The sequence below is a fragment of the Shimia sp. genome, from assembly GCF_022448905.1.
Classification (GTDB): domain Bacteria; phylum Pseudomonadota; class Alphaproteobacteria; order Rhodobacterales; family Rhodobacteraceae; genus Shimia.
The window spans coordinates 1-55,374 of record NZ_JAKVCW010000006.1; the positions used below are offsets into that span (position 1 = coordinate 1).

Consider the following 55,374-nt stretch of genomic DNA (forward strand, 5'->3'; position numbering starts at 1 on the left):
AAACACTCTCTTATCAAATCGCCCTATTTGGCCCCATAAGCGCTGACGTCAGACATTCGCGCTCCCCAAATAATCTGTGTTTAGAGCGGACGCAAAAGTCTGCATACTTGGCGGCATTCTGGGGCGTTGTTTGTGCCGCGAACGTCCGCTTCCCGCCCGAAGAGCCAGAACCTCTTGTCCGCTTTGGGACAAAAACGATCATCACGCAAATCGAGTCCAATAGCAGCTTCGTCCGCGCAGCAGACTTTGGTGCGAACAGCCGCAAAGACCTCCTTGCCGCCTTTTTCGGCGTTCAGTTTTTCTCAAGCTCTCACATTGACTCAGGTTTGCCTGACGGCGCTGTGCGCACTGAAAAACGCTGCCCGAAAAGACAGACATAAGGGTGGTATATCTTTTTCGTCAGACCGGACTTCTTGTGTCGGGCCACATTGGTGGCGACTGTGCATGTCGCCTATTTTGGGGATTCGAAATGAAAAAAGCCCCGGTGTGTCCACCGGGGCTTTCGTTTGTGAGAGAGAGCAGACCTTAGTCTTCTTTCTTCTCTTTCTTCTCAGGCACAACTTCTTCGCCGGTTTCCTGATCCACCACTTTCATGGACAGGCGTACCTTGCCGCGGTCGTCAAAGCCCAGCAGTTTGACTTTCACTTCCTGACCTTCTTTCAGAACGTCGGATGGGTGGTTCAGGCGGCGGTTCTCGATTTGAGACACGTGCACCAGACCATCGCGCTTGCCGAAGAAGTTCACGAAGGCGCCGAAGTCGACGATCTTCACAACTTTACCGGTGTAGATGGCGCCTTCTTCTGGCTCTGCCACGATCGCGTGGATCATGTCATAAGCCTTCTGGATGGAGTCACCGTTTGGCGAGGCAATCTTGATCACGCCTTCGTCGTTGATGTCGACTTTGGCGCCAGACACTTCAACGATTTCACGGATGACCTTACCACCGGAGCCGATCACTTCACGAATCTTGTCGGTTGGGATGTTCATGGTCTCGATGCGTGGGGCGTGTACGGAGAATTCCGCAGCACCGGTGATCGATTTGTTCATCTCACCCAGGATGTGCATGCGGCCGTCTTTGGCCTGTGCCAGCGCTTTTTCCATGATTTCCGGCGTGATGCCTGCAACCTTGATGTCCATCTGCAGCGAGGTGATGCCGTTTTCGGTACCTGCCACTTTGAAGTCCATGTCGCCGAGGTGGTCTTCGTCACCCAGGATGTCAGACAGGATCGCGTAGGAGCCGTCGTCTTCCAGGATTAGGCCCATGGCCACACCTGCAACGGCGGATTTCAGAGGCACACCTGCGTCCATCATGGACAGGGAGCCACCACAGACGGACGCCATGGAGGACGAGCCATTGGACTCGGTGATCTCAGACACCACACGCACGGTGTAAGGGAAGTCGGTTGCCGCTGGCAGAACCGCCTGCAGCGCGCGCCATGCCAACTTGCCGTGACCAATTTCGCGGCGGCCGGGAGGGCCCACGCGACCAGCTTCACCCACAGAGTATGGAGGGAAGTTGTAGTGCAGCAGGAAGTTGGATTTGAAGTTGCCGTGCAGCGCGTCGATGAACTGTTCGTCGTCGCCGGTGCCCAGAGTGGTCACAACCAGACCCTGTGTTTCACCGCGGGTGAAGAGGGCTGAGCCGTGGGTCCGTGGCAGCAGGCCTGTCTGGCATACGATGTCACGGATTTCGTCGGTTTTACGACCGTCGATACGGGTGCCGGTTTTCACAACGTCGCCGCGCAGGATGCCCGCTTCGAGTTTTTTCAGAGCGGAGCCGAGGTTTGCGTCTTCCAGCTGTTCTTCTGTCAGCGCTTCTTTGATGGCTTCGCGTGCCGCGGCAACAGCAGAGGTGCGCTCTTGCTTGTCGGTGATGGCAAAGGCGGCGCGCATCTGCTCCTCGCCAGCTGCTTTCACAGCGTCGTAGAGCTCTGCGTAGTCCGGTGCCTGGAAGTCAAAGGGCTCTTTTGCCGCTTCTTCGGCCAGGTCGATGATCAGGTCGATCACTGGCTGGATGGAATCGTGGGCAAATTTCACCGCACCCAGCATCTCTGCTTCGGACAGTTCGTAGGCTTCAGATTCAACCATCATCACGGCGTCTTTGGTGCCGGCCACAACCAGGTCCAGACGCTGCTCAGGATTCTGACGCAGATCCTGCATGTCATCAACGGTTGGGTTCAGGACATATTCGCCGTCCTCAAAGCCTACACGTGCGCCCGCGATAGGGCCCATGAATGGCGCGCCGGAGATGGTCAGGGCGGCGGAGGCTGCGATCATCGCCACGATGTCCGGGTCATTGACCAGATCGTGGGACAGCACGGTGCACATCACCAGAACTTCGTTTTTGAAGCCGTCGACAAACAGCGGGCGGATCGGACGGTCGATCAGGCGCGCGGTCAGGGTTTCTTTTTCGGTTGGGCGCGCTTCGCGCTTGAAGAAGCCACCCGGTACTTTACCGGCGGCGTAGTATTTCTCTTGGTAGTGCACAGTCAGAGGGAAAAAATCCTGACCGGGCTTTGGTGCCTTCGCAAAGGTCACTGCGGCCATCACGGAGGTTTCGCCCAGAGTGGCGATCACACAGCCGTCGGCCTGACGGGCAATCTTACCCGTTTCCAGAGTGAGCGTTTCCTCGCCCCACTGCATGGACTTTTTGGTTTCTTCGAACATCATCGTATCCTAGCTGGGAGCTCTCCCAGGCGTATCCCGGGTCTCCCGTTTGAAAATAGCGGCCCCATTGCCGCCGACCTCTTCTATCTTTCTTTGATGCGCCGAGGTCAGGACGCAACGTCTCAGATGGTCGGCCCATATCGGAAAACAAGGCGTTTGGAAACCAAATTCTCCGTCAATCAGCGGTGGGCTGCCGTGCCAGCAAGACCTGTGAACGCAGTGTCGTTGCGTGGGCAACACATTGTTTACGGCCAAAACATGGCATTTTAGGCAAATTTGGGCGATACTATGGCTGACAGAATCGCGGCTAGGGGGCTTGCTGCGGTGGAAACGTAACGCGCGAGTTATGCGCCCAGTGTGAGAATAAGTGCCATGAGAGCCCCGTTTACCCTCTTGTTGACCCTTTGTATGGTGGCGACGTTTTTTGTTGCTGGCTGTGCAGAAACCACCAGCGGTGCCAACCCTGTAGGAGCGGCACAGGCTGAGCCTGAGGAGGTGGTGACCAAGAATGCCGTTGCAGAAGCCGAGCCGCAGGGCACACGTATTCTGGCGATGGGCGACAGTTTGATGGCCTGGCACACGTTTACAGGTCAGTCGATCCCGCACACCATCGAGGCGGTGCTGGGCGAGCCGGTGTATAACACCGCGATCAGTGGTGCGAAGATCACCTTTAAACTGCCGATTTCCGGGGCGATGGGCATGCGGATCGAGAACCAGTATCGCAAAGGCGACTGGGACTGGGTGGTGTTGAACGGCGGGGGGAACGACCTGTGGTTGGGCTGTGGCTGCGGCAAATGCGCAGGCAAGATGAACAAGATGATCTCTAAGGACGGCAAGCGCGGAGTCATTCCGATGATGGTGCAGAAGTACCGTCACGCAGGAGCGCAGGTGGCATGGGTGGGATACTTGCGCAGCCCGGGGGCGTGGTCGCCTGTGGAAGGCTGCCGCGACACCGGCAATGACTTGGAGCAGCGCATCAGCAAACTGGCGGCGATTGATCCGGGCGTGCACTATGTGTCGCTGGCCGATCTGGTGCCCAATGGCGACCGGAGCTTTCATACCTTTGATATGATTCACCCGTCGATCAAAGGCAGCCGCGAAATCGGCAAGCGGGTGGCTGCGGTGATCGCAGCGCATGACGCCGCGCGCTAAGATTTTAAACAAGTCAATATGTTAGTCCCATCGCGTTGCGGTGGGGGCGTGGCGTTTTTGCTGTGGCAAAAAGGGCGGTTGCATATTCCGACAGAATTTGTCAGATAAAGGCCGCCCAGCCAAGGATCCTCCAGATCAGCCCGGGTTTTCAATGCATGAAACTAGGCACCGGCTGTGACCCCCAAAGCGAGCTGGTGCCCTTTTTTGCGGCTGTCGAGAGAAGGACACCCTGACATGGAGAAAATCTTTGCGGACTTACTGGTAATCGACGGAATGGCTCAAAAAGCAGGTTGCGGGTTGAAGCCGGAGTTGCGGCAAGCCATGGAGACCAGTTTGCGTTTTCCGGTGAAAGCGGCCTCGCCAGTGTCGGGCGTTGAAGATTTGCTGGGGGAGCTTCCAGAAAATGTCGTGCGCCTTGACGACGCGGATGGCGCTCGCAGTCGGAGGAAAGAAGCATGAGTAGTGTGGCAAAATACCGGTGTGTGGAAGTCCTGGAAACCGTCGGCTGCGACGATTTCGAAATTGGGCTGTTGCCAGTGCTGCGCCATTTGTGCGTCAGTGCCGAAAGCGCCGATCCCAAAAACTGGGGGCGTGCCTTTGACATTGCGGTGGAGAGGTTTGGTGAGTCCATTGGCCTGCCCGCAGCACACGGGCTCAACAAAGCTGTCCTTGCATTGTTTGCCTGTCGTGACGGTGGTCCCGATGTGAATGATCCGCTGTGCCCAAAGGCAAAGCGAGACATCACCGATGACGAAGTGCAATTCTTGTCGATGATCCACCACATGCGGCGCGATAACTCTGCCGCTGCGCGCTCGGCCGTGGCCTTTGTGACGCGAGGGCGTATGGACCCGGCTTTGATCCGCAGTGGACTTACATTCGCCAACCGTTTCCCCGCAGGCATGGGGCGGCACGCACGGGTTGTAGGTCGTCCGAAACTGTCTGTGGTGGCTTAAGAGGTCCGTGCGCGTTTGGCGCCGGGCTTTTGGGTGATGCCAAAAGCTTTGCGCGCTGTCACGAGGCGCAGGTCTTCAGGGTCCATGCCCATGGACAACATTGTCTTGCGGTCAAAGCGCTCTTTGGCGACGGTTTTTTCATGCGCGGTGCCAAACAGGCGGTCGATCCCGTCAAAGCCAAAGCTGACCTGATAGGTGGCGTGGTGGTCTTGAAAGTGATGCGCTAGATGCTTGCGGGTGATGTATTGACCCAGGCGGCCTTTGGGCACGTTCAGATGCGCAATCGTGTGGCAGTATTCATAGAAGGCGAAGGCGGACACCGAGCCCACAAACAGCGCGATATAGGCGATGGTCAGCGCCGGGATCAGGCCAAAGAAAGGCCAAAGGATCGCGGTGTGGATGGCCACAGACAGGAGGCCAAAGCGCACGGGATACCAGTGGTCATCACCAGTAAAAAACTCCGGATCGGTGGGGTATTCATGATGGCCAATGTGGGTGCGGTAAAGCTCGTTGAAGGTGCCCTGATCGGTGGGAGGTTCACGGTGCATCAGGAAGCGGTGCATGCCGTATTCAACAAAGAGCTGCGCGATGTAGCCATAGATCAGCGCGACAGGAATCCACCAGGTCAGGTTCAGGAAAATCAGGACCACACCGACCAGCCAAAACGGAAACAATCGGTGCAAACTGCCCATGCGGATCAGAACGGATAGTGTTTCTTTCATGGTGACCTCCCCTATCGCGGGGAAGTCTGCGCCCGCATTGTAGGGCGAGTCAAATTTGACTTTGCGTCAAGGCGAGGGGCCTCGCACCGACATTGCAGCGCGAGGCGGTATGCGCGTTTAAGCGCGACGCCATCCGGGGAATGGATCGGGCATCTCCTCTACAGCGGCCAATGCGGCGACAGACTCTGCGTGAAGAAGACAGTTGTCCAACTTCGCCTTAAGCGCAGGCCAGTCAATCCCGCTGCCAATGAAAACGAGCTCCTGACGGCGGTCGCCAAAAGGTTCAGCCCAGTGGGCGGCCATATACTCTTGTGCCTGCGGATGGGTCGGGCGACGTTCTTCCGGCACGCTGGCCCACCAAGTGCCCAAAGGGGCAACGGAGGACAGGGAGCCAGCCAGCGAGAACTCCGCCACCCAATCCGGGCGCGTGGCGATCCAGAAGTGACCTTTGGCACGGATTACGCCGGGAAGGTCGTCCTTGAGCACATCGTGGATTTTTTGCGGATCAAACGGCAACCGTTCCCGATACACATAGGACGTGATGCCATACTCTTCGGTTTCCGGTGTGTGATCGGCAAAGCCGTAGAGTTCTTTGGCCCACATCGGGTGTTCATGTGCTTTGTCGAAATCAAACAGGCCGGTGTTGAGAACATCCAGCGCAGGCACCTTACTGTGGTCAGTTTCGATGATGCGGGCGTCGGCATTCAGGCTGCGGATGATCTTGCGCGCAGCATCTGTTTTCAATGGACCGGCGTCTGTGACCTTATTGAGGATCACCACATCGGCAAATTCTAACTGGTTGGTCAGCAAGTGGACCAAAGTGCGCTCGTCCTCGTCCCCAAGAGTTTCGCCTCTGTCTGCTAAAAGGTCATGGCTGTCAAAGTCGTTTGGGAGGTTCACTGCGTCGACCACTGTCACCATGGTGTCGAGCCGCGCCACATCTGTAAGGCTCTCGCCTTGCTCATCGCGGAACTCAAAGGTCGCCGCCACTGGGAGTGGCTCTGAAATGCCCGTGGACTCGATTAGAAGGTAATCAAAGCGGCCTTCGGCAGCGAGGCGGCGCACTTCACTCAGCAGGTCGTCGCGCAGGGTGCAGCAGATGCAGCCGTTAGACATCTCCACGAGGGTTTCCTCGGTTTGGCTCAGTTCCGCTCCCCCTTCACGCACAAGGTCCGCGTCAATGTTCACTTCGGACATGTCGTTCACGATCACTGCCACGCTCAACCCTTCGCGGTTGTTCAGTACGCCGTTTAGGAGGGTGGTTTTACCGGCTCCAAGGAAGCCGGATAAAACGGTCACAGGGAGGCGGGTGTCTTGGTGTTGGGTGTCTGGCATAGCTGGCTCCAAATAATGTTATAACATAACAAACAGACGGCGACAAAAACTGCAAGTGACGGAATGCAAGGCCTGTAACAAAAAACGCCCGCTCCGGGGAGCAGGCGTTTTCCGTAATCTCGACTTGAGCGGCGTCTTAGCGACGGATGCCCAGACGCTTGATCAGGTCCTGATAGCGTGCTTCGTCTTTGCCCTTGGTGTAGTCCAGCAGCTTACGGCGCTGAGCAACCATTTTCAGAAGGCCACGACGACCGTGGTTGTCCTTCTTGTGGGTTTTGAAGTGCTCGGTCAGGGTGTTGATGCGGGATGTCAGGATCGCAACCTGGACTTCCGGGGAACCGGTGTCGCCTTCTTTGGTCGCGAATTCTTTCATCAGGCGTGCTTTTTCTTCAACAGTGATCGACATCGGGGTCTCCTATTGCAAAGGGTTTCGGGCGCAAGCCGGGATGTCGTCCAGCAAGGTCCATAGAGATGTCCCCCAAAGGGATTCCCTTGGAAGATGGGCGTATTTAGTCGCAAATGGATCAAAAGGAAAGGGGGAAGGCGTTTCCGTCGCTTTCTGAGGATCAGAGCCGCCAGATTTCCGGCTGTGTGGCGTAGGCGATGTACAGTGGATGGCGCGGGTGGCCGGCTTTGGTCACGCCGAGGCATTTGATGGTCTGGCCGGTGGCTTTCAGAACGCCTTTCATTTCAAAACCGCGGTCCAGATGATCGCCATGTGCACCCCAAGCGGCGATGATGTCATCAGCCCAGAGGCAGCTGTCAGCCACAACGCTGTCATTGTCCGGTCCCGCAGGGGCCTTGTGCTGGCGCATCTTCTTGGGGTCGGTTTCGCGCAGGGCAAAGATATTCACCGCGCGAAAACCGCCATATCCCAGAGCGCGGGCGCGACGTTCGCAGCGCTCGATGGTGGGGTCGTTTTGACGCTCGGTGGCTTTCGACGGATTGAGCATGATGAACAGCACTTTGGCGGCGCTGTTGTCCCACACCCTAGTCAGCGCATAGCGGTAGGTCTCGCATTCCGAGTAGAGTGCGGAGCTGGTGGCGTCGTCTTTTTGGAAGTGGCGTTCGATCATTCTGTCTACTTATGATTAACCAACGCGGAGTCAAACGTTTGATTTTGAAGCCTCTCCTTCTTATCCCTGATACTTGGGATAACAGCCGTCTGGGGTTTTGTACGGCTGATTGGTGAGGTGGTGAGATGCCGTTTCTTTTCTTTTTGGGCCTGCTTGCGGCAGGCGCGGCCGTTGGCACGATGGTGGGTGTGACCGATGACACCGAGGCAGAAGACGACAGCACGCCGTCGGATGACGAGCGTGATGACTCCGCCGATGCGCAAGGTGAGCAGCCGTCGACGGACGAGGTGCCTGAAGTCGGCCCTGAGGAAGACGCGGAACCGGAAGATGATTTTGCAGCCCAGTTCCTGTTTGGCGAGTTGGATGTGGACGACCACCTGATTGGCGGCGCTGGCGAGGACACGATTGTCGGTAACGGCGGGGAAGACGATTACCTCGAAGGCGGCGAAGGCGATGACGATCTGTTTGTCTCAGCCGGCAACATGGCCAACGGCGGAGCTGGTGCCGACACTTTCTATCTCGAGGCGGACAATGAAGTTGTGGGCCGCATAGAGGATTTTGATGCGTCCGAGGACATGATTGTGCTGCGCAATTACGAAAGCCCGGTGGATGGGTCTTCGGGCAACTTTGTTCTGACGCAGGAAGACGGTGGACTGGCATTACGCGATGCCGACACCGGAGATGTGCGCATTGATCTGCCGGGGGCCTCTTTGGCGGATGGCGAAAGCCTGTCGGTGGTGTTCCAGCACACAGATGGTGATGCGCATGACAGCGAGGTACAGGCCGAGTGGGCGCGTGACTATACCATTCAGGACAAGCCTTATGTGGCGGATGCGCTGCGTGGTGGTGCCGGAGAGGACACGCTGATTGGCGATGACAGCGACAATCGGATTTTTGGTGAAGCCGGTGCGGATGATCTGCAAGGTGGCGAGGGGGATGACCACATCTTTAGTGGCAGCGGCAGTGTGTTTTATGGCGCCGAGTGGAACCATGAGCCGGGCCACCTGAACCGCCTTGGCGCGGGGGATACCCTGTCTGGCGGCGCGGGCGAGGATGTGCTGTGGCTTGGGTCTGGCAATGTGGCCACTGGTGGCGCGGATGCGGACACATTTGAGGCCTTTGCAGGCGTCTATGACAATGTGACCGAGATCACCGATTTTGCGCCGGGCGAGGACAAGTTGGTCATCAGCTTTGGGTTGGATGGTCCGTTTGGTGCGGGCTTCCAGAACGCGGATAATGAGTATTTCACCGTAGCCGAAGCGGCGGATGGGTTTGACAGCAGTTACGACGCGGACGCAGATGAGACCACGCTGACGCTGGGCGGGCACCCATTGCTGGTGCTCAACGGCGATCAGACCGGCGCAACCGTGGCGTTCAGCAATCAGGATGCGGCGGACAACTATGACCTGCCGGAAGTCTGGCTCGATGCCAATGGCGACCCGATCACTGCCGAACAGGGCCAGGCGGCAGATATTCTGTTCAGCGGCATGACCCCGCAGGATATGTATGACGCCAATGGCAATGGCGGCATGGTCGCCTGATCAGCCCTCGGGTTTCACAAACACGCGGCTGGGGTGTAATTGTCCGGCTTTGAAGACGCCAACGGCCACAGCTTCGCCGTCGAAGCTGGCCCAGCATTCTTCGCCATATTCCACGTCAGAGGCCAACACCATTCCAGGGTTGCCGTTGCGCAGACGCACGGTGCCTTCGGCGGTGGCTTTCACCTCTGGCAGATCTTCAAGACCTTGTTCCAAGGGGCGCAGGTAGCTGTCGAGCTCCGGCTGTTTCGCCATCTCGTCAATTTGCTCGATGCTCAGCCCGTCAGCGGCGTCAAACGGCCCGGACCAGATACGGCGCAGCTCGCGCACGTGTCCGTGACAGCCCAAGGCTTCGCCCAAATCACGGGCGATGGAGCGAACATAGCCACCTTTGCCGCAGGTCATTTCCAGCGTGACGTGATCTTCGTCTTCGCGGTCCGTCATCACCAGCTCTTCGACCCAGAGGGGGCGGGCGGCGAGTTCGATGTCTTCGCCGTCGCGCGCCAGTTTGTAAGCCCGTTCGCCGTCGATCTTCACGGCGGAGAATTTGGGTGGCACCTGCTTAATGTCGCCGACAAACTGACCTAACGCAGCTTTGATCTCATCATCGGTGGGGCGTTTGTCGGACTGGGCGATGACTTCGCCTTCGGCGTCGTCGGTATTGGTGGCCTGTCCCAAACGTACAGTGAAGGTATAAGCCTTCAACGTGTCAGTGATGTAAGGCACGGTTTTGGTGGCTTCGCCCAATGCTACGGCCAGAACGCCAGTGGCATCTGGATCCAGCGTACCAGCATGGCCGGCCTTTTTGGCATTAAAGGCCCAGCGGACTTTGTTTACCACAGAGGTGGAGGTCATACCTGCAGGTTTATCGACCACAAGCCAGCCAGAAATATCGCGTCCCTTGCGTTTGCGTCCCATGCCTTTGACCTCTCATATCAGGGTGAGGGCGGCGACCTAGCGGATTGCCTTCACGCTGTCAATTTAGCTTACGCAAAAAGCCTCTCCAAAAGAAAAGGCCATCGGGTCCACGCAACCCGATGGCCTTTCCTGATCGCGGGGGTGGAGGAGCACCCCGCGAACCCGTGCTCGGTTTAGTCGCCGTCGGCGACACCTGCTGCGCGCAAACGGGCGCGGCGGGCACGATAGCTTGGCAGTGCCACAAGGATCACCGCGATCACCAGCAGGCCGAGGGTCATCGGACGCTCCCAGATGAAGGCGATGCCGTCATAGAGCTGCATGGAGCGGGCAAAGTTGTCTTCCAACATGCCGCCCAGAATGAAGCCGATCAGCAGTGGCGCCAATGGATAGTCGGCAAAGCGCAAGGCTGTGGCGCAGACCCCGAAACCAACTAGCAAAAGCAGCTCGGTGGCGTTGTTCTGACCGATGTAGGCCCCCATCAGGGTGAAGAACAGGATGAACGGGATCAGGTAGTTGCGCGGCACGGCCAGCACTTTGGCGATATACGGGATCAGTGGCAGGTTCAGGATCAGCAGCACAAGGTTGCCGATGAACATGGACATGATCACCGCCCAGAACACCTGAGGCTCGTCGATCATCAGGCGCGGGCCTGGCGTGACGTTCAGAGCGATCAGCGCACCAAGCAAAATGGCGGTGGTCCCGGAACCAGGGATGCCCAACGTGAGCAGGGGCACAAAGGAGCCTGTGCACGCTGCGTTGTTGGCTGTTTCCGGGGCCGCCAGGCCCTTGATAGAGCCTTTGCCAAATTGTTCTTGTTCTTCCTTCGGGGCGATGTTGCGCTCCACCGCATAGCCCAGGAAGGACGCGATGGTGGCGCCAGCACCGGGGAGAACCCCGATGAAGAAGCCTTGAACCGACTGACGGCCAATCACCGGCGCGATGGATTTCGCCTCGGACCCGGTGATGCGCAGGTCTTTGATTTCACCGCTGTTGCTCTCGCCCATGGTGCGTGGTTTCAGCACCAGAAAGAGCGCTTCCGGCAGGGCGAACATGGCCATCGCCAGAGTGATGAAGCCAAAGCCGGACTGTAGGTCCATGATGCCCATGGTGAAACGGGGCATGTTGAACAATGCGCCTTCGCCCACGGTGGCCATCATCAGGCCCAGCAGGGTCATCATCAGCGCCTTGGCTACTTGGCCGGTGCCTGCAAAGGCGGCGATCGCGGAGAGGCCCACAACCATCAGGGCAAAGTATTCAGCGGAGTGGAACAGCAGCGCAACGGAGGATAGCGCAGGCGCGAAGACCATCAACAGGATGGCGCCAATGGTGCCGCCGGCAAAAGAGGCAATCGCTGCCACGGTCAGCGCCTTACCGGCTTTGCCTTTTTTGGCCATCGGGTAGCCGTCAAAGCTTGAGGCCACGGTGCCCGCGACCCCCGGCGCGTTCAGCAGGATGGAGGAGGTAGAGCCGCCAAAGATGGCGCCGTAATACACACCGGCAAGCAGGATCAGCGCGGCGGAGGGATCCCCCATGGAGATGGCGACTGGGATCATGATGGCGATGATCGACATTGGGCCAAGACCCGGCAACATGCCGATAAATGTCCCGATCAGACAGCCACCAATGACCATCAAGAGGTTTTGTAGAGAGAAGGCCGTTTGCAGGCCGATCAGTAGTCCTTCGAGCATGTCAGCCTCCAAAGTTGCCCGTGGTGGGGCGTAAGTTGATGCCCAGCGTGTGCTGAACAAGTGTCCATAGAATGATGACGGCCATCATCGTGACCAATGCCGTGATGTGCCATTTGCCAGCGCCCATCAAAAACGAGCCAATGATGACAAAGGCCGCGGCGGAGAACAGCACCAGGCATCCACCAATCAGCATCAAGACAAACTGTAGGGATACAACGGAAGGTTCACCAAACATCTCAGCCTCCCATGAAGCCGGGCAGCGGCCGCAGGTAGATGCCGAGAACTTGTTGAACGAGATACCAAACTAGGAAAGTGGCCAGGAGCGCGATTGGCACCATGAAGTGGAACTTGCGCTCACCGAGGATAAAGGAGCCGAGGATCAGGAAACCGGAAGTCGAGAAGATAAAACCCGCCGGACGCAATAGCAGCGCGTAAGCGACCATCAGGCTCAACAGCAGGATCGCTTGGCCCAGCTTGTATTCGGTCAAACGGCGGTAATCGATTTCCGCCTCTTTGGCTTCGCTTTTTTCGAGGCCCAGCAGGATGATCAGCGAGGCAATCATACCAAGGATGGACAGTACCTTCGGGAAGGTGCTTGGCCAAATAGGGTTGCGTTTCATGAACGGAGCAAGACTGCCATCCATCGTAAACCAGGCGGCATAACCATATGCCATACAGATGCCCAGCAGTATCAGAGCGATCCAGCGATCCAGAGCCATGAAGCTCCCCTCCCTTTAAAGAAAGGCAGAGCGGGAGCCCGCTCTGCCCAGTTGGATGTTAACTCAGCTTAGAGAAAGCCCAGTTTCTTCATCAAGTCGCCGATGACTTTTTCTTGGCCTTCGAGGAAAGCTTTGAAGTCGTCGCCGTTGTTATGGATGTTGACCCAGCCGTTGCGCTCGCGCACGACTTCCCACTCTGGGGTGTCATACATTTTGGAGATCGCGTCCTGGTACATTGCCAGCTTGTCTTCTGGCAGGCCTGGGGCCGCGAAGAAGCCACGCCAGTTCACGAAGGAGGTGTCGATGCCCTGCTCCTTCATAGTCATGGCGTCTGGTGCGGCGGAAACACGCTCGTCCGCGGTCACACCGATGATTTTCACTTCGCCTGCGTTGGCCAGGTCAACCGCTTCGGAGAAGCCGGTGGACAGAGCCGCGATTTCGCCGGACAGCAGCGCTGCCATGGCTTTCCCGCCTGCGTCGTAAGGGATGTACTTCACGCCCAGAGCGTCTTTGCCAGCCGCTTCCATCACCATGGCTGCAACCAGGTGGTCCATGCCGCCTGGAACCGAGCCACCGCCGATGGCGGTTTTGGATGGGTCCGCGTCATATGCGGCCATCAGGTCAGACATGTTGTTCAGCGGACTGTCTTTGTGCACAACCAATGCGGCGTAGTCGCCGATGGTGCCGGCCACGAGGGTCAGGTCACGGAAGTTGTGTGGGAATACGCCGGTCAGGGAGCGGATCACGATTGGGGTGGAGTTCACCATCAATGTGCCGTGGTTGCTGTCGGCGTTTTCGATCAGGTAGCCGATGGCTTTACCGCCGCCGCCACCGGACATGTTTTCATAAGATGCAGTGCCCACGATGCCCGCTTTGGTCAGCGCTTCGCCGGTGCCACGTGCCGTGCCGTCCCAGCCACCACCGGCGCCGCCGGGGATCAGGAAGTGGATGCTGTCTACGGCTTTTTCCGCCATAGCTTGGCCTGTGAATGCGAATGCTGCCACTGCGGTGGCCATCAGGGCGCGACGGCCCATGGTCAATTTCATCATTTTTCTCCTCCAAATTGACAACTGTCCGAAAGACGGCTCAGTTGAGGGCAGTCAAACATCGCAACCTGTCACAAACCTGTCATGCTGTCAGAAAGGCACTCAAATCGCATGAAATTCCTCCTGGTCGAAGACAATATCGAGCTCGCCAATGCGGTCAGTGCGCGGCTACAATTGGATGGTCATGTTGTTGATCATGCTGATAAAATTGATGATGCCATGGCATTCATGCAGACCGGCGAATATGATCTCATATTATTGGATATTATGTTGCCGGATGGGGATGGTCGGACCTTCCTGAAACACCACCGGAGCGGGAAAAACGACACGCCCGTGATTGTTCTGACCGCGCGGTCTCAGGTCAGTGACAGAATCAGCCTGCTTGATCTTGGGGCGGACGATTACATGACCAAACCGTTTGATCACGAAGAGCTTCAGGCGCGCTGTCGGGCGGTGCTGCGACGCAATGCGGGCCATGCGCAATCGGTGACGGAGCTGGGCGGTGTGACACTTGATCCGGTGGCCGGGCGGCTGACGATCGGGGCGCGGGCGGTGACTTTGCGCAATCGGGAATTGCGGCTGCTGGAGCTGTTGATCAACGCGCCGGGGCAGATTTTCTCCAAGGCAAAGCTGGCAGACCGGCTGTTTTCGTACGACGAAGATGTCTCTGAGAATGCGATTGAGGTCTATATCGGCCGCTTGAGGAAACATCTGGAGCCTTCGGAGTTGCGGATCACCACCCTGCGCGGCCTGGGCTATCGGCTCGATCATGGATGACGCGGTTAATGTGGCGGGCTCACTCAGAGCACGGCTGGCGCTGACGCTGATCGGCAGTGCGGCGGCGATTGCCATTCTCTTGTTTTTTGTGGTGCGCACCTATGCGGCACAAATTGCGCAGAGTGGACAGGATAGCATTCTGGAAGCCTCGGTGGCGTCTATTCTGGATGCGGCCACGTTGCGGGATGGAGATGTGGAGGTGGACTTCCCTTATGTGGCCTTCTCGATGTTGAGCACCGATGCGGATGATCGGGTGTTTTACGCAATTTGGCAGGAGGAAACGCTGCTGTCCGGCTATGAGCTTCTGCCGGTTGCCGATGCGCCGGACGGGGGCGAGATTGTGCATGTGTCGGCGATTTTTGACGGTGCGCCGGTGCGCGTGGCCACGGCGGCACGGATATTGGTGGGGGCCAACACCAGGACACGTGTAACCGTGTCGGTGGCGCAAACGCAGGATGCTTTGGCCGGGACCCTGAACAAGATTTCACGCAACGTGGGCTTGATTGGGGCCGGATTCTTTACGCTATCCGTGCTGGTGGCGAGCTGGGCAACAAACAGCACCATCCGTCCTTTGGAGCGGCTGACCCATTCGATCACGCGGCGGGGGCCCAAAGACCTTAGCCCCGTTGCGCGCCCGGTGCCGCTGGAGATGGCGCCTTTGGTAACCTCGCTCAACAGTTTCATGGCGCGGCTGGACACATCTCTGAAGCAATCAGAGGACTTCATTGCCGAGGCAGCGCATCGCGTGCGCACGCCTTTGGCCACCGTGCGCAGCCATGCGGAGGCGACCTTGCAGAGGGTGGAGCGCGAAGACAACCGCCAGGCGCTGCGCTCTATGGTGCGGGCGATTGATGAGAGTTCCCGCGCGGCGGGACAGCTTCTGGATCATGCAATGATCACCTTTCGTGCAGACCATCTGGAGACGCGGACTCTGGATTTGGTCGAGCTGGTGGAAGATCTGGTGACCCGTTTGGCGCCGGTGGCGGAGATGAAAGACATCGCGCTCACGGTGATCAGCGAGGGCGCGGTCAGTGTTGAGGCGGATTCGATCCTGCTGCAAAACGCGCTGCGCAATCTGGTGGAGAATGCGTTGAAATATGCGCCGGAGGAGAGCGAGATCACCCTGGAGGTTGGCGCATCGCCACGGCCTCGGGTTGAGGTGCGCGATGAGGGGCCGGGGTTCCCGCCTGACCAGATGCAGGGGTTGGCGGTGCGGTTTTCGCGCGGTGACAATGCCAAAGATACCATTGGGTCCGGCTTGGGGCTGACCATTGCGCAGGATGTGGCCACGGCCCATGGCGGAGAGCTGACGTTGGGCAACATGCCGGAGGGGGGCGCATGCGTTACATTTTTGCTTTGATGATGTGGTTGTGTCCTGCACTGGCGCAGGCACAGGACTGGGAGGACCAAAACGCCTTTGGACCCGCCTCGGCAAGCAGCACGCTGCGGGTGTTGTCCAGTACCGACACTTCCCTGTTTGCGCCGGTGATCGAAGATTTCTTGCAAAGCCGGTCCGGCGTGGCAGTGGAGTATTTCGTTACGGGCACGGCGCAAATCGACGAAGTCTTCCGGGCGGCGCCGGAGGATTTTGATGTGGTGATCTCCAGTGCGATGGATTTGCAATTGAAGCTGGTGAACGACGGGTTTTCAGTCCAGATCGCCAATCTGGATCAGCCGGATTGGGCACAGTGGCGCAACAGCTTGTTTGCTTTCACCACGGAGCCAGCAACCATAGTGATCAACCGGGCAGCTTTTGCGCCAGAGTCTGTGCCGCAAACCCGACAAGAGTTGATTGCGGCCATGCGTGCGCGGCCCGAAGTGTTTCGCGGCAAGGTCGGCACCTACGACGTACGGGATTCCGGCCTGGGCTATTTGTTTGCCACCCAGGATGCGCGCGCGTCAGAGACGTTTTGGCGGCTGATGGAGGTGATGGGCGGGCTGGATGCGCAGCTCTATTGCTGTTCCGGCGCGATGATTGACGATCTGGTCGCTGGGGAGTTGATGGTCGCCTACAATGTTTTGGGCAGCTATGTCGCCGCGCGTGAGGATGTGGCCGACATGCTGGAAATTGTGCTGCCATTGGATTTTCCCACCATCATGATGCGCACCGCCTTTGTCAGCAGTCGTACCGAAGTGGCCGAAGAGGCCGCCGCCTTTGTGCGCCACTTAGTGGAAATGCAAACCGGGCAGCAAAGCCTAGAGGCGTTTCCATTGCCACCGTTGAGCGCGACGACGGACAGCACCGGACAGGCGGTGATTTCTCTGGAGCCAGCCTTGATGACCTATCTCGATCCGCTCAAACGTCGCACATTCATCAAGGAATGGAGCAGCGCGGTTATTCAGTAACTGCGCCGCTGGGTTCCACAACACCAATGATCGGCCCCATCCAGAAGCCACCATCGGAACGGTCCAGTTGCGGCGCATGCAGGCGGCTAATCTTGCCGTCAAAATAGAGCGCGTTTGGTGTTTGCAAAACATCGCGGAAGAAACGGCCAAACTCGTGGAAAGTCACCGCCTCGTTGGAGATAACGAAATAGGCAGTTTGGCCGTCATCCGTGGTGCCCACACCATTGCGCAGGAACCGTGATGTGCTGTCGGGTAGGAAGCGCGGGTGCAGAGCACCGTCAATTACCAGCATTGGGCCGGATTGGGTGGCGTCGCGGCAGGTTGGGGCATTTTTCTGGAAATCCAAAGTCTCATAGACCTGCACGGCACCATCGTTCAGGCACAACACGCCATTGGGCAGCAGGCCAAAATTGCCTTTGCTGCCACCGGTCAAGAGCCGCATCTCTTCGGTGCCGTCTTCAACGTAATGCCCCACGGGGCTGCGGTCGGCATGATACATGCCCGCGTTCATGCCAAAGCTGAGGGTTTTGCCGTCTTCCAGTGCGCGCTCGATGTCGCGGAACTGGCCCAGAATGGCGCCGCTGTCATCACGGAGGAACAGGCGAAGATTGTCCTTAGCCGCGTCCACCGTGCACACCGTCAGGCTGCGCCCTTCATGTGTTTGATCTGAACAGGTCACCGCCTGCGCCCATTGGGGCAGGGACAGTAAGATCAAACAGAGCGTAGTTCGGATCACGTAGGTTCGCCATCCTCTGTGTCAGTTCTGGCCACATCGGCCTGCACCCGTTCGTCAGACAGCATCGCGCGAGTGGCGTCCATTTGATCAAAGGTGTTGTCCACACGGAAGCGCAGATCCGGGGCGTGCTTGAGTTTGGCTTTGCGGCCGATGATACGGCGTAGCTCGCCTTTGTGGCGGGCTAGCAGGGCCACCGCGTCCTCTTTGTTTTTGCCGCCCAGAGGCAGCACAAAACAGGTGGCGATCGACAGATCGGGTGTGATACGCACCTCGCCCACAGTGATCGACATGCGGGTGATGTCCGGATCATGCAGCTCGTCGCGTACCAAAACCTCCGACAGGGTGCGTCGGATCAATTCACCCACGCGCAGCTGGCGTTGGGACGGGCCGCGGCCCTCAGAGAAAGAGTTCTTTGCCATGTCCCTCACTTAGGGCTTCTGTCTGCCTTTGCCAAGCTGGATTGCATTGGGTAAGCAGGGCGCACCGCCATTTGGGTGGTTTGTCAAAGTGGAGAGGACACCATGCAGGAATTGCCAGGAATCGTGATCACAGGCGCATCAGGCCGGATGGGGCAGATGCTGATCAAGACGGTGTCCGACAGTGACAAGGTGCGTTTGGTGGGCGCGGTTGAACGCGAAGGCCATGACTGGGTTGGCCGTGATGTTGGCGAAGCCATGGGCGGCGCGGCGCTGGGCGTGACAGTGACGGACCAGCCGCTGGAGGCCTTTGCCAAAGCGCAGGCGGTGATCGATTTTACCGCACCTGCGGCGACGATTGCCTTTGCCAAACTGGCAGCGCAGGCGCGCGCGGTGCATGTGATTGGCACCACGGGTATGACCGAAGAAGATATTGCACAACTGGAGCCTTGTGCCCGGCACGCGGTTATCGTGCGCGCTGGCAACATGAGCCTGGGGATGAACCTGTTGACCAAACTGACCGAGAAAGTGGCGGCAGCCTTGGATGAGGATTTTGATATTGAAGTCATCGAAGCGCATCACCACCACAAAGTGGATGCTCCAAGCGGCACCGCTTTGATGCTTGGCGAGGCGGCTGCTGCAGGGCGCGGTGTGGATTTGGCGGATGTGTCTGATCGGGCGCGGGACGGCATCACCGGCGCGCGCAAAAAAGGCGACATCGGCTTCTCTGTCATTCGTGGTGGCGACATTGTTGGCGAACATGATGTGCTGTTTGCAGCCGCTGGGGAGCGCATTGTGCTGCGTCACCAGGCGACAGATCGGGCGATTTTTGCCCGTGGCGCGGTGAAGGCTGCGATCTGGGGGCAGGATCAAAAGCCCGGAGAATATGATATGTTTGACGTATTGGGGTTGTAAGAATCCCTTACTGATACAGCGCGAAACGTCCTGTGACGTTTTGCGCAACTCACGTGATTGGCATTCTCGCGTTGCTGTGATCAATTTGGGTGCAGAAAAATGCCCAATAAAATCAACCGCCCAGCGGTTGATGTCCGACGTTGAGAGCGTCTGGAGACAAGATGCATCCCACCCAGATGCATTTTTTGTTGGCAGGTCAGAGACGTTGTGTTCTTATGCCGACAAACAAAAACTTAAATGACCATTTAAAAAATGACCAACAGGGAGAAGACCATGACGACGTTTTTGAAAGCCGGACTGTCGGCGCTTGCGGTATCCGCGGTGGCCATGTCGGCACAAGCGGCAGATCTTGGCGCGACCGATGAGCCCATCAAACTGGCGCTGAACGAATGGACCGGCCAGCACGTGACCACACATGTGGCGGGCGAAATGCTGAAGGCGGCCGGCTATGAAGTTGAATATGTGACTGCTGGCATGATGAACCAGTTTCAGGCAATTGCCGATGGCGACATTCACGCGACTTTGGAAATCTGGTCTTCCAACGTGTCCGATCAATACGCCGTGCTGAAAGGCGAAGGAAAGCTGGAAGAGCTGTCCGATCTGGGCCTGGCTGCGCGTGAAGGCATCGCCTATCCGGCGCACGTCGAAGAGCTCTGCCCAGGCCTGCCAGCGTGGGAAGCGCTGAAAGACTGTGCGATGAACTTCGCCACCGCAGAAACCCTGCCAATGGGGCGTCTGGTGGATTATCCGGCGGATTGGGGTACACCTGGCGCGGACCGCATGACTGGTTTGGAACTGCCATTCAAAGCTGTGCCTGCGGGTTCCGAAGGCGCTCTGATTGCCGAACTGCGCGCATCCACAGAGAAGAAATCGCCTTTGCTGATCACCTTCTGGCAGCCGCACTGGGCGATGTCGGCCTACGACGTGAAGTTTGTCGATCTGCCTGCGGGTGAGGATGCTTGCTTCACCGATCCAGCCTGGGGCCCAAACCCAAATGCGATCAACGATTGTGACTTCGCCGCAAGCCGTATCTTCAAAGCCGGTTGGCCTGGTCTGAAAGACAAATGGCCTGCCGCCCACGAAATTCTCGTGAACTATCAGCTGGCTGTGGAAGATCAGCAGCCAATGATGGGCGCCGTGGATGTGGACGGTCAGAAAGTTGAAGAGGTTGTGTCCGCGTGGATGGGTGAAAACGAAGCCAAGTGGAAGTCGGTTGTCGACGCCGCAACCAAGTAAGACTTCATGACTGACAAGAACAGCACCGCTCCGGCGATTGCCGTCGAAGACCTCTGGCAGGTCTTCGGCGAAAACGCCGCCCCGGCTCTGCGCGATGCGCGCGGGGCTGGTGATGACAAAGCCATTGCCAAAGAGCTCAAGGACAAGACCCTCATTCCCGCCGTGCGTGCGGCGAATTTTGAGGTTAAATCCGGCGAACTCTTTGTGATTATGGGGCTTTCGGGTTCTGGCAAATCGACTCTGATCCGCTGCATCTCGCGGCTGATTGAGCCGACAGCCGGGTCGGTGCGCATTGATGGTGAGGACATTCTCCAGGCCAGTGACAAGCGCCTGATTGATCTGCGCCGTCACAAGCTGGGCATGGTGTTCCAGCATTTCGGATTGTTCCCGCATATGACGGTGGCCGACAACGTGGCCTTCCCGCTAAAAATGCAGGGCGCGGGCAAGGCAGAGCGCCGGGCGCGGGCTTTGGAGGTATTGGAACTTGTGGGCCTGAAAGGCCGCGAGGACACCTACCCGCGTAACCTGTCAGGTGGTCAGCGGCAGCGGGTCGGCATTGCCCGCTCACTGGCAGTGAACCCAGACATCTGGTTCCTCGACGAGCCATTCTCTGCGTTGGATCCGCTGATCCGTCGCCAATTGCAGGACGAGTTCCTCAACATTCAAGCGACCCTGAAAAAATCCATTGTTTTCATCACGCACGACATCCAAGAGGCTCTAAAACTGGCTGATCGGATTGCCATCATGCGCGATGGTGAAATTGTGCAGATCGGCACGCCGGAAGAGATCGTGCTGCATCCAGTGGATGACTATGTCGCCGAGTTTTCCAAGGATGTGCCAAAGGGGCGGCATGCCTGCGTTGAATCCATTCTGATGGACGGTATTCCAGACAACATGCCGGACGATCCTGGCATCAAAGTGGGCATGACGCTGGATACGGCCCTGACCAAATGCATGGAGCTCTATGAGCCAGTGCCGGTGCGAGATGCGGCTGGCAAAGTGATTGGTGCCGTGCATCCGCATGAGTTGGCCAATGCCTTGCAGGCGGAAGAGACATGAGCGCGGCGGAGGCCGTGCCAGCAAACGCAGGACGCAAGCTGGCGCTGGCACGCGGCAGTCAGGCGGCGTTGTTTGTGCTGGCGATTGCTTTGGTCTGCCGCCTCCTTGGGGCGCAGTTTGAATGGCTGATGAAATGGCCGGCAGCCTTGACCGTGCCGATGACCGACTGGATGACCTGGCTGGTGGGCGGTTTTCTGGATGTTTTCAAGCCAATAGCCCGGACTTTCACCTTTTTGGTGAGCTATCCCATGGAAGGGGTTGGTTGGCTTCTGAACGCCTTGCCCTGGCCCATGACCGTGGCGCTGGTGACCGCGCTCGGCTGGACCATTGGCGGATTGCGCATGGCGGCGCTGGGCTTCTTTGGACTGATGTTTGTGGTGTTCTCAGGCTACTGGACCGAGGGTATGAACACGCTCGCGCTGGTGGCGGTCTCGGTGCCTTTGGCACTTTTGCTTGGCACGGCAATTGGCATTGCGGCGTTTGAGTTTCCGCGTGTGAAGGGCGCGGTGAACGCGCTCTTGGACGTGATGCAGACGGTTCCGACTTTTGCCTATCTCACGCCCCTGCTTGTGCTTTTTGGCTTTGGGCCTGTGGTGGGGCTGATCGCTTCGGCGATCTATGCGGCGCCGCCGATGGCGCGCAATGTGTTGTTGGGGCTGGAACGGGTGGATACGGAAATCCGCGAAGCGGCTGTGATGTCTGGTGGCACACGGCGGCAGCAGTTGTTCCTTGTGGAACTGCCGGCAGCGACGCAGCAGATCATGATTGGCGTGAACCAATGTCTGATGGCGGCGCTGTCGATGGTGATCATCGCGGCGGTGATCGGTGGCTTTCAGGACATCGGTTGGGAAGTGCTGTTGACCATGCGCAAGGCGTTGTTTGGGCAGGCCTTTTTGGCGGGCTCTGTGATTGTTGTCTTTGCCATCATCATTGACCGTATGTCCGCCGCCTTGGCGGAGCCGCGTCCGCAGCAGGACCGCAAAGTGGCTTTTGGCATTCTTGGCGCCGGGCTTTTGGTGACGCTGTGGTCCGTGTTTGCGGGCTGGTCCCCAAGCGGATTTGCGGCGTTGGATGGCGTTGCGGCTTGGGTGGATACAGGTGTCGGCACCTTCACAGGAAACCACGGGGCGACGTTGGATACGGTCAAGAACACCTCGATGTTCTACGGGCTTTTACCGCTGCGGATTGGTCTTGCGGAGGCGGTGTTGCCCTTCACTTGGGGCTTTATGTGGACTGCGAAACACACGGCTATGCTTTACGGCGTAGCGGCGGTTATCTCATTGATTTTGATGCTGAAAGGTCGTGTGACCGCGGGGCTGGTGGTGATGATCCTGGCTTACGTGGCCGAGATCGGCATTGCGCATCTGGCGTGGCCGGTGGTGATCTTTGGCGCAGGCGCAATTGGCTGGGTTGCTGGCGGGTGGAAGTTGGCGCGGCTGGCGGTGATCCTTCTGGGCCTGGTGCTGATTTCCGGCCTATGGGAGCGGGCGCTGTTGTCCCTGTACCTGTCTGGGGCAGCCGTGTTTGCCTGCGCTATCGTCGGAGGCGCCTTGGGGCTGTGGAGCGCCATGAGCAGCACAGCCTGGGCCATCATCCGACCGATCTGTGACCTGCTGCAAACCATCCCGTTGTTTGTCTTCCTGATCCCGGTGCTGATGTTCTTCCAAATCGGGGAATTCTCAGCGTTTCTCGCCATTTGCATGTACGCCGTGGTGCCGATGATCCGCTACACGCGGCACGGTTTGACCAGCACACCAGACGAGATCCTGGAGGCGGCCACGGCCAGCGGGGCAGGCAAATGGCAGACCATGTTTGAGGTGCGCGCGCCCTTTGCGGCACCGACCATCCTGCTCGGTTTGAACCAAACCGTTCTCTATGCCTTTGCCATGTTGGTGATTGCGGCGCTGATCGGCACCACGGGGCTGGGACAGTCAATCTATCTGGCGTTGGGGCAGGCGGATGTCGGCCTTGGCATCACGGCCGGGGCCGCGATGGCGATCTTGGCGCTGGTGGCGGATCGCCTGGTGCAGGGCTTTGCCGAGGAACGGCGTCAGGCGCTTGGGCTGTAAACAGGGGCGAATCGGGGGTAACATTCCGACTCGTTTCACTTTTTACCCTTCGGTATCGCGGCTGTTTTGCGTCGGTATCGCGTCGGTGCGATTTTGCGCAAAGGCCGTTGTAAACAAGGCGTGCGCTGTTGCGATTGAGTGGATTTAAACGTGGCGTGCGTCCTCAGGGCAATGGGCGCAACAGTTGCCGGATTTGCAATGCTGTGCCGGGCAGGACACACTTGATCTTGGTGGATCACTGTCCAGAACGGGCGGTTGAGTGGATTTTTAAGATTTCGGGGGGATTGTGCATCAATGCCAAGTCCTAACGAGTCCAGTGGTATGACCTACAGAATAGCCCCGGATGTGATCCGGGTTGCCACCGGGCGTGTTTGCGGCAGCCAGATATTTCAACTGGCCAAACAGCAGGAAATGCTGCTTCGGTTCCTGGTGGATGAGGATTTAGCCGGGCGGGCCAAGCAGGGCAGCCGCGCAGCGGTGATTGCAAAGTTCTATGCGGATCGGTCCGAAGAGGAAGCCGCCCAGAAGCTGACGTGGGCAATGGCGCGTCTGTCTGAGAAGCTAGCCGAGTACTATGATGGTGACGGTGCGGATGATCCGATCCGGATCTTTGTCGATCCGCGCAGTTGTGGTTTGCGGTTTGAGATGTGGGAAGCAAAGCCGAAACCCCGCGACACAACCGGCCCCAAGACCCCCATGCGCATGTTGGTCCTGATCGGGGCGTTGATTGCCTCAGCCATTGGTTGGGTGGTGATGGAATTGACCCCGACGGGCGTGGTGGAAGGACCGCAGGAAGATTGGCCAAAAGACATATCTGATCTTGTGACAGCGGACGTTGCCTTGCCGGTGGATGTGGAAGGCATGTCGGCTGCGGAACTGGTCGAAGCCGCGCGCAGCTATATGTATCCAAGTCTGGATTTTGAGCGGCACAAGCTGGCCATCGTGCTGTCCAAAACCGCGATTGAGCGCGATCCTGAATTTGCCCGTGGCTATGCCACGGCGGCGATGTCGATGGCGATGATGGCGGATTTGACCCGTGGGGGTGGTCTGTCGCGTCGCTATTTGCAAGAAGCCACTTTGCTGCTTGAGCAGGCCAGTGTTCTGGCGCCCGAGGACAGTTGGGTGATGGCGACTTCGGCGCAGGTTGCCATGGCGTCCGATGACTTTGAATTGGCGGACGAACGAGCAAAAGCGGCTTTTGAAGCTGGGCAGGACGATGGCTATGTTGCCCATACTTATGCGTTGATTGCGCATTTCTCGGGGCGGTTTGAGGATGTGGTGGTGGTCAACGCGCCCGAGAATGTTGCCGCGTCAGACCCGATCAGGTTGGTGCGGGAACGGGTGTATGGTTTTGCGAACTATCACTTGGGCGCCTACGAAACCACGATTGAGGTGGTGGAAGGCACCTTGCAGGCAGGGCTGGAGCATAACTTTGCCAGCCTGCTGTATTTGGCAAGCGCCTATCAGGCCGTGGGGCAACAGGAACAGGCGGAAGAGATGGTCAAGCGTATTGAAGACGAATGGCCCAGCTTGCGCACCGACGTGGTGGCGAACATGTTCTTCATGGATCCCTTAGATTGGGAGAAACAAAAGGCCCATCTCCGGGCGGCTGGCATGAAGTTCGCCGACTAAACCCGGATTAGAAATCGATGGCGAGGCCTTTTTTCTCCCAGTCACCGTAGCGCACTGGCTCTGGACCGTCGCGGCCACCAAGCTCGGTGGGCAACTCCAGCGCTTTGGCCTTCTTGCGGCGCTCCTCGGCCTCGGCCAAGGCACGTTTGGCGGCTTCGGGCAGGTCGTCGCGGATCTCGAGTGTGTCCGTCATGAGAGGGTTCCTTTCAGGCTTATGCCTTGATATACGCGCCCGTCCGCTGTTCTCAACCCCGCAAGGAATATCTGTATGTCCAAATCCGGTTACCAAGCCCGTCGCAGTGCCGTGCATCTGCTTGATCAGGTCATGGACAAGGGGCGGCTGTTGTCGGAGGTGATCGGTGGCGGGGCATTGCAGAAGCTGGCGCCGGAAGACCGCGCGCGGGCGCAGCGGCTGGCGACAGAGACCCTGCGCAATCTGGAGCGGGCCGACCGGATTTTGCAGAAACATCTGAAAAAGACACCGGCGATCACGGTGCGGAATGTGCTGCGTATGGCGACGGTGGAACTGTGTCAGGGTGGGGCTGCGCATGGCGTGATCAATGACGCGGTGGAGATTGTTGCCAAAGGCAAGCGCACCGCGGGCATGAAGGGACTGACCAACGCGGTGCTGCGCAAGGTGGCAGACAAAGGTGTGGACGAGTGGGAGAAGTTGCGGGTGCCGCGCTTGCCCAAGTGGCTGCGCAAACCGTTGGCGCAGGCTTATGGCAATGAGGCGATGCTCAGCATTGAGGCGGCGCATTTTGCCGGGGCGCCACTGGATTTGACAGCCAAGGGCGATGCGGCGGCAGTGGCCGAGGCTGTGGGCGGTGAGCTGCTGCCCACTGGATCGGTGCGTTTGCAGGACGCTGGGCAGGTCACGGCGCTGGAAGGATTCAAACAAGGCGCGTGGTGGGTACAGGACGCGGCGGCGGCGATTCCGGCGCGGGTTTTGAATGTGCAGCCGGGCGAGAAGGTGTTGGACCTCTGCGCAGCGCCTGGCGGCAAGACCATGCAGGTGGCGGCGGCCGGGGCCAAAGTGACGGCGGTGGATGACAATCCGGCGCGGATGGAGCGGCTGCAGGAAAACATGAAGCGGGTGCAGCTCAAGGCCAATGTGGTGGTGGGCGATGTGATGGCCCAAGAGGGCCAGTATGACGCGATCCTGCTGGACGCGCCGTGCTCAGCCACCGGCACCATTCGCCGCCACCCGGATTTGCCCTTTGCCAAAGATGGCAGCGAGTTTGGTGATCTGATTGGCATGCAGGAAGTGTTTCTGGATCATGCGCTTGGCCTGCTGAAACCGGGTGGGCGGTTGGTGTTCTGCACCTGCTCGCTGTTGCCGGATGAAGGCGAAGTGCAGGTGGAAGAAGCGGTGGAGCGCTGGGTGGATGTGACCGTGGATCGTGAGGCTGTGCTGGTTGACGGGGTCGATCCGGCTTGGGTCACGGAAGAAGGCGGCTTGCGGTTGCGGCCGGATTATTGGGCGGACAAAGGTGGCATGGACGGGTTTTACGTGGCTTTGCTGCGCAAAGGTCAGTGAGCTTTTGCCGGTGAATTGGCTTAAGCCGATTCAATCGGTGACTCAGCGCTAACACCTCGCTACACTCGCGCCAAACGCCAGAGAGCGTAGAGGCAGAGTGGATGTCCAAACCAGAAAGCATATCGGCGCGCTGGACACGGTTTAACCACCGTGTGGCGGCCCGGATCAGCACCCGTGCGCGGCCCGCGACGGGGTTCACCAGCATGCCGGAACCACGCACTATTGGGTTGTTTGCCCGGGGTAAGCAGTTGGTTGCCGGAAATTTCCTGTTTGCGGGCCATTTGATCAGCGCGCCGAAAACGTCGATGTGGGACATCAACGTGCCCGATGATGTCTTTGCCGAAGAACAGCATGGCTTTGCCTGGCTGGATGATTTGGCGGCGGTGGGTGACGCCCCCGCGCGGGAACGGGCGCAGGAATGGGTTTGGCGCTGGATTGACCGCTATGGGCGTGGTTCGGGGCCAGGGTGGATACCGGATTTGGCGGGACGGCGGCTGATCCGCTGGATCAGCCATGCGATTTTTCTGCTCAGGGCGCGGGATTCGGCGCAGTCTGAGGATTTCTATCGCTCGCTGGCGCAGCAGACGATTTTCCTATCCAAGCGCTGGCATAAAACCGTGCCGGGCTTGCCGCGGTTTGAGGCGCTCACCGGGCTGATCTATGCCGGGTTGGCGCTGGAAGGTATGGCGCAACATGTGGAGCCGGCGCTGAAGGCCTTGGACAAGGAATGCGAGCGGCAGGTGGATGAGGAAGGCGGCATTCCAACCCGCAATCCCGAAGAGCTGCTCGAGGTGTTCACATTGCTGACCTGGGCCGCGACGGCGCTCAAGGAAGCGGGGCGCAAGCCGTCGGCGATGCATATGCAGGCGATTGAGCGCATTGCGCCGACCCTGCGCACGCTGCGCCATTCCGACGGGGGCTTGGCGCGGTTCCACGGCGGCGGGCGCGGCATGGAAGGGCGGCTGGACTCGGCGCTGGCGGAAAGTGGCAACAAGACGCGGCAGGCGGATGGTCTGGCGATGGGCTACGCGCGGCTGTCAGCGGGGCGCACCAGCGTGGTGATTGACGCCAGCCCGCCCCCAACTGGACCAAGTTCGCTTAATGCCCATGCCTCTACGCTGGCGTTTGAACTGACCAGCGGGCGGCGGCCTTTGGTGGTGAATTGCGGTTCCGGCGCGAGTTTTGGTGAAGACTGGCGTCGGTTTGGACGGGCCACACCGTCCCATTCCACTGTGACCATTGATGAGCTGTCGAGCGCGCGGTTGGGCCAAGAGGGCCGCGGCTGGCGTGAAGAGCAACTGGTGGATGCGCCCAAAGATGTGCCGATTCAGATGAGCCAGGCGCCGGATGGGTTGCGGTTTGAGGGCGGGCATGACGGCTATATTGCATCTCATGGTTTGACCCATGCGCGGACGTTGGAGCTGACCTTTGATGGGCGCGGCATGGCGGGCGAAGACCTGATCATCGCGATGGAAGATTCGGCCAAGCGGCGGTTTGACATGGCGATGGACGAAGGCGCATTGCAAGGAATCCCCTTCGAAATCGCGTTTCACTTGCATCCGGAGGTGGATGCCTCGCTTGATATGGGCGGTGCGGCGGTGTCGATTGCGCTCAAAAGCGGCGAACTTTGGGTGTTCCGGCATGATGCGATCGCGAAAATGCGGCTCGATGCCAGTGTTTTCCTCGAAAAAGGGCGATTAAAGCCGCGTGCGACCAAACAAATCGTTCTATCTGGCGTGGCAATGGAGTATGCGACCCGCATCCGGTGGTCGCTGAGCAAAGCGCATGAGACCAATGTGGCAATCAGGGACCTGAACCGGGACGAAATGGATTTGAACACCTGAGCCCAAGGACCCTATCCCGATGAGCGACCTCCAGCCTATTCGCCGCGCCCTGATTTCCGTGTCTGACAAGACCGGCTTGATCGACCTCGCCAAAGCCCTTTCAGACCGCGGCGTGGAGCTGCTCTCCACCGGCGGGTCCGCCAAAGCGATGCGCGATGCGGGGCTGGATGTGAAAGACGTATCCGAGGTCACCGGCTTCCCGGAGATGATGGACGGCCGCGTGAAGACGCTGCATCCGAAGGTGCACGGCGGCCTGCTGGCGCTGCGTGACAATGACGATCACGTTGCGGCGATGGACGAACACGGCATTGGCGGTATCGACCTGTTGGTGGTGAACCTCTACCCGTTTGAGGCCACTGTGGCAGCGGGTGCGGACTATGACACTTGCATTGAGAACATCGACATTGGTGGCCCGGCGATGATCCGTGCCGCGTCCAAGAACCACGGCTTTGTAAATGTGATTGTGGACGTGGAAGACTACGCGCCGCTTCTGGCCGAACTGGACGCCAACGATGGTCAGACGTCGTATGCGTTCCGCCAGAAGCAGGCGCAGATCGCATATGCGCGCACCGCAGCCTATGACGCGGCTGTGTCCACCTGGATGGCCGAGCAGCTGGCGCTGGAAGCGCCGCGCCGCCGTGCCTTTGCTGGCGAAGTGAAACAGACCCTGCGCTATGGCGAAAACAGCCACCAGAAAGCGGCGTTTTACACCGATGGCTCCGGTCGTCCCGGCGTGGCGACTGCGACCCAGTTGCAGGGCAAAGAGCTGTCTTACAACAACATCAATGACACCGACGCGGCGTTTGAGCTGGTCTCCGAGTTTGATCCGGCGGTGAGCCCTGCTGTGGCGATCATCAAACACGCCAACCCCTGTGGTGTGGCCGTGGGCGCAACTTTGGTTGAGGCTTACCAGAAGGCCTTTGACTGTGACCGCACATCCGCGTTTGGCGGCATTGTGGCGCTGAACCAGCCGCTGGATGCAGAGACCGCAAGCAAGATCGTTGAAATTTTCACCGAGGTGGTGATTGCACCGGGCGCGTCTGAGGAAGCCAAAGAAATCTTCGCGGCGAAGAAAAACCTGCGTCTGCTGCTGACCGATGGTCTGCCGGATCCGCGCGCGCCGATCACCGCCTATAAGCAAGTTGCCGGTGGTGTTCTGGTGCAGGACAAAGACGTGGGCTACGTCAGCAAAGACGATCTGAAGGTGGTGACCAAAGTCGCGCCAACCGACGAACAGCTCGACGATCTGTTCTTTGCTTGGAAGGTGGCGAAGCACGTGAAGTCCAACGCGATTGTTTACGTCAAAGGCGGCGCTACCGTGGGTGTTGGCGCAGGTCAGATGAGCCGTTTGGACAGCGCCAACGTGGCCGCGTCCAAAGCGCAGCGCATGGCGGATGAACTGGGTATGGACGAGAGCCCAGCCAAAGGCTCTGCGGTGGCCTCTGATGCGTTCTTCCCGTTTGCCGACGGTCTGTTGGAAGCGGCTGCGGCGGGTGGCACCTGTGTGATTCAGCCGGGTGGCTCCATGCGCGATGAGGAAGTCATCAAGGCGGCGGATGAGGCCGGTCTGGCGATGGTCTTCACCGGAATGCGTCACTTCCGTCACTAAAAGTGACGTGAAATGCAAACGGCTCGCGGTTGGAAATGCTCTGATTGCGGGTCTCACCCTTGTTGCGCCGCCCAAAAGTGGCGTAGCATGGGCGCTAACAATCAAGGCGCAAGATTCTGGAGACAACACGGAACGGCGCACGAGGCAGACAGGCAGAGAAGGAGACGCGACGTGATGCGTCTTGTGTTTTGGGCAGGCTTTTGGGCCTTCATCACCGATCAGGCGAGCAAGTTTCTTGTGCTCAACTGGCTGAACCTGCGCGAGGTGATGCATATCGAGGTGCTGCCGCCGTTTTTGCAGTTTCATATGGCATGGAATCGCGGCATCAATTTTGGCCTGTTTTCTGACAGCCCAGCGGCCGCCAAATGGGTGCTGATTGCGCTGGCCTTTGTGATTTGCGGCTTTTTGCTGCATTGGGTGCGCAAAGATCCGCCGGGCAAATGGGGCATGATCAGTGCGGGGTTCCTGATTGGCGGCGCGCTCGGAAATGTGATTGACCGGCTGCTTTTTGGCGCTGTGGTTGATTTTCTCAACATGTCGTGCTGTGGCATCAACAATCCTTATGCGTTTAACCTCGCCGACGTTTGGATCTTCGCAGGCGCCATCGGGCTGGTGGTGTTTGGGGGCAAGAAAACTGAGGCGTGACCTTCCTGTCAGGATGCGCTAAAGCTGTGCCCAAGTTTCGTGGAGTGGGGCAAATGAAGCTTTTGCGTCTTTTGATTTTGGGAGTGGCTGCTGTGGGTTTGGCGGCCTGTTCGGGTAAGAACACGCTGCACTCGAATGCACCAAGTGGCGATGGGCCGGATGAATTCACCATCATGCCTGCCAAAGAACTGACCCAGCCGAAAGATTATGCGGCCTTGCCTACGCCCACGCCGGGTGGTGTGAACCGCACCGATCAGGACCCACTGGGCGATGCGGTGGCGGCGCTGGGCGGCTCTGCGGCGGCGCGCAGCCCTTACAACACCGGCATTCCGGCCAGCGACGGCAACCTTGTGAACTACTCGTCCCGTTTGGGGCGTGACGCGAACATTCGCGCGACCGTATTGGCCGAAGATGAAGAGTTCCGGCGCAAACGGGGCCGTGGCACCTGGCTGCGGATCAGCAAGAAGGGCCTCTATGAGGACGTCTACAAACGCCAAGCGCTGGACTACCGTGATGAGTGGTGGAAGTGGAAACGTGCAGGTGCGCGGACCCCTGCGGCACCGGTGCAGTAAGATCGCTGGCACGAATGTGCCTAATATGGCTCACAAATTCGTTTGATCCCTTGCAGCGCCCCCTCGGGGGCGTAACTATTTGTACAAGCCTGTTTTGAGGAGGTTATTGGATGTTGCGACGCTTTGTCTGTGCGCTGGCGACGGGGGCGGCGATGGCGCTGCCCGCGCAAGCGGAAGATCAGGTTACCGATTTTATGCTGGAGAACGGCATGCAGGTGGTGGTGGTCGAGGATCACCGTGCGCCGGTGGTGATGCATATGGTCTGGTACAAGGCGGGATCAGCCGATGAGAAGCCCGGCGTGTCCGGCGTAGCGCATTTTCTGGAGCATCTGCTGTTTAAGGCCACCGACAAGCTCGAATCCGGTGAGTTCTCCGCAACCGTGGCGGCCAACGGCGGGCGGGACAACGCGTTTACCAGCTACGACGTGACCGCCTATCACCAACGGGTGGCGGCGGATCGGCTGGAGCTGATGATGTCGATGGAGAGCGACCGGATGGTGAATATCCGGCTTGGCGAAGAAGAGATCCTGACCGAGCGCGATGTCATCATCGAGGAGCGCAACCAGCGGGTGGAGAACAACCCAGGTGCGCTGTTCCGCGAACAACTCAATGCGGCGCAGTATCTGAACCACCGCTATGGCATCCCGATCATTGGCTGGCGGCATGAGATGGAGGCGCTGGGGCTTGAGGACGCGCTGGACTATTACGGGACATATTACGCGCCCAACAATGCGATCCTGATTGTGGCTGGCGATGTCGAACCCGAAGAGGTCAAGGCGCTGGCGGAGCAATACTACGGCGTGATCCCGGCCAACCCGGACCTGCCAGAGCGTGCCCGGCCGAGTGAGCCACCGCAAACCAGTGCGCGGCGGATGGAGTTTTACGATGCCCGTGTGGCGCAGCCGTATGTGACGCGCTCTTACCTCGCACCAGAGCGCAACCCCGGCGATCAGCGCGGCGCGGCGGCGTTGACCTTGCTGGCGGAGCTTTTGGGTGGGGGGCAGACCTCTGTGCTGAGCCAGAAGCTGCAGTTTGAGGACAAGAACTCGATCTACGCCACCGCTTGGTATCGCGGCACCTCTCTGGATGCGACGACGTTTAACCTGTTGACCGTACCCGCGCCGGGCATCGGGATGCAGGAGGCCGAAGATGCGATGGATGCGGTTGTGGCGGAGTTCATGGAGACCGGTGTGGATGAGGCGCATTTGGAGCGGATCAAGATGCAGCTGCGCGCCAGCCAGATTTATGAGCGCGACAATGTGGACAGCGTGGCCAACCGCTATGGCCGCGGACTGACCTCGGGGCTGACGATTGCAGACATTCAGGCATGGCCGGAGATTTTGCAGTCGATCACGCCCGAAGAAATCATGGCGGCGGCAGAGATGATCTTTGACCGGAAAAAGTCGGTGACCGGCTGGCTGTTGACAGAAGAGGAGGCGGCGCAATGATCCGTGCTTTCATCACATGCGTGACGCTGTTTGTGGCCGTGCCTGCCTGGGCAGAGATCAACATCAAGGAAGTCACCTCCCCCGGCGGCATCAATGCCTGGCTGGTCGAGGAACCGTCGATCCCCTTTGTAGCGCTGGAAATTCGTTTCAAAGGCGGCACCTCGCTCGACGCAGAGGGTGCGCGCGGCGCAACCAACCTGATGGTCGGCCTGTTGGAAGAGGGCACCGGCGACATGGACGCGCAGGCCTTTGCCAAGGCGAGCGAAGAGCTGGCGGCGCAGTTTGGCTATGACAGCCATGCCGATGCGGTGTCGATTTCCGCCCGTGTGCTGACCGAGAACCGCGATGATGCGCTGGCTTTGCTGCGCAAATCCTTGGTGGCGCCGAGCTTCCCGCAGGATGCGCTGGACCGGGTGCGTGAACAGGTGCTGTCTGGCCTACGCTCTGATTTGAAAGACCCGGACAAGATCGCCGGCGCACGCATGGCGGAGATCATCTATGGCGATCACCCCTATGGCAGCGCGGGCGAAGGCACGATTGAAAGCGTGACCCACCTGACGCGCGAGGACATGATTGCCGCGCACAAAGGTGCGATGGCAAAAGACCGGCTGTTTGTTGGCGTGGTGGGCGACATCACCGCCGAAGAGCTGGGGCCGGTGCTGGATGCACTGTTGGGCGACCTGCCAGAGACCGGCGCACCGATGCCGGGCCCGGCGAAAGTGGACATCATGGGCGGCGTCGATGTGGTGGATTTTGATACGCCGCAGTCGGTGGCGATGTTTGCCCAGAACGGCATTGACCGCGATGATGAGGATTTCTTTGCCGCCTATGTGCTCAACACTATCTTGGGCGGCGGCGGCTTTGAAAGCCGTCTGATGGAGGAAGTCCGGGTCAAGCGCGGGCTGTCCTATGGCGTCTACAGCTACATCGTGCTGCGCGATCTGGCGAACGTCTACATGGGCAGCGTGTCCTCCGCCAATGACCGCGTGGCGCAGGCGATTGAGGTCATTCAGGATGAGTGGGCGCTCATGGCCGCCGAAGGCCCGACAGAAGATGAGGTTGCGAAAGCCAAGGCGCTGTTGACCGGAGCTTACCCGCTGCGCTTTGACGGCAACGGCGCGATTGCGACGATCATGGTCTCCATGCAGATGGACAACATGCCCATCGACTACATCACCACCCGCAACGACAAAGTGGATGCGGTCACGGTGGAAGATGTGAAACGCGTGGCCGGAGAGCTTCTGACGCCGGAGAAGCTGCAATTTGTGGTGGTGGGCAAGCCTGAGGGGCTTTGAAGGCTGTCACTGACTAAGTTGTGAGGCGCGGGGGGGGGAACCTTCCGCGTTTTTTGTTGGATAGACAAAACAACTATTGGCGAAGTTTGAAATCGCGGATTACCCTTCTGATTATTGAAGGATGAGAATTTGAACATGCCAGGGGAGATTGAAATGGCATTTGATACACACACGATTACCTTGCATGAAGATGATGCTGGCTTTCCGCTCAATGATGATTTCGATTGGTCTCAGCCCCATGTGGAGGCTGTGGTGAAACATGCCTTTGACAACACGGCGGTTGGAGCGCAATCGAACTTTCGTAGTTTTGGTGAGACACAGATTGTTGCGGGCAATGACACTTCGAGAGTTGCCTATGTTGAGACAGACTCCGGCTATTTCGTTGTGAGTGCTGATATGATGTCACATGTCATTGTGACCTATTCCAGATGGGATTGATGCCGCGTAACCAGAGGACGTAAATGTGCTCCAAGGTGCAGTATTATATGCAATAAATCTGGACGGCTTGACCCGGTTTTACACGGGGTTGGGCGGCGAAGTCGTGGAGCAGAGTCCGGGCGAATATGTCGTCATTGGCAAAGGAGATACGACTCTTGCGCTTGTTCAGGCGCCGGATCATATCGCTTCCACCACCGTCATCGAGACACCGCCGGTTGCGCGCTCTGCGACAGCCATCAAGCCCGTTGTTCAAGTAGGATCACTCGACGGTGCGGTTCCAGCGTTGAGGAGCACGGTGGTGGTTTGTTGCCTGAGGCTGGGCGATGGTGTTTTCGTGGGGCGGTTTTGCAGGATGTGATCGACCCGGAAGGCAACGTTGTTCAGCTCAGCCAGCGAGAGAAGGGTTCGGGCGACGGCTGAAGGCATTCGGAAGAGAGTGCCTTCCACGTTTTTTTGTTTAGGAAGGCAGCCGTTGCGCTTATTCATTCAATAGTTTTTCGACCGCTGAAATTGCGGAAAAGGCCGCGCCGTGCACGGTGGATTGTGCATCGCCTCCCAATGCTTCCCCGGCAAAGAAGACCTTTCCGGAAACTGGTGCGAGGATTTCGCTCAGGTCGTAGGGACTTCTATTTTCCATGGAGTAACTGCCCTGAATGTGCTGTTCCGCATTCCAGTTCTGGACTGCGGCGCCGGAAAAACTGGCTTTGGCAACGCCTCCGAACATTTCGTTGAGCTCTGAGAGAATGTCGTTCACCAAATCGGCGTTGTTAAGAGCCGAACGGCGTGTCGGTTTCTCCGAGACCGAGAACAGTCCAAGGATGTTTTGGCGCGTTGGTTTGCCAAAGACTGCGTCATAGTAGATTTTTTCCGCCCATGTGTCGGCCAGGATGCTGCTGCGCGCACCTTCAAACAGCATGTCTGGATAGAAACGCTCAGAGAACTGCAGGAAGGCCTTAAAGCCAGATCCAAAATCAACGTCCTTTAGAGCTGTTAGATTCGGCGGTGTTAGGTTCTTTGAGAAGGAGATTTGACCGCGTTTTAGGACAGAGATAGGCACAGTGACCAAGATCTTGTCTGTATCAAGTGAGCGACCGTCCTTGAGCCTCAAAGACAGGCGGTTTCCCTGCTCGGCAACATGCGTCACTTGCGCCCCGAAAGAGATATTTTGCGCAACAGTTGGCAACATGAACCTTTCGAAAAATCCGTACCAAGTGGTGTCTAAAAACTTGACCTCTTGATAGAAATTGCGAAGCGCGTTGAACTTATTCAGCCGATTGTTGTGCCAGAATTTGTAGGTTTGAGGACGGTAGTTGATTGTCCGAATGCCCAAGTCTGTTGGTCCCTGTCCTATCATGCGACCAAAGATATTTGGGTCGTCGTGGATCCACTCGGCGCCCAAATCGAGGGGCATATCTCCTAATCCCTTAAACCGCTTGACGCGTCCTCCCCAATTTTTGGACGCTTCCAGGATCTGAACTTCAATTCCGGCTTTGGCCAAGTGGTATCCCGCGGTTAGCCCGGCACTGCCTGCGCCGACAATGGTGACGCTTTGGGGTTTTCGAGCCTGCGCCAAGTGCGGTGCGCATAAAAGTGATGCAATGGACAAACGAGTGAAAGTTCTGCGGTGCATTTTTGGCTCACTTTTCTTTCAGTCAAAGAGGCAGGTGGGATCATCTTGCACAATGTTGCTTGGAAAGAATGCGGCATCAACATGATTAAAAGCATAGAGATCACGTCATTTCCCAAGGTGAGAAGTTCTTACTGAAGCCGCTTCAGTTTTCCCCCAACAACCGCCTAATCCGGCCTTCCCAGTCGTCCTGCGCCCGGCCGGATTTGCCCATGGCTTGAAAGCCGAAGTAGAGGTGCAGGATCATCTCGGCCAGATCGGCGCGGTGGGTGGGGGACAGGCCGACGCCCCGCACGTCCAGTACGCCGAGAATCCCCTGTTTCAGGCGGTCCGCCATTTCCTGGGTTTTTTGCGCAACCTTGGGGTTGTCCGGCGCGACCTCGACCATGGCGTTGCAGATAAAACAGCCGATGCCGGCTTTGTCCGTGGGGGCAAACATCGGCATCAAACAGGTGGTGGCGTCAGCGGCATCGCAGGCCTTTAGCGCGGCCACATTGGTGGTGACGACCAGATTGTCATAGCGCTCCAGTGTCTTGAAATAGACCGCTTCCTTGTCGGCAAAAGCCTTATAAAAACTCCCCCGCGTGAGCCCCATGGCGGTGAGCAGATCGGGCAGGTTGGTGGCCTTATAGCCTTGGCGCCAGAAGATCTGCATGGCGCCGTCTATCGCTTTGTCGATGTCAAATTCTCTGGGGCGGGCCACTAGATTCCTACCTCACGCAATGCTCACGGTCAGTTGATTTGTACCATTTGGTTCCGAATTGTAAATAGTCAATAGGAACTGATTGGTTCCAAACTCAGATCATTCAACAAAGGGACCTCCCCCAATGAACGTTTTTAAATCTCTGATCACTGGTGCCGCGCTGTCCGTGGCTGTGGCCACCTCCGCTTTTGCCGCTGGCGTTGAACTCAACGCGTCTTCCACGGGTCTTGCGATGCAGGGCTATGACCCGGTGGCGTATTTCACCGATGGCGCGCCGACCAAAGGCGACTACCGCATCACGTCGAGCTACAACGATGCCAACTACTGGTTCTCCAGCGAAGAGCACAAAGCGGCGTTTGACGCGGACCCAGAGGCCTACCTGCCGCAGTATGGCGGTTACTGCGCCTTTGGCGCAGCGATGGGCTTCAAGTTTGATGGCGACCCGGAGCACTGGAAGATTGTGGACGGCGAACTGTTCCTGAACCTGTCCAAAGATGTTCAGGCGCGTTGGGCCGAGGACATTCCGGGTTTCATCGAAAAAGCCGACACCAACTGGACCACAATCGCAGACAAAGATCCGGCCAGCCTGCAATAAGCAGTAAGCCACCACTCCCTTGGCCGTTGGCCCTCACCGCGCAATCGGTGGGGGCTTTTTGTGATCCGAGCAATGATTGACGCCGGGTGCGGCTTTGTCTAAGAGGCAGATAACCGTTGGGGTGTTCTGCATGGCAGGGCTGAGAATCGCAAATGCGTAAACCCATCGAACCTGATCCGGGCAATACCGGCGGAGGGAACGGTGTCAAAGACGATGACGTTTTGCCTGCGCGGAATCCCGTTTCGAACTGGGAGGCGTCACGTATGGCCCATATCGCTTTGACAATTGCAGGCTCCGACAGCGGGGGCGGCGCGGGTATTCAGGCGGATTTGAAGGCGTTTAGCGCACTGGGCACCTTTGGCACCAGCGTGATCACCGCTGTGACCGCACAGAACACACAGGCCGTGACCGCGGTGCACCCGATCCCGCTGGACGTGGTGCGCGCACAGATCGACGCGGTGCTGTCTGACATGGACGTTGGCGCGATCAAGATTGGGATGCTGGCCACGCCGGAGATCATCCACACGGTGGCCGATGCAATTGAGGACTTCACCGGTCCGGTGGTGCTCGACACGGTGATGGTGGCGAAATCCGGCGACAGCCTGTTGGCTGAGGAGGCAGTGATGACCTTGCGCGATGTGCTGGTGCCACGGGCCACGGTGATTACACCCAACCTGCCCGAGGCGGCGGCGTTGCTGAAAGAAGAGTTCGCCACTAGCGAAGAGCAGGTTGTGGCGCAGGGGCAGGCCTTGTGTGCGGTGGGCGCACAGGCGGTGCTGATGAAGGGTGGTCATGCGGATGGGGACATCTGCCACGATTACCTGATGACCTATGAGGGCACGCAGCTGGAGCTGACCGCGCCGCGCAAGCAGACCAAAAACACCCATGGCACCGGTTGTACGTTGTCCTCATCGATTGCGGCGGGTTTGGCCAAAGGTCTGGCGCTGCCCATCGCGGTGAAAGAGGCGCATGAGTACCTGCAAGGCGCGATTGCGGCGGCTGATGATTTGAAGGTCGGGCATGGCCACGGGCCCTTGCACCATTTCCACCGGGTTTGGGGCGCGTGACGCTTTATTCCGTCATAGGCGCTGGCGTTGCCGGGCTGGCCGTGGCCACGGAGCTTGCGGAGCGTGGCGCCGAGGTGCAGGTGTTTGACCCTGCTGGCCCACCTGGCCCACACGGCTGTAGCTGGTGGGCGGGTGGCATGTTGGCGCCGTGGTGTGAATATGAAAATGCCGAGGAGCCTGTGCTGCGGCATGGGCAAGAGGCCATCGGCTGGTGGTCGGCGCATACCAAAGTAACCAAGGCGGGCACACTGGTGGTCGCCAACAAACGTGACCTGCCAGACATGCGCCGGTTTGCTCGGCGCACCGAAGGGTTCACTGAGGTGGGGCGTGGAAAAGTTGCTGAGCTGGAGCCGGATTTGCACGGTTTTGGGCAGGGGCTGTTCTTTGAAGACGAAGCCCACCTTGATCCGCGTAGGGCCTTGCAAGACCTGTATCGCGGCTTGGCGGACAAGGGCGCGACGGTGCACGCGAAGATCGCGCCAACCAACCTTGAAAACGCGATTGACTGTCGGGGCCTGTCGGCGCGCGAATACCTTTATGACCTGCGCGGCGTGAAGGGCGAGATGTTGATCATCCGTGCACCGGATGTGGAGATCACCCGCCCTGTGCGTTTGCTGCATCCGCGCATCCCGCTCTACATCGTGCCGCGTGGGGATGGCGTCTACATGCTGGGCGCGACCTCAATTGAGAGCGAAGACAGCAGCCGCATCACCGCGCGCTCGATGCTGGAACTGCTCAGTGCGGCCTATGCGCTCAACCCGGCTTTTGGCGAGGCAGAAGTGCTGGAAATCGGCGTCGATCTGCGCCCGGCGTTCCCGGACAACCTGCCGCGCATCCGGCGGCTGGGTCGGACAATTTACGCCAACGGCTTGTACCGCCATGGTTACTTGCTGGCCCCTGCACTGGCCAAAGGGGTCGCCGATCTGGCGCTTCACAACATTCATTCGGAGATGGTCGATGAAGATCGTGCTTAACGGAGAGGCCCGCGACGTGGCGGCCACGGATTTGGCTGGGCTTTTGGCTGAGTGTGGCTTTTCCGGCCGCGTGGCGACATCACTCAACGAAGAGTTTGTGCCCGCCGGATTACGCGCGGCGCAGACATTGGCGGATGGCGACCGCGTCGAAGTGGTCGCACCGATGCAGGGGGGCTGAGCGATGGGCAAGACGTTTTACGGTGTAGAACTGCCAAACCCGCTGATGCTGGGCACGGCGCAATATCCCAGCCCTGCGATTTTGGAAGAGGCGTTTCGGGCCTCTGGAGCTGGCGTTGCAACGGTGTCGTTACGGCGTGAAGGCGCTGGCGGCGCGGGGCAAACCTTCTGGCAAATGATTGCGGATCTGGACGTGCTGGTGCTGCCCAACACGGCGGGCTGTCACACGGTGAAAGAGGCGGTGACCACGGCGCATATGGCGCGAGAGGTGTTTGACACCAAGTGGATCAAGCTGGAGCTGATCGGCCACACCGACAGCCTGCAGCCGGATGTGTTCCAACTTGTGGAAGCCGCACGAATTCTGTCCGAGGACGGGTTTGAGGTGTTTCCCTACACCACCGAAGACCTGATCGTGGGCGAGCGCCTGCTAGAAGCAGGCTGTGAGGTGTTGATGCCTTGGGGCGCGCCGATCGGATCCGGTCGTGGGTTAAACAACACCTATGCGCTGCGGGCGATGCGGGCGGAGTTCCCCGACGTGCCTTTGGTGGTGGACGCAGGCATTGGCTTGCCGAGCCATGCGGCGGCGGCGATGGAGCTTGGTTTTGACGCTGTGCTTTTGAACACCGCTGTGGCGCGCGCCGGTGATCCGGTGGCGATGGCCAAGGCGATGATGGCCGCCGTGGAAGCAGGCCGGATGGGCTTTGAGGCCGATCCAATTGAGGCACGCGATATGGCGGAAGCCTCCACCCCTGTTATTGGAAAGGCGTTCCTGTCATGAGCCTGCATAAGTTTTATCCGATTTTTGACGATGTCAGTTGGCTCAAGCGCATGCTGCCGCTTGGCATCAAACTGGTGCAACTGCGCATCAAGGATGCCAGTGACGACCATGTGCGGGCGCAGATTGTCGAAGGTCAGGCGCTGTGTCGCGAACACGGCTGCGTGCTGGTGATCAATGATTACTGGCAGGCGGCGATTGATCTGGGCTGCGACTGGATTCACCTCGGTCAGGAAGATTTGGACGAAGCCGATCTGAAAGCGATCCGCGCAGCGGGCCTCAAGATGGGCGTGTCGACCCACGATGATGACGAGTTGGAACGCGTGCTGGCCTTCGCGCCGGATTATGTCGCGCTGGGGCCGGTTTACCCAACCATCCTGAAAAAGATGAAATGGCATCAGCAGGGCCTGCCGCGTGTGACCGAGTGGAAAGCGCGTGTGGGCGCGGTGCCGTTGGTGGGCATTGGTGGCATGTCAGTGGAACGCGCGCCGGGTGTGTTTGAGGCCGGGGCGGATATAGTCTCTGCGGTCACCGACATCACACTGAACCACGATCCAGAAGGCCGCGTGCGCCAGTGGCTGGAGGTCTGCAAGTGAGCCGCTATGCGCGCCAAATGATATTGCCCGAGGTGGGTGCAGATGGGCAGGTGGCGCTGACCACGGCCCATGTGTTGGTCATTGGCGCGGGCGGTCTGGCGGCAAGTGCGCTGCCTTTGCTGGCAGGGGCTGGCGTGGGGCGCATCACGATTGTTGATGGCGACACGGTGGAACTGTCCAACCTGCATCGTCAGACGATGTTTACCGAAGGCGATCAGGGGAAGCCTAAGGCGGAAGTGGCCGCTGCACGCTGTCAGGCGATCAATGGCGAGATCACTGTTGAGGCTGAGGTGGCCAAGATGACCCCGGCCAATGCGCCAACGCTGCTCAACGGTGTCACTTTGGTGATGGATTGCGCCGACAGCTACGCGGTGAGCTACACGTTGAGCGATCTGTGTTTGGCAGAGAACATCCCGCTGATCACAGGCTCGGCGTTGGCTCTGTCGGGCTATGCGGCGGGTGTTTGCGGCGGCGCGCCGTCATTGCGCGCGTTGTTCCCGGAGGCCCCGGAAAGCGGGGCAAGCTGTGCAACCGCAGGCGTGATGGGGCCGGTGGTGGCCTTGATTGGCGCGATGCAGACGCAGATGGCGCTGGCCGTCTTGATGGGGCATCAACCGAGCCCGTTGGGGCAAATGGTGCAGTTTGACGCGCGTTCCATGCGCAGCGCGCCGTTTCGGTTTGATATCGCGCCGGAGCCGGAGGTGGCCTTTGAGTTTGTGGTGCCGGAGATGCTCAGCGAGGCTGACACAATTGTCGAGCTGCGCGGGCCTGAGGAAGCGCCAGAGCCGGCACATCCGGACGCGATCCGCCTTTTGCCGGATCAGTTGAAAGAGAACCTGCCAATCGCCGAGGGGCGGCTGGCTTTGTGCTGTGCAACGGGGCTGCGGTCCTGGCGTGCGGCGGAATTCACCCAAGAGATTTGGCCCGGCGAGATTGTTCTTGTCGCGGCATCTGCTTCTTAGAACGAGAGGAAACGTGATGAAGCACCTACTCGCAGCTGTGGCCCTGATGGCCGCAACCCCCGCCATGGCGGCAGACAAAATGACCCTTCTGCTGGATTGGTTCATCAACCCCGACCACGGCCCGATCATCGTCGCCGCAGAAAACGGCTACTTCGAAGAAGTTGGCCTTGAGGTTGAGATTGTGCCACCGGCCGATCCGTCTATGCCTCCGCGCCTTGTGGCCGCGGGCCAAGCTGATTTGGCGGTGTCCTACCAGCCGCAACTGCACCTGCAGATCCACGAAGGTCTGCCGTTGAAGCGTGTTGGCACGCTGGTGGCAACTCCGCTGAACTGCCTGTTGGTTCTGGAAGACGGTCCGATCAAAACTCCGGCGGATTTGAAAGGCAAGAAAGTTGGCTTCTCCGTGGCTGGCGTGGAAGAAGCCGTGCTGGGCGCGGTTTTGGGCAAGTATGGCGTGTCCACCGATGACATCGAGCTGGTGAACGTGAACTTCTCCCTGTCCCCATCGCTGATGTCTGGTCAGGTGGACGCGGTGATCGGTGCGTATCGGAATTTTGAGCTGAACCAGATGGACATCGAAGGCCGTCCGGGCACCTGCTTCTACATCGAAGAAGAGGGCGTGCCATCTTATGACGAGCTGATCTATGTGGCCAACCCAGATACCATGGATGCGGACAAAGTGGCGCGTTTCATGGCGGCAACCGAAAAAGCGACGCAGTACATCGTGAACAATCCGGTCAAAAGCTGGGAAATTTTCTCTGCCACGTCCACCGAACTTCAGGACGAGCTGAACGAGCGCGCATGGGCTGACACGTTGCCACGCTTTGCCTTGCGCCCAGCGGGCTATGACGCCGGTCGTTACGTGCGCTTTGAGCAGTTCCTCAAGGACAGCGGCATGATCCCGTCGATCAACCCAGTTGAGGCGATCACCATTGACGTGACCGCCCCGGCGATGGGCCAATAATGAGCGCTCAAAACTATGGCCGTGCCTTTGCGCTGATGCGTGAGGCGGCAGGCGAGGCATGGGGGGAGTATACCCGCCATGCCTTTGTTGAAGGGCTGCGCGATGGTTCGCTGCCGAATGCGGCGTTTCTGCATTACCTGCGGCAGGATTATGTGTTCCTGATCCACTTCTCCCGCGCCTGGGCGCTGGCGGTGGTGAAATCGGAAACCCATGAGGAAATGCTGGGCGCGGTCGCAACTGTGAATGCGCTGGTGGCCGAAGAAATGCAGCTGCACGTGGGCATCTGCGAGGCCGCAGGCATACCGCAGGAAGAGCTGTTTGCCACGCCTGAGCGCGCAGAAAACCTCGCTTACACACGCTATGTGCTGGAGGCAGGCTATTCCGGCGATCTGTTGGATCTGCTGGCCGCTTTGGCGCCTTGCGTGATGGGCTATGGCGAGATTGGCGCGCGGTTGGGCGTTGAGAAAACCTCCGACACCTACGCCGACTGGATCAACACCTATGCGGGCGAAGGTTATCAGGGCGACTGTGTTGCCGTGGGTCAACTGCTTGATGGCGCGCTGGAGCGACGTTTGGGCAAGGACTTTGAAAACAGCCCGCGCTTTGCCGCGCTGTGTGACAAGTTCCGCATGGCCACTGAGCTGGAAGTGAACTTCTGGCAGATGGGCCTGACCCCATGACTTTGGCACCCGGCATCACCTTACAAGGACAGGCCTCAATTGAGGGGCGGCAGCTGTTTGCGCCGCTCACGTTGTCCTTGGATGCCGGGCGTTGGACCTGCCTTTTGGGCGGGTCTGGCGTGGGGAAAACCACGGTTTTGCGACTGATGGCTGATTTGTCCACAGGCGCGGATTTTGACGGAGAGATCACGGCCACAGACGGTGAGCTTGTTGCCGACCGCATCGCCTATATGGCGCAGGATGACTTGCTGATGCCGTGGGCCAGCGTGGCGAAAAACATCACGCTGGGCGCGCGACTGCGGGGGCAGGACTGGGATGAAACGCGGTTGGAGCAGCTGTTGCAGCGCTGTGGATTGCTGGCGCATCGCCACAAGAAGCCGGGCGAGCTTTCCGGTGGGCAACGCCAGCGGGTGGCGCTGGCGCGCACGTTGATGGAAGACAAACCCATCATCCTGCTAGACGAACCGTTTTCGGCGTTGGACGCTCAAACGCGCGCGGCGATGCAGGATTTGGCGGTTGAGCTGCTGTCAGGCCGCACAGTGATGGTGGTGACCCATGATCCCGGTGAAGCGGCCCGGTTGGGCCATGCGATCCATGTGATGACCCCCGCAGGCCTGACAGCGGTCACCCCGCCGACGGCAGAGGTTCCACGCGCCGTGGAGGCGCTGGATACTTTGATGTGCCAGTCCGAGCTCTTAAAACGACTGATGGGGCAAGCGGCATGAAGATGTGGCCTCCTATTGCCTCCACCATTTTTGCGCTGTTGGTCTGGCAATTGATTGTCACATCTACAGGTGTGCAACCCTTTCTTTTGCCTGGCCCATCGGTGGTGGCGGAGGCCTGGTGGCAACACCGAGTGCTGATTGCTGAAAACGCGGTGATCACACTCCAGGAAATCGTGCTAGGCATGATCATTGGAACGGCGCTGGGCATTGTGACCGCGCTGCAACTGGCAACTTCCAAAACGATGCGTACCTTGGTGCAACCGATCTTGGTGTTCACCCAGTCTTTGCCGGTGTTCGCTCTGGCCCCAATTCTGACTTTGTGGCTGGGTTTTGGCCTCTGGTCAAAAGTCGCTATGGCCGTGCTGATTATCTACTTCCCGGTGACTTCGGCTTTTTTTGACGGCTTGATTCGGACGCCACCGGGCTATTTGGATTTGGCAAAAACCATGCAGGCCAAGCCGATGCGGATCCTGTGGCAAATCCGTGTGCCAGCCGCGCTCCCGAGCCTTGGTGCAGGTGTACGATTGGCTGCGGTCTATGCCACGATTGGGGCCGTGATTGGCGAATGGGTTGGGGCCTCAAAAGGCCTTGGTGCGTTAATGATAATGTCCAACGGTCGGGCCAAAACGGATTTAATGTTTGCGGCCTTGCTGACCCTCGGCGTCATGTCGGTTGTGTTCTATTTGCTGGTAGCTAAATTGACCCGGGTATTAGGTGATCGGGAGACCTGATCTGCCGGTGGGGGTACCCAACCCCAAAGCGGTTTGGGCGGTTTTCCAATCAAATTACAACAAAATCAGATAATCTCGACTGAATAGCGTCGGAGAGCCTGTGTCTTAAGACTACTTTAACCACCTGCTGGCACTCATTTTCCGGTAGATTTTTTGAGTTGTAGATAGACCGCAGCATGTCGAATTTGCGTATCACACGACGGTATCTCCGCTGGCGAAGCGGCATCGCGCTGAGCATTGTGCTCGCGGCCGCAATCGCAGCCATGGGGGTGGCGCTTATGGGGCGCGATACGGTGGCAACACGCAACCAGAACACAGCTTCCATGGACACGCTTTTGTTGTCGCTGTCGGAAATGTCGATGGCATTTCAGGAACTGCGGATCGCACCGGCGTCGCAACGCGGCGTGAACTCGCGCGCACATGTACGGCGCGCGTCTCATGCTGCCGAAGAGGCGGCAGAGCGGATTTCGCAGGAGAAAACCCTCAAGACCTTCTCATCTGAAGGGCAGAGCATCCTGCGGCGGGACGCGATGAACCCGCTCCTGGAGCTTGAGGACGTGCTTTTCCTGGCTGATGTGGCGGTGGACCCACGTCAGAACATGACCGACGTCGCCCGCGCGGCAGGTATGGCTGGCGATCTGGCGATGCGTCTCTTGCCGATCTTCAACCGGATCAAACAGGCGGAACTGGCCGCCGCGCAGGAAGCGGCGGACAAACAAGTCACCTACGGTATTTTTGCGCTGGTGATCACGCTCTTTGGGGCGGGGTTAGCGGCACGATTTGTGCACATCCCGATGGAGCGTTACGTGATCCGGGCGCAGTCCGAGATCGAGCGCAACCGGCGTAGGGCCGAGGCGGCTTCTGATGCCAAATCGATGTTCCTGGCCACAATGAGCCATGAAATCCGTACCCCGCTGAACGGCGTTTTGGGATTGGCGGATGTGCTCAAGGACACGCGGCTTGAGCCGGAGCAAAAGCGCATGCTGTCGATGATCCAGAGCAGCGGGCGGGCGCTGTTGCAACTGATCAATGACGTACTTGATCTGGCCAAAATCGAGGCCGGTAAGGTTGAGCTGAAATTTGAAGCCTTTGACGTGCAGGCCCTGTGTCAGGAAACCGCCGAGCTGTTTTCGGGTCAGGCTGCCAAGAATGGCGTGGCGCTGACGGTGCATGCGGCTCCAACCGAGACCGGGTGGTTTGTGCACAGCGCACCCCAGGCGTTGCGGCAGGTGTTGGCCAATCTTGTGGGCAACGCGGTGAAGTTCACTGAGCAGGGCAATATTGAGCTGCATCTGGAAGATGTCGCGCCACACAAGGGTGAAGAGCGCCGCTTGCGGATTGTGGTGAAAGACGACGGGATTGGCATCGCGCCGAGCGCTCTGGAACGGATTTTTGATCAGTTTGAGCAAGCCGATTCCAGCACCACCACGCAGTTTGGTGGCACTGGGCTGGGCCTGTCGATTGTGCAGCGCATGAGTGAGGCCCTTGGTGGTGAGATCACGGCGGAAAGCGTGCTGGGCGAAGGCTCGGAGTTCATTCTGGAACTGCCGGTGGGCAACGCCACCGCAGTGATTGCGGAGCCTGCGCCGTCTGAGGCGATGCAGTTTGGCAAACGGGTGCTAGTGGCGGATGACAACCGCGTCAATCAGGTGGTGGCGCGCAAGATTTTGGAGAATCTGGGTTGCGAGGTGCTGTCTGCGTCCAACGGGCTGGAGGCGGTGGACAAGGCCGCGATTTGCGAACCGGACCTGATTTTGATGGATGTGCGTATGCCGATGATGGACGGCTTGCAGGCCACCCGCGCCATTCGGGCTGACACGCGGCACAAGGCCGCCACGGTGCCAATTGTGGGCCTGTCCGCAAATGCGCAAGCGGAACATCGGGACGAGGCCGTAGCCGCCGGCATGTCCGGCTATGTGGAAAAACCCGTCACGCGCAATGCGCTGAAGGCGGAGCTGTTGCGGCACTGGCCGTCTGAGTCCGAGACACAGGAGGATGGCGCATGCGCCTGAAGAGTTTTGCACTGGCCGCGGCGATGACCGGTGCCTTGAGCGTGCCAGTACAGGCGGGCGAAGGTGCGGTGTGGTTTTACGCCTGGAACAACACGATCCCGCAGGAGGTGGTGCAGGAGTTTGGCGAGCGCCATGGCATGAATGTGGTGGTCGACACCTTTATGGTGGCAGATGAGGCCGAGGCCCGTCTCGCCGCTGGTGGCACCGAGTATGATCTCGCCGTTGTGCCAGTGGAGGTTATGCCGCGTTTGGTGAGCATTGATGCGCTGCGTCCCTTTGATGCCAAGATTCGGGCGCAATTGAATGGCAGCCATCCGCAGCTGATGGAAAAGCTCGAAGAAGCCGTGCCCATGGCCAGCGAGTATGCGGTGCCGTTTCTGTGGGGCACCACCGGCGTGATGGTGGACATCGACGATGTGTTAGAACGCGTGCCGGAAACGGCGCTCAACAGCTGGGATCTGGTGTTTGATCCGAAGTATGCCGCCGAGCTTGCGGATTGTGGCATCACCATAGTGGATGCGGTGCAAGAGGTGGTGGCAATTGCGCTCAACTATCTGGGCCGCAATCCAAACTCGATGGCCGAAGAAGATCTGGACGCAGCCTTTGAGTTGCTTGCAGGCATCATGCCTTACGTGCACACCATTGACGGCAGTCAGCAGGAACAGGTTTTGCAAAATGAGGCCTGCGTGGCCTTGACCTGGAGCAGCGACGCGCTGGCGCCGCAGTCTTTGCTGGGACGTAATGAGGTGCGGTATTTTGTGCCCCAAGAGGGCACCGTGCTGTGGGCCGATGTGCTGGTGTATCCTGGCGACACAGGCCATCCGGAGCACAGCCATGATCTGCTGCGCTATATGAATGAGCCGGAAGTGCTGGCAAAAGTCTCGCAGTTCTCCCTCGCCTTGACAGATATTCCGGTGTCGCACGAGGCATTGGCGGAGCTGGATCGGGAGATTCTGGAACAGGTGGCGCCGAAAGACCGACGCGAGAAGCTGTTCATGTTGACGCCGCGCACGGGATCCGAAAAACGCATTCTGGACCGGCGCTGGCGCCGGATGCAGCTGGGTCTGTAACCAGAGAAAACGCGTTTGGGTGGGTCAGTAAGAGACCGGCCCGTCCGCCTTGTTGAGCATCACGCCAAGAATAGGTTTCACCTCCGAAAGGATTTGCTCAACCTTGGTGATGTCCTCGGCGGTGGAAATACCGCCGCCCGCCACCACCAGAACCGCGTCGACGTTGGGCAGAAAGCCCAGCACGTCGTCAAATTCCAGCGCGGGTGGCATGTCAAACAGCATCAGATCGGGGCAGAGCGCCTCTTCCAATTCTTCGAGCACTTCGGCTGCGATGTCGTTTTGGAACAGTTCCGCGGAGTTCTCGCTGGCGCTGTCGTTTAAGGCCACGGCGAGGTTGGGCTGCACCCGTTGCAGGAAGTTCTCCGGCGCGATCACGCCGCTGAGGTAATCCGCCATGCTGTCTTTTGCGGAGATGCCCAAGGTTTCGGCCAGGCTTGGCGCGCGCAAGTCCATATCCAGCAAGACGGTACGCACAGACTCTAGGCGTGAAAACGCCATGGCCAAGTTGGTAGTGACAAAGCTGCTGCCGCAGCCACGGGTGGGCGCGGTCACAGCAACGCGGCTCCAGCCATGCTCGTTGAGCGCCTGCAACAGACGGGTGCGCAGCATGTCAAAGGCGGCATGGGCCGGATGGCTGCGGGTGGCGCTGACGATGAAGTTCTTCTCCAGATCCGCATCCTTGAGCGCGGCCACGGTCAAGCCTTCCCAGAACACATCCGGGTCATGCACCACAGGCAGCCGCGCCTCCTCATAAGATGCGTCACTTGATGCCTCGGTGGCCTCCTCTTCTGGGAGGTCGGTCTCGTGGGTCTGATCTGTGCTCATGGCGCGTGAATCCGCTCTGTTTGGGGCAAAACTATCAGGGCAATGCGGACAAAAGAAAGGCACCATTGCGGAGATAGGGGGACGTGTGGGGTTAAGCGGCGGTCCAGCGGGTGATGGTGGCGGCGATGTCTGCGGCCACTTGCGCGCGCGCAGGGTGGTCTACCTCAGCGTAGAAGGCATGGGCCGCGTTGGGCAACAGAGTGGCGGTGGCGGGCACGGTGGTCAGCCAAGCCTCGGAAGGGCGTCCGGGGTCGTTGTCACCAAAATAGACCTGGGTTGGGATCGCCAGAGCGCGCTCGTCCCGCAACCGCGTAGAGGAGACGCAGATCAGGCCAGTTAGGGGAACGCCGGCTTGTGCGGCTCTCCACAGGGCCGTGCCGCCCGCGCTGTAGCCGAGGCCAATGAGAGCGGGCTGGTCAGCCATCATGTCGCAAAGTCTGCGCACTGCCCGCGCCATGCCGTCTTCTTGGAACAGGTGATGGTGTAGGGCTTCGCCGCTGAGGGGCGGTTGATCGCAAAGGTCGGCAAGGGATAGGCGGTCGACGCCCGGCAAACCCGCGCTCAGGCACAGCGCTTCATCGGGCGCACCATGGATGTCGGTGACAACGATAAGCGACATGTCAGAAGCCAAGCAGGTTGGCCTCATCAATCACCTTGGTCAGGAACACATCGCGGCGGCGTTCCGGCTCCCAGCCCAGCACCTTTTTGGGCAGGCTGTTGTCAAACGGCGAGAAATGCGCGCGGCTCTTCCAATCGGCCAAGGACGGGTTGGATAGCCCGCCACGACGCAGCACCTGTTTCTTCAGGACATATTTCACCGAGGCAGAGGCGTAAAACGCGGTCAGGTTGCCCGGTTTTACTTTGATCCGCGCGCCTAGACGGGCGTGGATCGCGTCAAAATAATCGGTGGCGGAGAACATCGGTTCCCCCACCAGATTGAAGCTCTGCCCCAAAGCGTCATCGTTTTCCGCCATCAGGATCAGCCCTTCGGCGATGTCCTCGTTGAGCACAAACGGCAGGATGTGCTTGCCCTTGCCCCAAATGCGCACCGCGCCCGCGCCATGCCATCGGCCAATGCCCCAATGCTGTAACGGACCGCCTTTGCCCAGCACTATGCCGGGGCGGGCAATCACCAGCGGCAGGCCGTGTTTGCGATGCATTTCAAGCAGCCGCGCCTCACATTCGGCCTTAGAGCGCGCATAGATGTTCCGGTCGTTCATGTCATCGCCAAAACCCAAGCTCTCGCGAATGGTCACGCTGGGATCGGACATGTCATAGCTGGCGATGGTGCCGGTGTAGATAAACCGTTTCACACCCGCCGCCTGTGCCGCTTGGGCGATGGTTTCCGTCACCGCTACGTCGTTTTTTAACGCAGCCTCCCAGGTAGCATCCATGGATTTGCCAAGGTGGTAGACAATCTCGATGCCGTCCATGGCCTCGGCCAGTTGATCCGGATCGCGCAGGTTGGCGCCAAACAGCTCCACATGGTCGGCAATGTCATCAAACGGCCCGGAGGTGCCGCGCGACAGCACACGCACATCGCGGCCTTTGGCAACCCAGGCGCGGGTCAGGTCACGACCAATGAAGCCGGTGCCGCCAATCACCAGAACAGACGGTCTTAGCTTGGCGCGGCTCGCCGGTTTCGGTTTTTTGGCAGGTTTCGGCATGAGCGCGATGGCATCGTCAATTGCCTGCATCACCAGTGTGGCGTTGTCGCCATGGAACCGTGCGTCCAAGTCGCGGCCCGAGCGGATGGCGCTGTAAAAAGCTCCGGTCAGCCCGGCAAAGGACAATCCGTAAGGCGATTTGCGATTGAGAGACACCAACTGCCGCGCGCCATTCACCACGCCTTCGCGCAGATGCTGGCCGGCCAAGCCTATCTGGCGCAGGAAGGGGTTGGCGACAATGTCGGCGGCGTTTTCGGCGTCCACGGTCAGCACGTCGTGGGCGTAGTCATAGCGCGCGGTGGCGGTGGAGCCATGCAGGATCACCGATCGGTCGTCCATGGTTTCCACCAACGACAGGTTCAGCGTGACCGACACATCCCCAGCCGACGCCAGAATGCGCCAACCCTGCGGACGCGTTGTGTCGCCGGGGATTTCGACCGGTTTGGACAGGCTCAGATGCTCTACGTTCAGTGGGCCAAACAGGTCCACGGCAAAGGCAAATAAATGCGGACCCAGCTCCAGCAGCATGTTTTTTGGCTCTCGCAGCAGCCACAAGCCATATGGCCCGGAGCGTAGCGGCATCATTGGGAAGTTCCAGTTGATCTCCGCGCTGGCGACGCGGCCAATCTCACCGGCCTCAAGCCGGGTTTTCAGGCGCTGATAGCCTGGCGTGCCCATGAAGTTGTGCCCGGCGGCAAAGACGCGGCCTGCGTCAGAAGCGATCTGCTGGATTTCGGCGGTCTCCACACCGGAGATCGCCACCGGTTTTTCCACCAACACGTGATGCCCTGTGGCCAGGCAGGTTTCGGCCAGCGCCCGGTGCGTGCCGGGGGGCGTGACGATGTGGATGGCGTCGGCGACTTTGGCGGCGAGCAGCTTGTCCAGATCGGTATAGGCGGCAATGCCATAGGTCTGCGCCAGCGCATCGGCAGCGGCGCGGGATTGGTCACAGACGGCGACCAGCTCCACGCCTGGTGTGGCCAGAATGGCGGCGGCGTGCCAGTCAGCGATGTAACCAGCCCCCAGAAGGGCGGCGCGGATCGGGCGGTCGTCGGACAATGTGTTCATGCTCATTTATACTCGATGATGCGCATGGCGCGGCCACGGATGCGGCGCCAGTGGAACAGGATCATGCCCATCACGTTGGGCAGTTTGGACAGGGTCAGAAGGCGGGCGTGACGCCAGGCTTCCCAATAGGGCAGCCCCTCGCGGACAAGGCCGTTTTTGGTGCGGATGTAGTTGGCGACATAGAGCGCGAGCACCAACAGGAATAGCAAGGCGCTGCCCATCAGGCCCCAGAGCGCCAGCAGCGGTAGGAGCAAGCCATAGATCACGCCGCGCAGTTGTTCCTTGCGGAAATACGGCGGGTGCATCCAGCCCACTTGGGCAAAGCCATGGCCGGTGCGTACGGCGCGCTGCCACCATTGCCCAAAGCGCAGCATGGCAGCGTCATGGCGGGTCATTTCCTGTGGCAGGCGGCGTAGTTTCCAACCGGCTTTGGCGAGGCGCACACAGAATTCGTCGTCCTCAGCCGCAATCACCGTGGCGTCAAACCCACCGGCTTCCACAAAGGCCTTGGAGCGTACCATCATATCGCCGCCACAGGCGACAATTTCACCTGCTGGCCTGTGCCATTCAAAATCACACAGCGCGTTGTAGACACTGCGTTCGGGATAAAGCTCCGCCCGCCAGCCGGTGATCAGGCCCAGGCTGCCATCCTCGCTCAAGGCTTTTTCCCCGGCTGCGATCCAGTCATCAACCACGATGCAATCACCGTCCACGAATTGCACAAAATCCGGCAGGTCACCGGTTTGTGCCAGCGCGTCAAACCCCGCCTGCCGGGCACGGGCGGCGGTGAAGGGCAGGCTGTTGTCCAGCTCCACCACCAGCGCGCCAACCTTGCGGGCCTCGGCGACGGAATTGTCCCAGCTGCCGCTGTCGACATAGACCATCTCTACACCCTGTGCCTTTAGCGAGGCGAGGCAGGCGATCAGACGTTTGCCTTCGTTGCGGCCAATGATGATGGCGGTGGTGCTCATGTTTGGCCCCCGCCCAGCAGATCGCCCAATCGCGCGGCTTCTTTGTTGATGTCAAAGGCCTTTTCCACCATGGCGCGGCCGGCAATACCCATGGCGGTGGCGCGCGCCGGATTGGCGAGGATTTTGCCAATGGCCTCGGCCAATGCATGTGGGTTGCCCGGTGGCACCAACAGGCCAGAGGCGCCATCGGTCACCAATTCTGGAATGCCCGCAATATGCGTGGTCACAACGGGGCGGCGCGCGGCCATGGCCTCCATCAACACAACCGGCACGCCTTCGGCGAAGCTGGGCAGGACAAAGAGGTCAGAGGCAGCCAGCGCCTCGGCCACTTCGGATTGCGACTTGTAGCCCACAAACGACACGTTTTCCGCAAGCCCTGCTTTCTTCGTCTGCTTTTCCAGTGCCTTTCGCCCCGGCCCATCCCCAATCACGGTCAGATGGATCTTGGGGAATTCTGCCTTCAACGGCTCCAAGGCGCGCAGCAGAATTGGCAGGCCTTTGACCGGCGCAAGGCGCCCCACGAACAAAAGATTGGTCTCCACCGGATCCTCGCCCGCGTCATAGCGCGCGGGCTCCACGCCACAGTGGATGATATGCAGCTTGGACCAATGTTTGGGATTGGAAAACGCCATCGCCTGCGAGCGGCAGAAATGGCTGATACAGGCGACAAATTTGGCGCGTTTGATCTTTTCGTCCAGCCGCCAATGATCCGGCGCAAAGAAGATGTCCGGCCCATGCAGCGTGAAGCTGTAGGGAATGCCCGACAGCTCGCTCATCAGCATGGCCACGGTGCAGGAGGATTTGGCGATGTGGTTGTGCAGATGCCGCACGCCTTTCTTGCGCAAATGGGCCGCAAGCACGGCCGCTTCCAGAAAGTAGAACAGCTGAAAAATGCGGTTGCGCAGCCCCGGAGGCGAGGTGCGAAACGCTAAGATCGCAGCCCGAAAGAACCGGATAGGGTTGCGTATCAGTGCCCCAAAAACCGCGCCCAATAGAATGACCGGAGATTTGGCGGCAGCAAGAATATAAAAGGTGGCTTTGGCCTCGGCTTTTTGCTCGTCGCCCACCAGATGCTCCACACCGGTGCGGCGCACGGAGCAGGTTTCCACCGGCTGGCCTTGGGCGCGCAACGCGGCCACCTCGCGCTGGATAAACGTATCGGTGGCGCGGGGGTATTCGCCAGTCAAATAGGCGATGGGGGTCTTGTCTGTGTCGCTCACGACGGCGGGGCCTGCTGCTCTTGCTGCTCAATCGCAGCCTGCATCGCAGCCGCAAAGGGCAGCATTGTGACAGGGCCAAGGCGATTGTGCATCATGGTGTTTGAATAATGAACGGGGCGGTGGCGGGCTTCCAGCACGGCGCGGCGCAGAAGACCGGGCATGGCGGCGCTGTCCGGTGTGACAAAGGCCGCCAGACGCCAGAGGGCCAGCGGTGTGGGAAAAACCCGTTTGGGCCAGCCACAGGCGCGAAACGCGGTCAGGAAGGCCGCGCGGCTGGGCCGATCATCGTCCAGCACGTTGAGTGTGCCGACGCCGGTGTTTTCATGGGCTGCTTTAAGCAGCGCTTCGGCAGCCAAATCGACGCGGCACAGAGGTACTTCGCCGCCGCCGTCGATTTTTAGCAACGTACTGCCAACCGCCGGCCCGATATGGGCATTGAACAGGTGATCCGGCCCCCAGACGGCCCCAAGACGCAGGATCGAGAGCGCATAGCCGTAGAGCGATGCGCCGTCATGGAAGAGCGTTTCCTGGGTGAGTTTGGCCTGCGCGTAGGCATCCCGCCCGTCGGCGTTCACCGCTGTGGCCTCGTCCACCGTGCCGCCTTTGGGCACGCCACTCACATCATAGACCGACAGCGAGCCGGCCAGTACCACATGAGGCACCTGCGCCGCGATCACCGCGTCGATCACCACCACCGAGGCCGCCACCGTGTCACGTTCCTGATCTCCGGACAGCGTGGCGGCGCAATGGATCAGGGTTTGGATGCCGGTCAAAGCCTGCGCCAGACCGTCGCCCGCAGAAGTCAGGTCCATCGCAACGATTTCAACGGTTTCGTCTGCTTGCCAGTCAGCGGGCACTTTCGCCATATCGCGCACAAATAAACGCAACGCAGTGCCCTCGGCGCGGGCCTGCTCCACGCAGTGGCGCCCGATAAAGCCCGTGGCGCCTGTTATGGCAAGGGTGGCCCTGCTCATGTGGCCCAAGGCATGGGCGCCATCGGCTCACAGCGCGTTGTCATATCTTGTGCGCAGCCATCAGCACCGGAATTCTGAATGGCCAGCGTGACCTCGTTGAGGTGCAGGGCAAAATCCGGCGACAGGCGGCATGGACGTCCCTCGGCCAAGGCATCGAGCATTTCGGCAGGGCCAAGGGCAAAGTTCATCGCCGCCGCGCCCCAGCGTTCCACCTTGGGGTGGGTGTCACCTTTGATCTTTTGCCGCGTGCCAATTGGATGTTCGACCAGCCGACGGCGCAGGGTGAAGCGGCGGTGGAATTTGACTGGTGCGTCATTGTCCCAGGCCTGTTTCACCTGCAGCACGCCTTTGTCGCCAAACACGCGGATCTTGTGGTCATGACTCGCCACAATCGAGCAGGTCAGCCGCGCGGTGATGCCATTTTCAAAGAACAGCGTGGCGGTGGAAAAGTCTGGCGTGCCGGTGATTTCTTTGCCCGGCAGACATTCGGCAGAGGCGGCCACCACGCGGCGCACGCTGCCAAACATGCCAATCAGCCAGGTCAGGTAATAACCCGCATGTTCCAGTGTGCAGCCGACGGCAAACTCGTCCTCGGCAGGC

The 55,374-nt window shown here is 59.2% G+C and carries 57 protein-coding genes and 1 riboswitch (1 of these 58 only partly in view); of the genes, 34 read left to right on the forward strand and 23 right to left on the reverse strand.

All coding sequences use genetic code 11. The features are described from left to right. Positions 1–380 (forward strand): hypothetical protein (locus tag MK208_RS08270; protein WP_294115802.1); only part of this gene is annotated, 380 nt, incomplete at its 5' end. Between the two features lie 145 nt (positions 381–525). Here MK208_RS08270 and pnp read toward each other — a convergent pair. Further along, positions 526–2,667, reverse strand: a complete 2,142-nt coding sequence (gene pnp, locus MK208_RS08275) for a polyribonucleotide nucleotidyltransferase (RefSeq protein WP_294115804.1) — start codon at positions 2,665–2,667, stop codon at positions 526–528. A gap of 408 nt (positions 2,668–3,075) precedes the next feature. Here pnp and MK208_RS08280 point away from each other — a divergent pair, with 408 nt between their 5' ends. The 3 genes from MK208_RS08280 to MK208_RS08290 all read left to right on the forward strand — a co-directional run bounded on the left by MK208_RS08280 (position 3,076) and on the right by MK208_RS08290 (position 4,772). Then, positions 3,076–3,819: an SGNH/GDSL hydrolase family protein gene (locus MK208_RS08280; protein WP_294115806.1), complete on the forward strand. Its 744-nt coding sequence runs from the start codon at positions 3,076–3,078 to the stop codon at positions 3,817–3,819. A 234-nt stretch (positions 3,820–4,053) separates the two neighbouring features. After that, the gene (locus tag MK208_RS08285; protein ID WP_294115808.1) at positions 4,054–4,278 is read left to right on the forward strand and encodes a hypothetical protein; all 225 of its coding nucleotides are present in this window, start codon (positions 4,054–4,056) and stop codon (positions 4,276–4,278) included. Then, positions 4,275–4,772 (forward strand): hypothetical protein, encoded by a 498-nt coding sequence (locus MK208_RS08290; protein WP_294115811.1) that lies wholly within the window; start codon positions 4,275–4,277, stop codon positions 4,770–4,772. The genes MK208_RS08285 and MK208_RS08290 overlap by 4 nt, the downstream gene beginning before the upstream one ends. Here the strand turns inward: MK208_RS08290 and MK208_RS08295 are convergent. From MK208_RS08295 to MK208_RS08310, 4 genes are all read right to left on the reverse strand, one after another. Then, a complete protein-coding gene (locus MK208_RS08295) occupies positions 4,769–5,494 on the reverse strand; it encodes a sterol desaturase family protein (protein ID WP_294115814.1) in 726 nt (241 codons plus the stop codon). The two genes, MK208_RS08290 and MK208_RS08295, sit on opposite strands and share 4 nt — an antisense overlap. A gap of 117 nt (positions 5,495–5,611) precedes the next feature. Then, positions 5,612–6,829 (reverse strand): GTP-binding protein, encoded by a 1,218-nt coding sequence (locus MK208_RS08300; protein WP_294115817.1) that lies wholly within the window; start codon positions 6,827–6,829, stop codon positions 5,612–5,614. A gap of 136 nt (positions 6,830–6,965) precedes the next feature. Then, positions 6,966–7,235 carry a 30S ribosomal protein S15 gene (gene rpsO / locus MK208_RS08305; protein ID WP_058241030.1) on the reverse strand — a complete coding sequence of 90 codons (270 nt, stop codon included), beginning with the start codon at positions 7,233–7,235 and terminating at the stop codon, positions 6,966–6,968. Between the two features lie 160 nt (positions 7,236–7,395). Next, positions 7,396–7,905 carry a DUF1643 domain-containing protein gene (locus MK208_RS08310; RefSeq protein ID WP_294115828.1) on the reverse strand — a complete coding sequence of 170 codons (510 nt, stop codon included), beginning with the start codon at positions 7,903–7,905 and terminating at the stop codon, positions 7,396–7,398. Between the two features lie 125 nt (positions 7,906–8,030). On the opposite strand from MK208_RS08310, the gene MK208_RS08315 reads away from it, so the two are divergent. Next, the gene (locus MK208_RS08315) at positions 8,031–9,446 is read left to right on the forward strand and encodes a hypothetical protein (protein ID WP_294115831.1); all 1,416 of its coding nucleotides are present in this window, start codon (positions 8,031–8,033) and stop codon (positions 9,444–9,446) included. Here MK208_RS08315 and truB read toward each other — a convergent pair whose 3' ends face one another. The 5 genes from truB to MK208_RS08340 form a co-directional block, all read right to left on the reverse strand. Further along, entirely contained in the window at positions 9,447–10,361 is a 915-nt protein-coding gene (gene truB, locus MK208_RS08320; protein WP_294115833.1) for a tRNA pseudouridine(55) synthase TruB, read from the reverse strand. Between the two features lie 173 nt (positions 10,362–10,534). Further along, positions 10,535–12,049, reverse strand: a complete 1,515-nt coding sequence (locus tag MK208_RS08325; RefSeq protein ID WP_294115835.1) for a tripartite tricarboxylate transporter permease — start codon at positions 12,047–12,049, stop codon at positions 10,535–10,537. A gap of 1 nt (position 12,050) precedes the next feature. After that, a complete protein-coding gene (locus MK208_RS08330) occupies positions 12,051–12,284 on the reverse strand; it encodes a hypothetical protein (protein ID WP_294115836.1) in 234 nt (77 codons plus the stop codon). Between the two features lies 1 nt (position 12,285). After that, entirely contained in the window at positions 12,286–12,768 is a 483-nt protein-coding gene (locus MK208_RS08335) for a tripartite tricarboxylate transporter TctB family protein (protein ID WP_294115838.1), read from the reverse strand. Positions 12,769–12,836: 68 nt separating this feature from the next. Then, positions 12,837–13,814: a tripartite tricarboxylate transporter substrate-binding protein gene (locus MK208_RS08340; protein ID WP_294116245.1), complete on the reverse strand. Its 978-nt coding sequence runs from the start codon at positions 13,812–13,814 to the stop codon at positions 12,837–12,839. A 111-nt stretch (positions 13,815–13,925) separates the two neighbouring features. Here MK208_RS08340 and MK208_RS08345 point away from each other — a divergent pair, with 111 nt between their 5' ends. Genes MK208_RS08345 through MK208_RS08355 form a run of 3 tightly spaced genes read left to right on the forward strand, consistent with a single transcriptional unit; the run spans position 13,926 to position 16,937 of the window. After that, entirely contained in the window at positions 13,926–14,591 is a 666-nt protein-coding gene (locus tag MK208_RS08345) for a response regulator transcription factor (protein WP_294115840.1), read from the forward strand. Next, complete coding sequence (locus tag MK208_RS08350; RefSeq protein WP_294115842.1) at positions 14,584–15,951, forward strand: sensor histidine kinase N-terminal domain-containing protein; 1,368 nt, start codon at positions 14,584–14,586, stop codon at positions 15,949–15,951. The genes MK208_RS08345 and MK208_RS08350 overlap by 8 nt, the downstream gene beginning before the upstream one ends. After that, positions 15,930–16,937 carry an ABC transporter substrate-binding protein gene (locus MK208_RS08355; RefSeq protein WP_294115844.1) on the forward strand — a complete coding sequence of 336 codons (1,008 nt, stop codon included), beginning with the start codon at positions 15,930–15,932 and terminating at the stop codon, positions 16,935–16,937. The genes MK208_RS08350 and MK208_RS08355 overlap by 22 nt, the downstream gene beginning before the upstream one ends. On the opposite strand, the gene MK208_RS08360 is transcribed toward MK208_RS08355, so the two are convergent. Further along, positions 16,927–17,670 carry a phosphodiester glycosidase family protein gene (locus MK208_RS08360; RefSeq protein ID WP_294116246.1) on the reverse strand — a complete coding sequence of 248 codons (744 nt, stop codon included), beginning with the start codon at positions 17,668–17,670 and terminating at the stop codon, positions 16,927–16,929. The genes MK208_RS08355 and MK208_RS08360 overlap by 11 nt on opposite strands. Beyond that, positions 17,670–18,092 (reverse strand): 30S ribosome-binding factor RbfA, encoded by a 423-nt coding sequence (gene rbfA, locus MK208_RS08365; protein WP_294115846.1) that lies wholly within the window; start codon positions 18,090–18,092, stop codon positions 17,670–17,672. Before rbfA ends, MK208_RS08360 begins: the two co-directional genes overlap by 1 nt. Before the next feature lie 102 nt (positions 18,093–18,194). Between rbfA and dapB the strand changes: the two genes are divergently transcribed. The 5 genes from dapB (at position 18,195) to MK208_RS08390 (ending at position 25,000) form a co-directional block, all read left to right on the forward strand. Beyond that, complete coding sequence (gene dapB, locus MK208_RS08370) at positions 18,195–19,004, forward strand: 4-hydroxy-tetrahydrodipicolinate reductase (protein ID WP_294115848.1); 810 nt, start codon at positions 18,195–18,197, stop codon at positions 19,002–19,004. Between the two features lie 273 nt (positions 19,005–19,277). Continuing rightward, positions 19,278–20,240 carry an ABC transporter substrate-binding protein gene (locus MK208_RS08375; protein ID WP_294115849.1) on the forward strand — a complete coding sequence of 321 codons (963 nt, stop codon included), beginning with the start codon at positions 19,278–19,280 and terminating at the stop codon, positions 20,238–20,240. Positions 20,241–20,246: 6 nt separating this feature from the next. After that, the gene (locus MK208_RS08380) at positions 20,247–21,299 is read left to right on the forward strand and encodes a glycine betaine/L-proline ABC transporter ATP-binding protein (RefSeq protein WP_294115851.1); all 1,053 of its coding nucleotides are present in this window, start codon (positions 20,247–20,249) and stop codon (positions 21,297–21,299) included. Next, complete coding sequence (locus tag MK208_RS08385) at positions 21,296–23,368, forward strand: ABC transporter permease subunit (RefSeq protein WP_294115853.1); 2,073 nt, start codon at positions 21,296–21,298, stop codon at positions 23,366–23,368. The genes MK208_RS08380 and MK208_RS08385 overlap by 4 nt, the downstream gene beginning before the upstream one ends. 321 nt (positions 23,369–23,689) lie before the next feature. Beyond that, positions 23,690–25,000, forward strand: a complete 1,311-nt coding sequence (locus tag MK208_RS08390; RefSeq protein WP_294115858.1) for a hypothetical protein — start codon at positions 23,690–23,692, stop codon at positions 24,998–25,000. Positions 25,001–25,007: 7 nt separating this feature from the next. On the opposite strand, the gene MK208_RS08395 is transcribed toward MK208_RS08390, so the two are convergent. Beyond that, positions 25,008–25,193, reverse strand: coding sequence for a DUF1674 domain-containing protein (locus MK208_RS08395; RefSeq protein WP_294115860.1), 186 nt, complete (start codon positions 25,191–25,193; stop codon positions 25,008–25,010). 75 nt (positions 25,194–25,268) lie between these two features. Here MK208_RS08395 and MK208_RS08400 point away from each other — a divergent pair, with 75 nt between their 5' ends. The 8 genes from MK208_RS08400 to MK208_RS08435 all read left to right on the forward strand — a co-directional run bounded on the left by MK208_RS08400 (position 25,269) and on the right by MK208_RS08435 (position 34,391). Continuing rightward, positions 25,269–26,540 carry an RsmB/NOP family class I SAM-dependent RNA methyltransferase gene (locus tag MK208_RS08400; protein WP_294115861.1) on the forward strand — a complete coding sequence of 424 codons (1,272 nt, stop codon included), beginning with the start codon at positions 25,269–25,271 and terminating at the stop codon, positions 26,538–26,540. A 101-nt stretch (positions 26,541–26,641) separates the two neighbouring features. Continuing rightward, positions 26,642–28,384, forward strand: a complete 1,743-nt coding sequence (locus MK208_RS08405; RefSeq protein ID WP_294115864.1) for a heparinase II/III family protein — start codon at positions 26,642–26,644, stop codon at positions 28,382–28,384. Between the two features lie 19 nt (positions 28,385–28,403). Further along, the gene (gene purH / locus MK208_RS08410; protein ID WP_294115866.1) at positions 28,404–29,993 is read left to right on the forward strand and encodes a bifunctional phosphoribosylaminoimidazolecarboxamide formyltransferase/IMP cyclohydrolase; all 1,590 of its coding nucleotides are present in this window, start codon (positions 28,404–28,406) and stop codon (positions 29,991–29,993) included. A gap of 174 nt (positions 29,994–30,167) precedes the next feature. Continuing rightward, the gene (lspA, locus tag MK208_RS08415; protein ID WP_294115868.1) at positions 30,168–30,638 is read left to right on the forward strand and encodes a signal peptidase II; all 471 of its coding nucleotides are present in this window, start codon (positions 30,168–30,170) and stop codon (positions 30,636–30,638) included. Positions 30,639–30,691: 53 nt separating this feature from the next. Beyond that, entirely contained in the window at positions 30,692–31,210 is a 519-nt protein-coding gene (locus tag MK208_RS08420) for a DUF3035 domain-containing protein (RefSeq protein WP_294115870.1), read from the forward strand. Positions 31,211–31,320: 110 nt separating this feature from the next. Then, positions 31,321–32,658, forward strand: coding sequence for a pitrilysin family protein (locus tag MK208_RS08425; protein ID WP_294115873.1), 1,338 nt, complete (start codon positions 31,321–31,323; stop codon positions 32,656–32,658). After that, on the forward strand, positions 32,655–33,953 hold the full coding sequence (locus tag MK208_RS08430) for a pitrilysin family protein (RefSeq protein ID WP_294115877.1): 1,299 nt from the start codon (positions 32,655–32,657) through the stop codon (positions 33,951–33,953). The genes MK208_RS08425 and MK208_RS08430 overlap by 4 nt, the downstream gene beginning before the upstream one ends. A 153-nt stretch (positions 33,954–34,106) precedes the next feature. After that, complete coding sequence (locus MK208_RS08435) at positions 34,107–34,391, forward strand: hypothetical protein (protein WP_294115878.1); 285 nt, start codon at positions 34,107–34,109, stop codon at positions 34,389–34,391. Between the two features lie 249 nt (positions 34,392–34,640). Here MK208_RS08435 and MK208_RS08440 read toward each other — a convergent pair whose 3' ends face one another. The 3 genes from MK208_RS08440 to MK208_RS08450 all read right to left on the reverse strand — a co-directional run bounded on the left by MK208_RS08440 (position 34,641) and on the right by MK208_RS08450 (position 36,673). Then, complete coding sequence (locus tag MK208_RS08440; RefSeq protein WP_294115880.1) at positions 34,641–34,877, reverse strand: hypothetical protein; 237 nt, start codon at positions 34,875–34,877, stop codon at positions 34,641–34,643. Further along, the gene (locus MK208_RS08445) at positions 34,870–36,021 is read right to left on the reverse strand and encodes an NAD(P)/FAD-dependent oxidoreductase (RefSeq protein ID WP_294115882.1); all 1,152 of its coding nucleotides are present in this window, start codon (positions 36,019–36,021) and stop codon (positions 34,870–34,872) included. The genes MK208_RS08440 and MK208_RS08445 overlap by 8 nt, the downstream gene beginning before the upstream one ends. 142 nt (positions 36,022–36,163) lie before the next feature. Continuing rightward, on the reverse strand, positions 36,164–36,673 hold the full coding sequence (locus MK208_RS08450; RefSeq protein ID WP_294115884.1) for a TetR/AcrR family transcriptional regulator: 510 nt from the start codon (positions 36,671–36,673) through the stop codon (positions 36,164–36,166). A 172-nt stretch (positions 36,674–36,845) separates the two neighbouring features. On the opposite strand from MK208_RS08450, the gene MK208_RS08455 reads away from it, so the two are divergent. The 13 genes from MK208_RS08455 to MK208_RS08515 all read left to right on the forward strand — a co-directional run bounded on the left by MK208_RS08455 (position 36,846) and on the right by MK208_RS08515 (position 48,049). Beyond that, on the forward strand, positions 36,846–37,316 hold the full coding sequence (locus tag MK208_RS08455; RefSeq protein ID WP_294115886.1) for a YHS domain-containing (seleno)protein: 471 nt from the start codon (positions 36,846–36,848) through the stop codon (positions 37,314–37,316). Positions 37,317–37,423: 107 nt separating this feature from the next. Continuing rightward, positions 37,424–37,531: riboswitch (TPP riboswitch) on the forward strand. Positions 37,532–37,579: 48 nt separating this feature from the next. Beyond that, the gene (gene thiD / locus MK208_RS08460) at positions 37,580–38,383 is read left to right on the forward strand and encodes a bifunctional hydroxymethylpyrimidine kinase/phosphomethylpyrimidine kinase (RefSeq protein WP_294115887.1); all 804 of its coding nucleotides are present in this window, start codon (positions 37,580–37,582) and stop codon (positions 38,381–38,383) included. After that, on the forward strand, positions 38,380–39,357 hold the full coding sequence (locus MK208_RS08465) for an FAD-dependent oxidoreductase (RefSeq protein ID WP_294115889.1): 978 nt from the start codon (positions 38,380–38,382) through the stop codon (positions 39,355–39,357). Before thiD ends, MK208_RS08465 begins: the two co-directional genes overlap by 4 nt. Then, positions 39,341–39,535, forward strand: coding sequence for a sulfur carrier protein ThiS (thiS, locus tag MK208_RS08470; RefSeq protein ID WP_294115891.1), 195 nt, complete (start codon positions 39,341–39,343; stop codon positions 39,533–39,535). Before MK208_RS08465 ends, thiS begins: the two co-directional genes overlap by 17 nt. Positions 39,536–39,538: 3 nt before the next feature. Continuing rightward, positions 39,539–40,312 (forward strand): thiazole synthase, encoded by a 774-nt coding sequence (locus MK208_RS08475; protein ID WP_294115893.1) that lies wholly within the window; start codon positions 39,539–39,541, stop codon positions 40,310–40,312. After that, positions 40,309–40,905, forward strand: a complete 597-nt coding sequence (locus MK208_RS08480) for a thiamine phosphate synthase (protein ID WP_294115895.1) — start codon at positions 40,309–40,311, stop codon at positions 40,903–40,905. Before MK208_RS08475 ends, MK208_RS08480 begins: the two co-directional genes overlap by 4 nt. Then, on the forward strand, positions 40,902–41,867 hold the full coding sequence (locus MK208_RS08485; protein WP_294115897.1) for a HesA/MoeB/ThiF family protein: 966 nt from the start codon (positions 40,902–40,904) through the stop codon (positions 41,865–41,867). Before MK208_RS08480 ends, MK208_RS08485 begins: the two co-directional genes overlap by 4 nt. A 16-nt stretch (positions 41,868–41,883) precedes the next feature. Beyond that, the gene (locus tag MK208_RS08490) at positions 41,884–42,831 is read left to right on the forward strand and encodes an ABC transporter substrate-binding protein (RefSeq protein ID WP_294115898.1); all 948 of its coding nucleotides are present in this window, start codon (positions 41,884–41,886) and stop codon (positions 42,829–42,831) included. Positions 42,832–42,866: 35 nt separating this feature from the next. Then, the gene (locus MK208_RS08495) at positions 42,867–43,511 is read left to right on the forward strand and encodes a TenA family protein (protein ID WP_294116247.1); all 645 of its coding nucleotides are present in this window, start codon (positions 42,867–42,869) and stop codon (positions 43,509–43,511) included. After that, complete coding sequence (locus MK208_RS08500; protein ID WP_294115899.1) at positions 43,508–44,236, forward strand: ABC transporter ATP-binding protein; 729 nt, start codon at positions 43,508–43,510, stop codon at positions 44,234–44,236. Before MK208_RS08495 ends, MK208_RS08500 begins: the two co-directional genes overlap by 4 nt. Beyond that, the gene (locus tag MK208_RS08505) at positions 44,233–44,967 is read left to right on the forward strand and encodes an ABC transporter permease (RefSeq protein WP_294115901.1); all 735 of its coding nucleotides are present in this window, start codon (positions 44,233–44,235) and stop codon (positions 44,965–44,967) included. Before MK208_RS08500 ends, MK208_RS08505 begins: the two co-directional genes overlap by 4 nt. 176 nt (positions 44,968–45,143) lie before the next feature. Next, complete coding sequence (locus MK208_RS08510; RefSeq protein ID WP_294115903.1) at positions 45,144–46,979, forward strand: ATP-binding protein; 1,836 nt, start codon at positions 45,144–45,146, stop codon at positions 46,977–46,979. Beyond that, positions 46,970–48,049, forward strand: coding sequence for an extracellular solute-binding protein (locus MK208_RS08515; RefSeq protein WP_294115905.1), 1,080 nt, complete (start codon positions 46,970–46,972; stop codon positions 48,047–48,049). Before MK208_RS08510 ends, MK208_RS08515 begins: the two co-directional genes overlap by 10 nt. A gap of 24 nt (positions 48,050–48,073) precedes the next feature. Here the strand turns inward: MK208_RS08515 and MK208_RS08520 are convergent, their stop codons facing one another. The 7 genes from MK208_RS08520 to MK208_RS08550 form a co-directional block, all read right to left on the reverse strand. Continuing rightward, on the reverse strand, positions 48,074–48,874 hold the full coding sequence (locus tag MK208_RS08520; RefSeq protein WP_294115907.1) for a CpsD/CapB family tyrosine-protein kinase: 801 nt from the start codon (positions 48,872–48,874) through the stop codon (positions 48,074–48,076). Positions 48,875–48,965: 91 nt separating this feature from the next. Next, positions 48,966–49,493 carry a hypothetical protein gene (locus tag MK208_RS08525; RefSeq protein ID WP_294115909.1) on the reverse strand — a complete coding sequence of 176 codons (528 nt, stop codon included), beginning with the start codon at positions 49,491–49,493 and terminating at the stop codon, positions 48,966–48,968. Between the two features lies 1 nt (position 49,494). Beyond that, positions 49,495–51,609 carry an NAD-dependent epimerase/dehydratase family protein gene (locus MK208_RS08530; protein ID WP_294115912.1) on the reverse strand — a complete coding sequence of 705 codons (2,115 nt, stop codon included), beginning with the start codon at positions 51,607–51,609 and terminating at the stop codon, positions 49,495–49,497. Between the two features lie 2 nt (positions 51,610–51,611). Further along, on the reverse strand, positions 51,612–52,580 hold the full coding sequence (locus tag MK208_RS08535; RefSeq protein WP_294115915.1) for a glycosyltransferase: 969 nt from the start codon (positions 52,578–52,580) through the stop codon (positions 51,612–51,614). Next, entirely contained in the window at positions 52,577–53,800 is a 1,224-nt protein-coding gene (locus tag MK208_RS08540; protein ID WP_294115916.1) for a glycosyltransferase family 4 protein, read from the reverse strand. Before MK208_RS08540 ends, MK208_RS08535 begins: the two co-directional genes overlap by 4 nt. Next, the gene (locus MK208_RS08545; RefSeq protein ID WP_294115919.1) at positions 53,797–54,774 is read right to left on the reverse strand and encodes an NAD(P)-dependent oxidoreductase; all 978 of its coding nucleotides are present in this window, start codon (positions 54,772–54,774) and stop codon (positions 53,797–53,799) included. The genes MK208_RS08540 and MK208_RS08545 overlap by 4 nt, the downstream gene beginning before the upstream one ends. Beyond that, positions 54,771–55,374, reverse strand: the 3' portion of a protein-coding gene (locus MK208_RS08550) for a Gfo/Idh/MocA family oxidoreductase (RefSeq protein WP_294115920.1). 530 nt of this gene lie beyond the right edge of the window; only the last 604 of its 1,134 coding nucleotides appear in the window; its start codon lies off the right edge, out of view — the gene reads right to left on this strand; its stop codon occupies positions 54,771–54,773. Before MK208_RS08550 ends, MK208_RS08545 begins: the two co-directional genes overlap by 4 nt.

Bases quoted from the DNA above. Each gene is read 5' to 3' on its own strand.
- pnp (WP_294115804.1), bottom strand. From the start codon at position 2,667: ATGTTCGAAGAAACCAAAAAGTCCATGCAGTGGGGCGAGGAAACGCTC.
- MK208_RS08280 (WP_294115806.1), top strand. From the start codon at position 3,076: ATGGTGGCGACGTTTTTTGTTGCTGGCTGTGCAGAAACCACCAGCGGT.
- MK208_RS08285 (WP_294115808.1), top strand. From the start codon at position 4,054: ATGGAGAAAATCTTTGCGGACTTACTGGTAATCGACGGAATGGCTCAA.
- MK208_RS08290 (WP_294115811.1), top strand. From the start codon at position 4,275: ATGAGTAGTGTGGCAAAATACCGGTGTGTGGAAGTCCTGGAAACCGTC.
- MK208_RS08295 (WP_294115814.1), bottom strand. From the start codon at position 5,494: ATGAAAGAAACACTATCCGTTCTGATCCGCATGGGCAGTTTGCACCGA.
- MK208_RS08300 (WP_294115817.1), bottom strand. From the start codon at position 6,829: ATGCCAGACACCCAACACCAAGACACCCGCCTCCCTGTGACCGTTTTA.
- rpsO (WP_058241030.1), bottom strand. From the start codon at position 7,235: ATGTCGATCACTGTTGAAGAAAAAGCACGCCTGATGAAAGAATTCGCG.
- MK208_RS08310 (WP_294115828.1), bottom strand. From the start codon at position 7,905: ATGATCGAACGCCACTTCCAAAAAGACGACGCCACCAGCTCCGCACTC.
- MK208_RS08315 (WP_294115831.1), top strand. From the start codon at position 8,031: ATGCCGTTTCTTTTCTTTTTGGGCCTGCTTGCGGCAGGCGCGGCCGTT.
- truB (WP_294115833.1), bottom strand. From the start codon at position 10,361: ATGGGACGCAAACGCAAGGGACGCGATATTTCTGGCTGGCTTGTGGTC.
- MK208_RS08325 (WP_294115835.1), bottom strand. From the start codon at position 12,049: ATGCTCGAAGGACTACTGATCGGCCTGCAAACGGCCTTCTCTCTACAA.
- MK208_RS08330 (WP_294115836.1), bottom strand. From the start codon at position 12,284: ATGTTTGGTGAACCTTCCGTTGTATCCCTACAGTTTGTCTTGATGCTG.
- MK208_RS08335 (WP_294115838.1), bottom strand. From the start codon at position 12,768: ATGGCTCTGGATCGCTGGATCGCTCTGATACTGCTGGGCATCTGTATG.
- MK208_RS08340 (WP_294116245.1), bottom strand. From the start codon at position 13,814: ATGAAATTGACCATGGGCCGTCGCGCCCTGATGGCCACCGCAGTGGCA.
- MK208_RS08345 (WP_294115840.1), top strand. From the start codon at position 13,926: ATGAAATTCCTCCTGGTCGAAGACAATATCGAGCTCGCCAATGCGGTC.
- MK208_RS08350 (WP_294115842.1), top strand. From the start codon at position 14,584: ATGGATGACGCGGTTAATGTGGCGGGCTCACTCAGAGCACGGCTGGCG.
- MK208_RS08355 (WP_294115844.1), top strand. From the start codon at position 15,930: ATGCGTTACATTTTTGCTTTGATGATGTGGTTGTGTCCTGCACTGGCG.
- rbfA (WP_294115846.1), bottom strand. From the start codon at position 18,092: ATGGCAAAGAACTCTTTCTCTGAGGGCCGCGGCCCGTCCCAACGCCAG.
- dapB (WP_294115848.1), top strand. From the start codon at position 18,195: ATGCAGGAATTGCCAGGAATCGTGATCACAGGCGCATCAGGCCGGATG.
- MK208_RS08375 (WP_294115849.1), top strand. From the start codon at position 19,278: ATGACGACGTTTTTGAAAGCCGGACTGTCGGCGCTTGCGGTATCCGCG.
- MK208_RS08380 (WP_294115851.1), top strand. From the start codon at position 20,247: ATGACTGACAAGAACAGCACCGCTCCGGCGATTGCCGTCGAAGACCTC.
- MK208_RS08385 (WP_294115853.1), top strand. From the start codon at position 21,296: ATGAGCGCGGCGGAGGCCGTGCCAGCAAACGCAGGACGCAAGCTGGCG.
- MK208_RS08390 (WP_294115858.1), top strand. From the start codon at position 23,690: ATGACCTACAGAATAGCCCCGGATGTGATCCGGGTTGCCACCGGGCGT.
- MK208_RS08395 (WP_294115860.1), bottom strand. From the start codon at position 25,193: ATGACGGACACACTCGAGATCCGCGACGACCTGCCCGAAGCCGCCAAA.
- MK208_RS08400 (WP_294115861.1), top strand. From the start codon at position 25,269: ATGTCCAAATCCGGTTACCAAGCCCGTCGCAGTGCCGTGCATCTGCTT.
- MK208_RS08405 (WP_294115864.1), top strand. From the start codon at position 26,642: ATGTCCAAACCAGAAAGCATATCGGCGCGCTGGACACGGTTTAACCAC.
- purH (WP_294115866.1), top strand. From the start codon at position 28,404: ATGAGCGACCTCCAGCCTATTCGCCGCGCCCTGATTTCCGTGTCTGAC.
- lspA (WP_294115868.1), top strand. From the start codon at position 30,168: ATGCGTCTTGTGTTTTGGGCAGGCTTTTGGGCCTTCATCACCGATCAG.
- MK208_RS08420 (WP_294115870.1), top strand. From the start codon at position 30,692: ATGAAGCTTTTGCGTCTTTTGATTTTGGGAGTGGCTGCTGTGGGTTTG.
- MK208_RS08425 (WP_294115873.1), top strand. From the start codon at position 31,321: ATGTTGCGACGCTTTGTCTGTGCGCTGGCGACGGGGGCGGCGATGGCG.
- MK208_RS08430 (WP_294115877.1), top strand. From the start codon at position 32,655: ATGATCCGTGCTTTCATCACATGCGTGACGCTGTTTGTGGCCGTGCCT.
- MK208_RS08435 (WP_294115878.1), top strand. From the start codon at position 34,107: ATGGCATTTGATACACACACGATTACCTTGCATGAAGATGATGCTGGC.
- MK208_RS08440 (WP_294115880.1), bottom strand. From the start codon at position 34,877: ATGAATAAGCGCAACGGCTGCCTTCCTAAACAAAAAAACGTGGAAGGC.
- MK208_RS08445 (WP_294115882.1), bottom strand. From the start codon at position 36,021: ATGCACCGCAGAACTTTCACTCGTTTGTCCATTGCATCACTTTTATGC.
- MK208_RS08450 (WP_294115884.1), bottom strand. From the start codon at position 36,673: ATGCAGATCTTCTGGCGCCAAGGCTATAAGGCCACCAACCTGCCCGAT.
- MK208_RS08455 (WP_294115886.1), top strand. From the start codon at position 36,846: ATGAACGTTTTTAAATCTCTGATCACTGGTGCCGCGCTGTCCGTGGCT.
- thiD (WP_294115887.1), top strand. From the start codon at position 37,580: ATGGCCCATATCGCTTTGACAATTGCAGGCTCCGACAGCGGGGGCGGC.
- thiS (WP_294115891.1), top strand. From the start codon at position 39,341: ATGAAGATCGTGCTTAACGGAGAGGCCCGCGACGTGGCGGCCACGGAT.
- MK208_RS08475 (WP_294115893.1), top strand. From the start codon at position 39,539: ATGGGCAAGACGTTTTACGGTGTAGAACTGCCAAACCCGCTGATGCTG.
- MK208_RS08480 (WP_294115895.1), top strand. From the start codon at position 40,309: ATGAGCCTGCATAAGTTTTATCCGATTTTTGACGATGTCAGTTGGCTC.
- MK208_RS08490 (WP_294115898.1), top strand. From the start codon at position 41,884: ATGAAGCACCTACTCGCAGCTGTGGCCCTGATGGCCGCAACCCCCGCC.
- MK208_RS08495 (WP_294116247.1), top strand. From the start codon at position 42,867: ATGCGTGAGGCGGCAGGCGAGGCATGGGGGGAGTATACCCGCCATGCC.
- MK208_RS08500 (WP_294115899.1), top strand. From the start codon at position 43,508: ATGACTTTGGCACCCGGCATCACCTTACAAGGACAGGCCTCAATTGAG.
- MK208_RS08505 (WP_294115901.1), top strand. From the start codon at position 44,233: ATGAAGATGTGGCCTCCTATTGCCTCCACCATTTTTGCGCTGTTGGTC.
- MK208_RS08510 (WP_294115903.1), top strand. From the start codon at position 45,144: ATGTCGAATTTGCGTATCACACGACGGTATCTCCGCTGGCGAAGCGGC.
- MK208_RS08515 (WP_294115905.1), top strand. From the start codon at position 46,970: ATGCGCCTGAAGAGTTTTGCACTGGCCGCGGCGATGACCGGTGCCTTG.
- MK208_RS08520 (WP_294115907.1), bottom strand. From the start codon at position 48,874: ATGAGCACAGATCAGACCCACGAGACCGACCTCCCAGAAGAGGAGGCC.
- MK208_RS08525 (WP_294115909.1), bottom strand. From the start codon at position 49,493: ATGTCGCTTATCGTTGTCACCGACATCCATGGTGCGCCCGATGAAGCG.
- MK208_RS08530 (WP_294115912.1), bottom strand. From the start codon at position 51,609: ATGAACACATTGTCCGACGACCGCCCGATCCGCGCCGCCCTTCTGGGG.
- MK208_RS08535 (WP_294115915.1), bottom strand. From the start codon at position 52,580: ATGAGCACCACCGCCATCATCATTGGCCGCAACGAAGGCAAACGTCTG.
- MK208_RS08545 (WP_294115919.1), bottom strand. From the start codon at position 54,774: ATGAGCAGGGCCACCCTTGCCATAACAGGCGCCACGGGCTTTATCGGG.